At 62.7% G+C, this 56,079-nt stretch carries 50 protein-coding genes and 1 riboswitch (1 of these 51 only partly in view); of the genes, 28 read left to right on the top strand and 22 right to left on the bottom strand.

Features of this window, described 5'->3' with window-relative positions:
• The 11 genes from ACIOVD_RS01980 to lpdA form a co-directional block, all read left to right on the top strand.
• On the top strand, nt 1-1,055 hold the 3' portion of the coding sequence (locus ACIOVD_RS01980) for a branched-chain amino acid ABC transporter substrate-binding protein (RefSeq protein ID WP_095170123.1). The gene continues 187 nt to the left of window position 1, outside the view; the window shows 1,055 of its 1,242 coding nt (coding positions 188-1,242); its start codon lies beyond the left edge, outside the window; its stop codon occupies nt 1,053-1,055.
• Nucleotides 1,056-1,114: 59 nt separating this feature from the next.
• Nucleotides 1,115-2,056 carry a branched-chain amino acid ABC transporter permease gene (locus ACIOVD_RS01975; protein WP_095170124.1) on the top strand — a complete coding sequence of 314 codons (942 nt, stop codon included), beginning with the start codon at nt 1,115-1,117 and terminating at the stop codon, nt 2,054-2,056.
• Nucleotides 2,057-2,059: 3 nt separating this feature from the next.
• The gene (locus tag ACIOVD_RS01970; RefSeq protein WP_401125784.1) at nt 2,060-3,337 is read left to right on the top strand and encodes a branched-chain amino acid ABC transporter permease; all 1,278 of its coding nucleotides are present in this window, start codon (nt 2,060-2,062) and stop codon (nt 3,335-3,337) included.
• Nucleotides 3,334-4,089 carry an ABC transporter ATP-binding protein gene (locus tag ACIOVD_RS01965; protein WP_401125782.1) on the top strand — a complete coding sequence of 252 codons (756 nt, stop codon included), beginning with the start codon at nt 3,334-3,336 and terminating at the stop codon, nt 4,087-4,089. The genes ACIOVD_RS01970 and ACIOVD_RS01965 overlap by 4 nt, the downstream gene beginning before the upstream one ends.
• Nucleotides 4,086-4,808, top strand: coding sequence for an ABC transporter ATP-binding protein (locus tag ACIOVD_RS01960; RefSeq protein WP_401125780.1), 723 nt, complete (start codon nt 4,086-4,088; stop codon nt 4,806-4,808). Before ACIOVD_RS01965 ends, ACIOVD_RS01960 begins: the two co-directional genes overlap by 4 nt.
• A gap of 116 nt (nt 4,809-4,924) precedes the next feature.
• The gene (locus ACIOVD_RS01955; protein WP_401125778.1) at nt 4,925-6,166 is read left to right on the top strand and encodes an OprD family porin; all 1,242 of its coding nucleotides are present in this window, start codon (nt 4,925-4,927) and stop codon (nt 6,164-6,166) included.
• Between the two features lie 127 nt (nt 6,167-6,293).
• Entirely contained in the window at nt 6,294-7,136 is an 843-nt protein-coding gene (locus ACIOVD_RS01950; protein ID WP_401125776.1) for an SDR family NAD(P)-dependent oxidoreductase, read from the top strand.
• A gap of 62 nt (nt 7,137-7,198) precedes the next feature.
• A complete protein-coding gene (locus tag ACIOVD_RS01945) occupies nt 7,199-9,391 on the top strand; it encodes a thiamine pyrophosphate-dependent enzyme (protein ID WP_401125774.1) in 2,193 nt (730 codons plus the stop codon).
• A complete protein-coding gene (locus ACIOVD_RS01940) occupies nt 9,388-9,873 on the top strand; it encodes a VOC family protein (RefSeq protein WP_095170131.1) in 486 nt (161 codons plus the stop codon). The genes ACIOVD_RS01945 and ACIOVD_RS01940 overlap by 4 nt, the downstream gene beginning before the upstream one ends.
• Nucleotides 9,873-11,096, top strand: a complete 1,224-nt coding sequence (locus ACIOVD_RS01935) for a pyruvate dehydrogenase complex dihydrolipoamide acetyltransferase (protein WP_095170132.1) — start codon at nt 9,873-9,875, stop codon at nt 11,094-11,096. Before ACIOVD_RS01940 ends, ACIOVD_RS01935 begins: the two co-directional genes overlap by 1 nt.
• 10 nt (nt 11,097-11,106) lie before the next feature.
• Nucleotides 11,107-12,498 (top strand): dihydrolipoyl dehydrogenase, encoded by a 1,392-nt coding sequence (lpdA, locus tag ACIOVD_RS01930; RefSeq protein WP_095170133.1) that lies wholly within the window; start codon nt 11,107-11,109, stop codon nt 12,496-12,498.
• 6 nt (nt 12,499-12,504) lie between these two features.
• On the opposite strand, the gene ACIOVD_RS01925 is transcribed toward lpdA, so the two are convergent.
• Nucleotides 12,505-13,614: an acyltransferase gene (locus ACIOVD_RS01925; RefSeq protein ID WP_095170134.1), complete on the bottom strand. Its 1,110-nt coding sequence runs from the start codon at nt 13,612-13,614 to the stop codon at nt 12,505-12,507.
• Nucleotides 13,615-13,920: 306 nt separating this feature from the next.
• On the opposite strand from ACIOVD_RS01925, the gene ACIOVD_RS01920 reads away from it, so the two are divergent.
• Nucleotides 13,921-14,811: a methyltransferase domain-containing protein gene (locus tag ACIOVD_RS01920; RefSeq protein WP_401125771.1), complete on the top strand. Its 891-nt coding sequence runs from the start codon at nt 13,921-13,923 to the stop codon at nt 14,809-14,811.
• Nucleotides 14,812-14,822: 11 nt separating this feature from the next.
• Here the strand turns inward: ACIOVD_RS01920 and ACIOVD_RS01915 are convergent, their stop codons facing one another.
• The gene (locus ACIOVD_RS01915; RefSeq protein WP_401125768.1) at nt 14,823-16,019 is read right to left on the bottom strand and encodes an MFS transporter; all 1,197 of its coding nucleotides are present in this window, start codon (nt 16,017-16,019) and stop codon (nt 14,823-14,825) included.
• A 155-nt stretch (nt 16,020-16,174) separates the two neighbouring features.
• Between ACIOVD_RS01915 and ACIOVD_RS01910 the strand changes: the two genes are divergently transcribed.
• On the top strand, nt 16,175-17,101 hold the full coding sequence (locus ACIOVD_RS01910) for a LysR family transcriptional regulator (RefSeq protein ID WP_401125765.1): 927 nt from the start codon (nt 16,175-16,177) through the stop codon (nt 17,099-17,101).
• Between the two features lie 122 nt (nt 17,102-17,223).
• Here the strand turns inward: ACIOVD_RS01910 and ACIOVD_RS01905 are convergent, their stop codons facing one another.
• On the bottom strand, nt 17,224-17,859 hold the full coding sequence (locus ACIOVD_RS01905) for a TetR/AcrR family transcriptional regulator (RefSeq protein WP_159995160.1): 636 nt from the start codon (nt 17,857-17,859) through the stop codon (nt 17,224-17,226).
• Nucleotides 17,860-17,943: 84 nt separating this feature from the next.
• Here ACIOVD_RS01905 and ACIOVD_RS01900 point away from each other — a divergent pair, with 84 nt between their 5' ends.
• Complete coding sequence (locus ACIOVD_RS01900; protein WP_095170139.1) at nt 17,944-18,591, top strand: NAD(P)H-dependent oxidoreductase; 648 nt, start codon at nt 17,944-17,946, stop codon at nt 18,589-18,591.
• On the opposite strand, the gene ACIOVD_RS01895 is transcribed toward ACIOVD_RS01900, so the two are convergent.
• From ACIOVD_RS01895 to ACIOVD_RS01885, 3 genes are all read right to left on the bottom strand, one after another.
• Nucleotides 18,569-19,471, bottom strand: coding sequence for an amino acid ABC transporter substrate-binding protein (locus ACIOVD_RS01895; RefSeq protein WP_401125761.1), 903 nt, complete (start codon nt 19,469-19,471; stop codon nt 18,569-18,571). The two genes, ACIOVD_RS01900 and ACIOVD_RS01895, sit on opposite strands and share 23 nt — an antisense overlap.
• Nucleotides 19,472-19,516: 45 nt before the next feature.
• Complete coding sequence (gene potE, locus ACIOVD_RS01890; protein ID WP_095170141.1) at nt 19,517-20,863, bottom strand: putrescine-ornithine antiporter; 1,347 nt, start codon at nt 20,861-20,863, stop codon at nt 19,517-19,519.
• Between the two features lie 87 nt (nt 20,864-20,950).
• Nucleotides 20,951-21,622, bottom strand: a complete 672-nt coding sequence (locus ACIOVD_RS01885) for a bifunctional 2-polyprenyl-6-hydroxyphenol methylase/3-demethylubiquinol 3-O-methyltransferase UbiG (protein ID WP_095170142.1) — start codon at nt 21,620-21,622, stop codon at nt 20,951-20,953.
• Between the two features lie 153 nt (nt 21,623-21,775).
• On the opposite strand from ACIOVD_RS01885, the gene ACIOVD_RS01880 reads away from it, so the two are divergent.
• Nucleotides 21,776-22,438, top strand: a complete 663-nt coding sequence (locus ACIOVD_RS01880; protein WP_095170143.1) for a hypothetical protein — start codon at nt 21,776-21,778, stop codon at nt 22,436-22,438.
• Between the two features lie 92 nt (nt 22,439-22,530).
• Nucleotides 22,531-24,300: a SulP family inorganic anion transporter gene (locus ACIOVD_RS01875; protein ID WP_401125757.1), complete on the top strand. Its 1,770-nt coding sequence runs from the start codon at nt 22,531-22,533 to the stop codon at nt 24,298-24,300.
• 21 nt (nt 24,301-24,321) lie between these two features.
• Here the strand turns inward: ACIOVD_RS01875 and ACIOVD_RS01870 are convergent, their stop codons facing one another.
• The gene (locus tag ACIOVD_RS01870; protein WP_095170145.1) at nt 24,322-24,513 is read right to left on the bottom strand and encodes a hypothetical protein; all 192 of its coding nucleotides are present in this window, start codon (nt 24,511-24,513) and stop codon (nt 24,322-24,324) included.
• A 213-nt stretch (nt 24,514-24,726) separates the two neighbouring features.
• Between ACIOVD_RS01870 and ACIOVD_RS01865 the strand changes: the two genes are divergently transcribed.
• On the top strand, nt 24,727-25,737 hold the full coding sequence (locus ACIOVD_RS01865; RefSeq protein WP_159995168.1) for a GlxA family transcriptional regulator: 1,011 nt from the start codon (nt 24,727-24,729) through the stop codon (nt 25,735-25,737).
• A 21-nt stretch (nt 25,738-25,758) separates the two neighbouring features.
• Here the strand turns inward: ACIOVD_RS01865 and ACIOVD_RS01860 are convergent, their stop codons facing one another.
• Nucleotides 25,759-26,502: an outer membrane beta-barrel protein gene (locus ACIOVD_RS01860; protein ID WP_095170147.1), complete on the bottom strand. Its 744-nt coding sequence runs from the start codon at nt 26,500-26,502 to the stop codon at nt 25,759-25,761.
• A 264-nt stretch (nt 26,503-26,766) separates the two neighbouring features.
• Entirely contained in the window at nt 26,767-27,654 is an 888-nt protein-coding gene (locus ACIOVD_RS01855; RefSeq protein WP_095170148.1) for a LysR family transcriptional regulator, read from the bottom strand.
• Nucleotides 27,655-27,801: 147 nt separating this feature from the next.
• Between ACIOVD_RS01855 and ACIOVD_RS01850 the strand changes: the two genes are divergently transcribed.
• Together ACIOVD_RS01850 and ACIOVD_RS01845 are read left to right on the top strand one after the other, a co-directional pair.
• Entirely contained in the window at nt 27,802-28,575 is a 774-nt protein-coding gene (locus ACIOVD_RS01850) for an SDR family NAD(P)-dependent oxidoreductase (RefSeq protein WP_401125752.1), read from the top strand.
• A gap of 42 nt (nt 28,576-28,617) precedes the next feature.
• Entirely contained in the window at nt 28,618-29,916 is a 1,299-nt protein-coding gene (locus tag ACIOVD_RS01845; RefSeq protein WP_095170149.1) for an MFS transporter, read from the top strand.
• A 239-nt stretch (nt 29,917-30,155) separates the two neighbouring features.
• Here ACIOVD_RS01845 and ACIOVD_RS01840 read toward each other — a convergent pair whose 3' ends face one another.
• The 3 genes from ACIOVD_RS01840 to ACIOVD_RS01830 form a co-directional block, all read right to left on the bottom strand.
• Nucleotides 30,156-31,217 (bottom strand): hypothetical protein, encoded by a 1,062-nt coding sequence (locus tag ACIOVD_RS01840; protein WP_401125749.1) that lies wholly within the window; start codon nt 31,215-31,217, stop codon nt 30,156-30,158.
• An 81-nt stretch (nt 31,218-31,298) separates the two neighbouring features.
• Complete coding sequence (locus tag ACIOVD_RS01835; protein ID WP_401125747.1) at nt 31,299-31,679, bottom strand: RidA family protein; 381 nt, start codon at nt 31,677-31,679, stop codon at nt 31,299-31,301.
• A 30-nt stretch (nt 31,680-31,709) separates the two neighbouring features.
• Nucleotides 31,710-32,846, bottom strand: coding sequence for an FAD-binding oxidoreductase (locus ACIOVD_RS01830; protein WP_159995176.1), 1,137 nt, complete (start codon nt 32,844-32,846; stop codon nt 31,710-31,712).
• A 186-nt stretch (nt 32,847-33,032) separates the two neighbouring features.
• Between ACIOVD_RS01830 and ACIOVD_RS01825 the strand changes: the two genes are divergently transcribed.
• Nucleotides 33,033-33,656, top strand: a complete 624-nt coding sequence (locus tag ACIOVD_RS01825; protein ID WP_095170153.1) for a helix-turn-helix domain-containing protein — start codon at nt 33,033-33,035, stop codon at nt 33,654-33,656.
• A 13-nt stretch (nt 33,657-33,669) separates the two neighbouring features.
• On the opposite strand, the gene ACIOVD_RS01820 is transcribed toward ACIOVD_RS01825, so the two are convergent.
• The 3 genes from ACIOVD_RS01820 to ACIOVD_RS01810 all read right to left on the bottom strand — a co-directional run bounded on the left by ACIOVD_RS01820 (nt 33,670) and on the right by ACIOVD_RS01810 (nt 36,961).
• Nucleotides 33,670-34,098 (bottom strand): N-acetyltransferase, encoded by a 429-nt coding sequence (locus ACIOVD_RS01820; RefSeq protein ID WP_401125744.1) that lies wholly within the window; start codon nt 34,096-34,098, stop codon nt 33,670-33,672.
• Nucleotide 34,099: 1 nt separating this feature from the next.
• Entirely contained in the window at nt 34,100-34,819 is a 720-nt protein-coding gene (locus ACIOVD_RS01815) for an SDR family oxidoreductase (protein ID WP_320334260.1), read from the bottom strand.
• A gap of 249 nt (nt 34,820-35,068) precedes the next feature.
• Nucleotides 35,069-36,961: a sigma-54-dependent Fis family transcriptional regulator gene (locus ACIOVD_RS01810; protein ID WP_401125741.1), complete on the bottom strand. Its 1,893-nt coding sequence runs from the start codon at nt 36,959-36,961 to the stop codon at nt 35,069-35,071.
• A gap of 333 nt (nt 36,962-37,294) precedes the next feature.
• On the opposite strand from ACIOVD_RS01810, the gene ACIOVD_RS01805 reads away from it, so the two are divergent.
• The 5 genes from ACIOVD_RS01805 to ACIOVD_RS01785 all read left to right on the top strand — a co-directional run bounded on the left by ACIOVD_RS01805 (nt 37,295) and on the right by ACIOVD_RS01785 (nt 42,669).
• Nucleotides 37,295-38,371, top strand: coding sequence for an ATP-NAD kinase family protein (locus ACIOVD_RS01805; RefSeq protein WP_401125739.1), 1,077 nt, complete (start codon nt 37,295-37,297; stop codon nt 38,369-38,371).
• Between the two features lie 2 nt (nt 38,372-38,373).
• Nucleotides 38,374-39,351: a thiamine pyrophosphate-dependent dehydrogenase E1 component subunit alpha gene (locus tag ACIOVD_RS01800; protein WP_159995184.1), complete on the top strand. Its 978-nt coding sequence runs from the start codon at nt 38,374-38,376 to the stop codon at nt 39,349-39,351.
• Between the two features lie 34 nt (nt 39,352-39,385).
• Entirely contained in the window at nt 39,386-40,405 is a 1,020-nt protein-coding gene (locus ACIOVD_RS01795) for an alpha-ketoacid dehydrogenase subunit beta (RefSeq protein ID WP_095170159.1), read from the top strand.
• The gene (locus ACIOVD_RS01790) at nt 40,402-41,514 is read left to right on the top strand and encodes an acetoin dehydrogenase dihydrolipoyllysine-residue acetyltransferase subunit (RefSeq protein WP_401125736.1); all 1,113 of its coding nucleotides are present in this window, start codon (nt 40,402-40,404) and stop codon (nt 41,512-41,514) included. Before ACIOVD_RS01795 ends, ACIOVD_RS01790 begins: the two co-directional genes overlap by 4 nt.
• Nucleotides 41,515-41,604: 90 nt before the next feature.
• Nucleotides 41,605-42,669 carry a 2,3-butanediol dehydrogenase gene (locus tag ACIOVD_RS01785; protein WP_237235009.1) on the top strand — a complete coding sequence of 355 codons (1,065 nt, stop codon included), beginning with the start codon at nt 41,605-41,607 and terminating at the stop codon, nt 42,667-42,669.
• Between the two features lie 18 nt (nt 42,670-42,687).
• Here ACIOVD_RS01785 and ACIOVD_RS01780 read toward each other — a convergent pair whose 3' ends face one another.
• Nucleotides 42,688-44,184: a PLP-dependent aminotransferase family protein gene (locus ACIOVD_RS01780; protein WP_401125734.1), complete on the bottom strand. Its 1,497-nt coding sequence runs from the start codon at nt 44,182-44,184 to the stop codon at nt 42,688-42,690.
• A 150-nt stretch (nt 44,185-44,334) separates the two neighbouring features.
• On the opposite strand from ACIOVD_RS01780, the gene ACIOVD_RS01775 reads away from it, so the two are divergent.
• A complete protein-coding gene (locus tag ACIOVD_RS01775; RefSeq protein ID WP_159995190.1) occupies nt 44,335-45,534 on the top strand; it encodes a benzoate/H(+) symporter BenE family transporter in 1,200 nt (399 codons plus the stop codon).
• A gap of 55 nt (nt 45,535-45,589) precedes the next feature.
• Here the strand turns inward: ACIOVD_RS01775 and ACIOVD_RS01770 are convergent, their stop codons facing one another.
• Together ACIOVD_RS01770 and metH are read right to left on the bottom strand one after the other, a co-directional pair.
• Entirely contained in the window at nt 45,590-46,021 is a 432-nt protein-coding gene (locus tag ACIOVD_RS01770) for a glycine zipper domain-containing protein (RefSeq protein ID WP_320334267.1), read from the bottom strand.
• A gap of 93 nt (nt 46,022-46,114) precedes the next feature.
• Nucleotides 46,115-49,825 (bottom strand): methionine synthase, encoded by a 3,711-nt coding sequence (gene metH / locus ACIOVD_RS01765; RefSeq protein ID WP_320334268.1) that lies wholly within the window; start codon nt 49,823-49,825, stop codon nt 46,115-46,117.
• Between the two features lie 154 nt (nt 49,826-49,979).
• Here metH and ACIOVD_RS01760 point away from each other — a divergent pair, with 154 nt between their 5' ends.
• The gene (locus ACIOVD_RS01760) at nt 49,980-52,271 is read left to right on the top strand and encodes a fatty acid cis/trans isomerase (protein WP_401125730.1); all 2,292 of its coding nucleotides are present in this window, start codon (nt 49,980-49,982) and stop codon (nt 52,269-52,271) included.
• Between the two features lie 138 nt (nt 52,272-52,409).
• Complete coding sequence (gene nfuA, locus ACIOVD_RS01755; RefSeq protein ID WP_045057579.1) at nt 52,410-52,994, top strand: Fe-S biogenesis protein NfuA; 585 nt, start codon at nt 52,410-52,412, stop codon at nt 52,992-52,994.
• Between the two features lie 261 nt (nt 52,995-53,255).
• Here nfuA and cobM read toward each other — a convergent pair whose 3' ends face one another.
• The 4 genes from cobM to ACIOVD_RS01735 all read right to left on the bottom strand — a co-directional run bounded on the left by cobM (nt 53,256) and on the right by ACIOVD_RS01735 (nt 55,398).
• On the bottom strand, nt 53,256-54,002 hold the full coding sequence (cobM, locus tag ACIOVD_RS01750) for a precorrin-4 C(11)-methyltransferase (RefSeq protein ID WP_095170167.1): 747 nt from the start codon (nt 54,000-54,002) through the stop codon (nt 53,256-53,258).
• 81 nt (nt 54,003-54,083) lie between these two features.
• On the bottom strand, nt 54,084-54,497 hold the full coding sequence (locus ACIOVD_RS01745) for a cobalamin biosynthesis protein (protein ID WP_401125726.1): 414 nt from the start codon (nt 54,495-54,497) through the stop codon (nt 54,084-54,086).
• Complete coding sequence (locus ACIOVD_RS01740) at nt 54,494-55,198, bottom strand: CbtA family protein (RefSeq protein WP_401125724.1); 705 nt, start codon at nt 55,196-55,198, stop codon at nt 54,494-54,496. The genes ACIOVD_RS01745 and ACIOVD_RS01740 overlap by 4 nt, the downstream gene beginning before the upstream one ends.
• Nucleotides 55,199-55,209: 11 nt before the next feature.
• On the bottom strand, nt 55,210-55,398 hold the full coding sequence (locus ACIOVD_RS01735) for a CbtB-domain containing protein (protein WP_095170170.1): 189 nt from the start codon (nt 55,396-55,398) through the stop codon (nt 55,210-55,212).
• Nucleotides 55,399-55,496: 98 nt separating this feature from the next.
• Nucleotides 55,497-55,723, bottom strand: a riboswitch (cobalamin riboswitch).
• Nucleotides 55,724-56,079: the final 356 nt, after the last annotated feature.

Raw genomic sequence — 56,079 nt, 5'->3', positions numbered from 1 at the left:
ACGGCGAACCGATCCAGCTCCTGGAGTTCGACAGCCAGGGTACCCCGGCGGGCGCTTCCGAGAAACTCAAGGCCGCCATCGGCAGTGGCGCCCAAATGATCGTTCAAGGTGCCTCGTCGGTGGCCGCCGGGCAGATCACCGAAGACGTGCGCAAATACAACCTGCGTAACAAGGGCAAGGAAGTGGTGTTCCTCAACGTCGGCGGAGAAGCGCTCGAGCTGACCGGCAGCAAATGCCACTTCTATCACTTCCGCTTCAACGGCAATGCGCCGATCCGGGTCAAGACCCTGGTCGCGGCGATGAAAGAGGCGGGCACCCTGGGCAGCAAAGTCTATTCCATGAACCAGAACTACAGCTGGGGCCTGGACATGGAGCAAGCCATCACTGAAAACGCCGCGGCTGGCGGTTATCAGTTGGTGGGCAAGAGCCTGCACGACACCCAGAAAGTCCAGGATTTCTCTCCCTACATCGCTCGCATCCAGGCCTCTGGCGCTGAAACCGTGCTGACGGGCAACTGGGGCAACGACCTGTTGCTGCTGATGAAAGCCAGTCGCGCCGCTGGCCTGAAACTACGCTTCGGCACCGCCTTTCTCGATCAGCCGGGCAACCTGGCCAATGCCGGCGACGTCGCGCTGGGTCACTATGTTTCCCATCCCTTCAACATCGAGGCCGCGGGCGAAGCGGGCAAGACCTTTGCCAGCGAGTACCAGGCCAAGACCGGTCACCTGCCTGCCTATATCGAACCGCAAACCGTATTCGCCTTGCAGATGGTCGGCAACGTGCTGAAAAAACTGCCGGCCGAAGACGGGCGTCTCAATACCCGCAGCTTCGCCCTGGCCCTGGAAAAAGCCAGCGACAGCAATCCGCTGGGTGATGTGCGCATGCGCGCCGAGGATCACCAACTGCTGATGCCGTTCGTGGTGTCGGTGGTGTCGAAGGAGGCTCCCTACAAAGTGGACGGCACCGACATGGGCTTTGTGCCGATCAAGTCGTTCAGCGCCGATCAGGCCGCCGCGCCTGTCCAGGATGCCTGCCGGATGCAACGACCCGAATGACCTGCGTGGCGTGCCAGCTCGGCACGTCTTCCTGTCCATCGCGAGCGCTGGAGTCGCCTATGGAATTCCTCACAGTCTCACTGCTTAACGGCGTGATCTACGGCCTGCTGCTGTTCATGGTCTCGGCCGGCCTGACCTTGATCTTCGGCATGATGGGCGTGCTCAACTTCGCCCATGCCTCCTTTTATATGGTGGGCGCCTACCTGGCCTACACCCTGCAGAAGTTTGTCGGCTTCACTGCTGCGGTGCTGCTCTCGACGGTGCTGGTGGGCCTGCTCGGGGTGATCGTCGAGCGGTTTTTCCTGCGCCGGGTGCACAAGCACGGTCACGCTCACGAGCTGCTGCTGACCTTTGGCCTGACGTTCATCATTGCCGAGCTGATCAAGTTGTTCTACGGCAACTTTTCCGTCGAGTACCGGGTGCCGGAGTTCCTCAACTTTGCTGCCTTCCAGGTATTCAGTACGGACTACCCGTTCTATCGCTTGTTGATGGGGGGAGTGTCGCTGTTGGTGTTTGGCCTGATCTATCTGCTGTTGACCCGCACGCGCGTCGGCATCGTCGTGCGGGCGGCAATCCATCGCCCGCAAATGGCCGAGGCGCTGGGGCACAACGTGCCGCTGGTGTTCATGGCGGTGTTCGGCATTGGCGCGGCGCTGGCCGGCCTGGCCGGAGCACTGGCGGGAGCGTTCTACACCACCAATCCGAACATGGCCCTGGAGCTGGGGGTGATTGTCTTTGTCGTGGTGGTGGTTGGTGGCCTGGGTTCGATGGCCGGGGCAATGATCGCGTCGTTGCTAATCGGGCTGATTTCTTCTTTTGCAGTCGGTGTGGATCTAAGCCTCGCGTCGCTCTTGGGCTTGTTCGGGGCGGGCGACTGGGCGCTGCAGATGGGCGGGCTGATGACCCTCAAGGTGTCCAGCGTGGCTGCAACCATTCCGTTTGCGCTGATGCTGCTGATTTTGCTGATCCGGCCGTCCGGGTTGATGGGCGAGAAGGGATAAACCATGAAACTGACGAAAATCCTCCTGGCGGTGTTGCTGCTGGCTTTGCTGGTGCTGCCCGCCATCCTGCCGGCGGCGATGGTCAATGCGGCCATCCAGATGCTCATCGCAGCCTTGTTTGCCTGCGCCTTTAACCTGTTGTGCGGGCAGGGCGGCATGCTCTCTTTTGGCCACGCGGCCTATTTCGGCGTGGGTTCGTTCGCCACGTTGCACGCGATGAACGCGCTCAATGGCGAAGGCCTGCTGCCAACGCCGTTGCTGCCGTTGATCGGGGCCATGGGCGGCTTTGTCTGTGGCCTGTGCGCCGGCTGGTTCGCGACGAAGCGGGCCGGGGTGTATTTCTCCATGATCACCCTGGCACTGGCCGAGTTGCTGCATTCCCTGGCCCCGCACCTGAGTACGCTGTTCGGCGGCGAGGCCGGTATTTCGTCGATGCGCACGGCGGCCTGGGGACTGGATTTCGCTGATGCCAGCCAGGTGTACTACCTGACGCTGGGCTGGGTAGTGCTGTCGATCGCCTTGCTCTACGCCTTCACGCTGACCCCTATGGGACGCTTGACCTTTGCCCTGCGCGAGAACGGCCATCGGTTGCAGTTCCTGGGCTACAACGTGCATCGGCTGCGGGTGTTGGTGTTCGCCTTGTCGGCGATGTTCGCCGGGATTGCCGGGGGCTTGCAGGCACTGAACCTGGAGTCGGCCAACTACGTGCTGTTCGACATGCGGTTTTCTGCCGAGGTGGTACTCAACACCTACATCGGTGGCGTCAACGTGTTCCTCGGCCCGGTACTCGGCGCAGCGTTGATGACCTTCTTTGGCAATGCCGCCTCCGACCTCACGCAATCCTGGTTGCTGTATCAGGGGCTGCTGTTCGTCCTGGTGATGATGTTCATGCCCAGCGGCCTGGCCGGGCTGGTGCTGTGCTGGACGGCGCAGATTCGTCGACGCGGCTGGCTGGCAATGATCCCGGCGGCACTCGCGTCGTTGCTGAGCGCGGGGTTGTTGAGCCTGGCGGTGGTGTTTGCGATCGAGACGTTGCAACGGGTGTTCAGCCAGGACTATCAGGCATTGCTGATGGCGGATCAGGCCTGGCCTGCAATCAGCCTGTTCGGCCGCGAATGGCTGCCGGGTGCGCCGCTGACCTGGAGCATGCCGCTGCTGTTGGGTGGCGTGGGGCTGCTGGTGCTGAAGCTGGCCCGCCGGCAATGGCTGCGCCTGCTGGACGATGAACCGGCGGCCGCGTGCGCCGCCCTCAGCCCTCGGGTCGAAGGAGAACAGCCATGAGCGGTGCGATCCTGCAATTACGTGATGTACACAAGTCGTTCGGCGAGGCCCACATCATTCGTGGTGCGCAGCTTGAGCTGCGCGCCGGCGAACGCCACGCGGTGATCGGGCCCAACGGGGCGGGCAAATCGACCCTGTTCCATTTGATCTCCGGGCAACTGCAGCCCAGCAGCGGACAGATCCTGCTCGGTGATGAGCCGATCCAGGGGTATTCGCCAGAGCAGATCAATCATCTGGGCTTGTCGCGCTCGTTCCAGATCACCAACATTTTTCCCGGGCTTTCGGTGTTCGAAAACCTGCGCATCGCGGTGATGCGCAAACACCAGATGCAGTACCACTTCTGGCGTTCGATCCAGCGTTACCCCGAGGTGCGCGCCCAGACCGAGCAACTGCTTGAACAGGTGCGGCTGCAGGATAAGCAGGCGGTGTGCGCGGCCGAACTGTCCTACTCCGAACAGCGCGCCCTGGAGATAGGCATGACCCTGGCCTGTGACCCCCGGGTGATCCTGCTCGACGAGCCGATGGCGGGCATGTCCCATGAAGAAACTGACTACGCCCTGAACCTGATTCGCGAGGTGACCCAGGGACGTTCACTGCTGATCGTCGAACATGACATGGACGTGGTGTTCTCCCTGTGTGACCGCATCAGCGTGCTGGTCTACGGCGAAGTCATCGCCACTGGCACACCGGACCAGATCCGCGCCGACCGCCGTGTACAGGAAGCCTATCTGGGTGAGGAGCAATGCGCATGAACCCGACCTCGCAAAACCTGCTGTCGATCAGCGACCTGCATGTGCACTACGGCAAGAGCCATGTGTTGCATGGCGTCGACTTGAACATCGCGCACAACGAAGTAGTTAGCCTGCTAGGACGCAATGGCGCCGGGCGTTCGACCACCATGAAAGCGGTCATGGGCCTGGTGCCGCCCAGTGCCGGCAGCATCCAGTTGGCGGGACGGGAACTGACGGGGCTGCGCCCGTACCGGATCAGTCGCGCCGGCATCGGTTTTGTCCCGGAAGAGCGCGAGGTGTTCGCCAATCTGAGCGTTGAGGAAAACCTGCGCATGGGCCAACAGGCGCCTACTGACGGCGCCACGGCGTGGACCGTCGAGCAGATGTTCGACTACTTCCCGCGGCTGCGCGAGCGGCGCAACACGGGCGCCGGCAACCTGTCAGGGGGCGAACAGCAGATGCTCACCCTGTGCCGTTCGCTGCTGGGTTGTCCCAAGGTGCTGCTGATCGATGAACCCACCGAGGGCCTGGCGCCGAAGATTGTCGCGGTGGTTGCCGAGGCCATTCGCGACATTCACCGGCGCGGGGTATCGATCCTGTTGGTGGAGCAGAAGCTGACCATCGCCCTCAAGGTCTCCAGCCGCGTGTGCGTGATGGGCCATGGGCGGATCGTCTTCGAGGGCACGCCCCAGGCACTGACCGCCGACCCGAACCTGATGAAGGAGTGGCTGGCGGTCTGAGGCCGCCACCGCGTTCAACCGGCAGGTCCGACTGCCATTTTCACGCTGATCCCGTGGCGGCCCTTGTGCCTGCCAGGGATCGCTGCATCTGCAATCCACCAGGAATAACAATAACAATGAGCCTATCCAGACACTTCACTGTTCGACCGTTGCTATTGCTCAGTACTTTGCCGGGCTTGGCCTTGGCCCAGGAGCAAGGTTTCATCGAAGACGCTACGGCCACCGTGCAAATGCGCAACTTCTACTTCAACCGCGACTTCCGTGACAGCGGCGCTGCCAAGGCCAAGAGCGAGGAGTGGGCCCAGGGCTTCTTGCTCAACGCCAAGTCCGGCTACACCCAGGGCACGGTCGGTGTCGGTGCCGATCTGATCGGTCGCCTCGGCGTCAAGCTCGACAGTGGTGGCGGGCGCGGTGGCAGCCTGTTGCTGCCCGCCGACGGCAATGGTTCGGCCGATGACTTCTCCAGCCTGGGAGCGGCGGTAAAATTGAAGGTGTCGAAGACCGAACTGAAAGTCGGCGAACTGCTGCCGACTCTGCCGATCCTCCAGTACAACGATGCGCGCCTGCTGCCGCAGACCTTCCAGGGCGCCATGCTGACTTCCAGGGAAATCACCGGCCTGACCCTCAACGCCGGGCAGATGCGTTCGTTCACCCAGCGTAACTCCAGTGACCGTGAAGACCTGTTCATCGATGGTCGCGCATTCGCCACCTCCGATCGCTACAACTACCTGGGCGGCGAATACCGTTTTAATCAGGAGCGGACGATGGTCGGCCTGTGGGGTGCGCAACTGGAGGACATTTACCGCCAGCGGTACATCCAGTTCACCCACAAACAACCGGTCGGTGCCTGGACGCTGGGCGCCAACATCGGCTTGCTGGATTCCGAGGAGGAAGGCCAGGCCAAGGCGGGGCAGATCGACAACCGTTCGTTCTACACGGCCCTGAGTGCCGGCGTCGGTGGGCATACGCTGATGGCCGCTTGGCAACGCATGTATGGCGAGGATGGCACCATCTGGTTGAGTCCTACTACCACCGTGCTGCCCAGCGATATCCAGGTGCGCAATTTTGCCGCCGCCGAGGAGAAAGCCTGGCAACTGCGCTACGACTACAACTTCGCGGCCCTGGGTGTGCCCGGCATGAGCGCTTTCGTGCGCTACGTCAATGGCGACAATGTGGCGGTGGCCGGGGGCAATGGTGGCAAGGAGTGGGAGCGCGATTTTGATCTGTCCTACGTGATCCAGAGCGGGCCCTTGAAGAACCTCGGGTTGCGCTGGAGGAATGCCATGGTGCGCTCCAATTTTGGTCCGTCAGTGGACGATAACCGGCTGATTGTCAGCTATAGCCTGGCGCTGTTCTGATCGCTGCGGCGAGGTAATTTTGAATAAATTCCTTTGACAGACCCAGGGCCGCACGTTAGTTTCTGGCTACTGGTCTGACAAGTTAATCTAGATGTATGACCAGACAAAAAATACAAGTGAGAACCTCATGTCCCATCCAGATCACTCTCCCATAACTACCGAACAGCAACAGTCCGCTGCAGCCGTTTTCCAACACAGCGCCTACGCCGGTATTGCCGGCAAAGTCGTGGTAGTGACCGGTGGCGGTAGTGGCATCGGCCTGGCACTGGCCGAAGGTTTTGCCCGCAACGGCGCACATCTGCTGTTGATCGACATCAACGCCCAGGCCATGGCAGACGCCAAGAGCGCGTTGCAGCAAGCTTTCCCGGCGACACGGGTGGAATGTTTCCAGGCCTCGGTCACCGACGAAGTCGCGGTCGAGGCTGCCTTCGCTCACGCCAAGGGGTGTTTCGGGCGTATCGATGTGTTGCTCAACAACGCGGGCGTATCGATCAACAAACCGTCCCTGGAAATCACGTCCACCGAATGGCGGCGGGCGATCGAAATCAATTTCAACAGCGTGTTCTTCTGCGCCCAGGCGGCGGCCCGGCACATGATCGACCAACAGGGCGGGGTGATCATCAACACCTCGTCGATGTGGGGCGTGTCCCATTCCGCGGATCGCACCGCGTACTGCGCGACCAAGGCCGCCGTGGTGTCCATGACCAAGTGCCTGGCTGTGGAGTGGGCCCGGCATGGCATCCGCGTGAACGCCATTGGTCCTGGCTATACCCGCACTCCGCTGGTCGAAGAGCTGCAGCGTGCCGGGCGCCTGGACGTCGAGGCGCTGCGCCAGCGCACGCCTTTGCAACGCCTCGGCGAGCCGGGCGAGATGGCTGAGCTGGCGCTGTTCCTGGCGTCTGGCAGTGCAACCTTCATCACCGGGCAAATCTACGTGTCGGACGGCGGTTGGACCGCCAACGGCTTCTAGTTCGGCCTCGTTGTGCCGGCCCATCGTGGCCGGTCGATTGACGTTATTTGTGGAGAATTGAAATGCCGAAAAGTGTTGCCTTGTCACCGGCCTCGCCATGGGTCGAGCTCAGTTCCACCGACGCCGACTGGAAGCAGGCCGACCCTGCGTTGCTGGGCACCATGCTCAGTCAGTTGCACCTGATCCGTGCCTTTGAAGAAACCGTGCTGGAGTTGGCCGGCGAAGGCCTGGTGCATGGTCCCGCGCACTCCAGCATCGGTCAGGAAGGGGGGGCGGTAGGTTCGATCGTGGCGCTGGGCGCTGCGGATGAAGTCAACGGTTCGCACCGTGGTCATCATCAGTTCCTGGCCAAGGCGCTGGTGTACCTGATGCCCGAGGGGATCGATCCGCAAGCGCCGGTCAGCGCACCGATCCAGGACCTGCTGCAACGCACCCTGGCGGAAATCCTTGGCCTGGCCCAGGGCTTCTGCAAAGGCCGTGGCGGTTCGATGCACCTGCAGTGGGCCGAGGCGGGTGCCTTGGGTACCAACGCCATTGTCGGCGGCGGCGTACCGCTGGCTGCCGGTGCCGCCTGGGCCCATCGACATGCCAAGACCGACACCGTGGCGGTCACCTATTTCGGTGACGGCGCGGTCAATATCGGCTCGGTGCTGGAGACCATGAACCTGGCGGCGGCCTGGAAACTGCCGCTGTGTTTCTTTATCGAGAACAACCTGTACGCAGTCTCCACCACGGTTGACGAAGCGACGGCCGAACCGCGCCTGTCAGCACGTGGGCTGGGCTTCAATATCCCCAGCTGGAAGGTCGATGGCATGGACCCGCTGGCGGTTTACCTGGCCATGCAGCAGGCGCTGGCGCACATGCGTGCTGGCAATGGTCCGACGGTCATCGAGGCCGATGTGTACCGGTTCTTCCATCAAAATGGTCCGTTCCCCGGCAGCGCCTTCGGCTATCGCAGCAAGGAAGAAGAGCAGAGCTGGCGCGCCCGCGATCCGCTGGAGCGCCTGGCCCGGGAGATGAAAAAGCGCCAGTTGATTGACGATGCCGGCCTCGCCAACCTGCGCGAAACCATCAAGCTGGCAATGGCCCAGGCGGCGGCTGCACTGCTGGAGGCCGACCCTGCCGGGAAACCGGGCAAGCGGCGGATTCGTCCCGAATTATGGCCTTCTCCAGACTTTCGCGACGTCGGTATTCGCGGCGACCTCAGTGAGCTGGCCGACGCCCGCACCTGTGAGCAGTCGAGCTATCGCGGAAGTCTTGAGCAACGCAAGTTCATCGACGCGATCGCCGATGTGATGAACCGACGCATGGAAACCGATGACAGCATTGTGGTCATGGGTGAGGACGTGCACCGTCTCAAGGGCGGTACCAACGGCGCCACCCGTGGCCTGAAAGAGCGTTTTGCGCAGCGCGTCCTCGGCACCCCGATCAGCGAGAACGCCTTCTGCGGGCTCGGTGGCGGCATGGCCCTGGACGGCCGATTCAAACCGGTAGTGGAGTTCATGTACCCCGACTTCATGTGGGTTGCCGCCGACCAGGTGTTCAATCAGATCGGCAAGGCCCGGCACATGTTCGGTGGACAGAGTGACGTGCCGCTGGTGCTGCGTACCAAGATCGCTATGGGCACCGGCTACGGCTCGCAGCACTCCATGGACCCGGCCGGGATCTACGTGACCAATCCGGGCTGGCGCATCGTTGCGGCTTCCACGCCGTTCGACTACATCGGCCTGATGAATGCCGCGTTGGCCTGCAAGGACCCAGTGCTGGTGATCGAGCACGTCGACCTGTACAGCCATAGCGGAGAAGTGCCGGTGGATGACCTGGACTATCAGATTCCATTCGGCACCGCTGCCGTGCGCCGTGAAGGCCGCGACCTGACCATCCTCACCTACCTGAGCATGGTCGGGCACTCCCTGGAAGCGGTGGAGCAGACCGGTATCGATGCCGAAGTGATTGACCTGCGTTTCCTCGATCGTGCCAGCTTCGACTGGGCCACCGTCGAGGCCAGTATTCGCAAGACCAACAATGTGCTGATCGTCGAGCAGGGCGCCCGGGGAACTTCCTATGGTGGTTGGCTGGCAGACGAACTGCAGCGCCGTTGTTTCGACTGGCTCGACCAGCCGATCCAGCGCGTGACCGGCGGCGAAGGCTCGCCGAGTATTTCCAAAGTCCTGGAGCGCGCCGCTTGTGCCCGCACCGAGGAAGTGATTGAAGGCCTGCAACAGGTCATCCGTGAAAAAGGGGCACACCAATGAGTATGCAGATGCTGGTTCCAATGGAAGTGGGGATTTGCTGCGTCGATCTCCCGGCCCTCAGTCGTTTCTACCAGGACGTGCTGGGTTTTACATTTGTCGCCCAGGTGCAAGTGCCGGCGGCGGCCGCGCAACAGGTCGGCCTGAGCGAAGGCGGCTACAGCGTGGTGCGGCTACAGACTCCCTACGGCGAACGGATCAAGCTGCTGGCGCCGGAGCGCGCACCGACCCGGCAGGAGCCCGGCTTGATCCTCGACCGCCAGAATGCCAGTTACCTGACGTTCATTGTCGAAGACATCGCCAGCCTGGTGGCCGGCCTGAAAAGTGCCGGCGCGAGTTTTTTTGCCGGCGACGCGCCGATCCAGTTGCGTCCTGACGTCAAGGCGCTGTTCTGCCGCGACCCGGAAGGCAACGTGCTGGAGCTGGTGGAATACGCAGACATCGCCGCCTACCGTCCCGACCTGTCAAGCCTGCGGAGTGTCTGATGGCCAAGCTCTTACATATGCCCGAGGTGTCGGCCAACACGACTCACGCCGCGATCCAGAACTGGACCCTCAAGGAAGGCGACGCGATTAACGCCGGTGATTGCATCGCCGAGATCGAAACCGAAAAGGCCCTGGTCGAACTGGCGGCCGAAGAAGATGCGGTGCTGGGCAAGATCCTGGTCGAACCGGGGCGCGAAGTGGCAGTAGGTGCGCCGATCGGGGTGCTGTTTGCCCGCGGCGAAACCGATGTCGATATCGCTGCGCTGTTGGCCAAGGCCGGTGCGCTGGCGGCGGCCAATGAGCCGGTGGTGGAGGAGGCGCCTGTGCGCCAGGTCCGCGCTGAGGTGTCGCCGCTGATTGATGCGCCCACCCCCGGGCGAGTCTTCGCCAGCCCTCTGGCTCGCCGCCTCGCAGCGGCCAAGGGCCTTGACCTGACGCGCCTCGAGGGCAGCGGACCGAACGGGCGTATCGTCAAGCGCGACGTTGAAGCGGCGACCGTTGTCGCTGCAGCGCCGATACCTGCGCCAACGCCGGTATCGACCAGCGATTTCGATGAAATCCCCCACAGCAGCATGCGCAAGACTATTGCCCGCCGTCTGGTGGAGAGCAAGGCCACGGTCCCGCACTTCTATCTTGAGCTGGAATGCCGGATGGAGTCCTTGCTGGCCTTGCGTGAGCAAATCAACCAGAGCGCCCCGAGGAAGATTTCGATCAACGACTTCATCGTCAAGGCGGTGGCTGTCGCGCTCAAGCAAGTCCCGGCGATGAACGTGACCTGGACCGATTCGGCGCTGCGCCGCTACCACCATGCGGATGTCTGCGTGGCGGTATCCACCGACAGCGGCCTGATCACGCCGGTGGTGCGTAATGCCGACAGCAAGGCCCTTTCGCAGATCAGCGCGGATGTCGCGCAGTTGGCTGGGCGCGCCCGCGACGGACGCCTGCGCCCCGAAGAATACCAGGGCGGCAGTTTCACCATCAGTAACCTGGGGATGTTCGGCGTCGAGCAGTTCAGCGCCATCATCAATCCACCCCAGGCGGCAATTCTGGCGGTGGGTGCGGCGCAGCAAAAGCCGGTGGTTGAAAACGGTGAGCTGAAGGTCGGTGCGGTCCTGCGCTGCACCCTTTCGGTAGACCATCGCGCCGTCGATGGCGCGTTGGCGGCGCAGTGGCTCGCCGTGTTCAAGGGCCTGCTGGAAAACCCGCTGGGTATGCTGATCTGAGGGAGTTGCCATGAGCGAAATGAAATTTGATCTGATCGTCGTGGGTGGCGGCCCAGGCGGCTACGTGGCGGCCATCCGCGCCAGCCAGCTCGGCCTGCGCACGGCGTTGGTAGAAAAGGCGCAACTGGGTGGGGTTTGCCTGAACTGGGGCTGTATTCCAACCAAGGCCCTGTTGCGCAGCGCCGACGTGCTGCGCCTGATCGGTCGCGCGGGCAGTTTTGGTATTGAGGTCGGGCCGGCCAGGCCGGACCTGCAGGCCATCGTCAAGCGCTCGCGCGATGTGGCTGCCCAGTTGCATCGCGGCGTCAGCGGGTTGATGAAAAAACACCGCGTCCAGGTGTTCAATGGGCATGCACGGCTGGAGGGTCCGCAGCGGCTGAAAGTGAGCGGGGAACAGGGCGATCTGAACCTGACTGCGCCGCACATTATCCTGGCAACCGGTGCCCGCGCCCGGGTGCTGCCGGGCATGGAGCCGGACGGCAAGCATTTCTGGACCTACCGCCAGGCACTGGTGCCGGACAGCGTACCCAAGCGATTGGTGATCGTTGGTGGCGGTGCGATCGGCATCGAGTTCGCCAGCTTCTATCACGCACTTGGCGCTCAGGTCAGCGTGGTGGAAATGGCTGATCGAATCCTGCCGATCGAGGACCAGGACATCAGCGCCTATGTGGCACAGTCCCTCACGCGCGACGGAATCCGCCTGTACACCGGCTGTGCGCTGCAAGGCAGCCAGGTGGAGGAGGGCGTGGTGCAGTTGCGCCTGGAAGGCAACAGCAACGAGAGGCTACAGGCCGATGTGGTGCTGGTGGCCGCGGGCATTGTCGGTAATGTCGAGGACCTCGGGTTAGAGGGCACCGCAGTCAAGGTGCAGCACACCCATGTGCTGGTGGATGAGTTCTGCCGCACGGGCGAGCCCGGAGTCTACGCCATTGGTGATCTGGCGGGGGCTCCATGGCTGGCGCACAAGGCCAGCCACGAAGCCGTTATCTGTGTCGAAAAGATCGCCGGCCTCAACCCCCATCCATTGGATCCGCGCAGCGTGCCAGCCTGCACCTACAGCCACCCGCAAGTCGCCAGCGTTGGCTACACCGAAGCCCAGGCGCGCAGTGCCGGTAAGACGCTCAAGGTCGGCAAATTTCCCTTCGCCGCCAACGGCAAGGCGATCGCCATGGGCGCCACCGAGGGTTTCGTCAAGGTGGTGTTCGACGCGCACAGCGGCGAGTTGCTGGGCGCGCACATGGTCGGCGAGGAGGTTACCGAGATGATCCAGGGCTATACCATTGCGCGGGGCCTGGAGACGACCGAGGCCGAACTGATCGACAGCATCCTGCCGCACCCGACGATGTCTGAAGCCATGCATGAAGCGGTGCTGGCAGCCTATGAGCGGGCGCTGCATGGCTGAGTGTCGCTAGGCTGTGGCTAAGTTCGATTTTGTTCTCGTTAAGTGTTTTCCGACTCGCATCATCGGCCGTTCAATGTATGAATGCGTGACGTGTGAAAAGACAACCGTTAACACGGTCGATGCGGCGATGGCTAAAACCACTGTGCTGGTTGAACTCATGCTGAGCGTATTGATTATGGCGAGGGTTAAAAATACAAAAATCATGTGATTTACGTAGATCGAATAGGAGATTTTTCCAAGGTAGGAGGCTGCTGTGCTGTTGAGAACGGCTGATAAGACTCCTTGCATGCTGTTCTTTTCAGGAGGCAGCGCGCAGTAAGATGAGGCAGCCCAGATTAACAGCGCAGCTGTATATTCCTGCATGAAGGGCAGTGCCAGCAGCGGTGGAAGCACTGATAGGATCTTTGATTTTTCGCTGTATTTGCTCAGGTAGGCTGTCGCAATCCCCACGGCAAAAAGCGATAGATATTGTCCGATGTATCCGCCACCCATGCTGCTGTTGAGTGAAATCATCAACATGATCAGTGCACAAAGCGCTGGCAGTTTGAGCAATCTTTTGGGTGCTCCCATGAGCAAATAGACGGCGGGAGCCAACACGTAAAATTGCCACTCTACCGATACGCTCCATGCTTGCCCCACCAAGGTGTACGCCGAGTTAGCCAGGAGACTGTCGGGAATCAGCCCCTGGATAAGTAATAGGTGGGCCGCTAAATGTTCACTCAAGTTACTTGTTGCACTATCAATCAGTGCGATTCTGGCGGCGGTCATTGGCGCAACGGGGGAGGTTAACAACACTTCGCGAGCAAAGGGCAGCATAAACACGGATATTGCCAGTGCTAGCAAGTACGCGGGAAACAGTCGAAAAGCTCTGTGTATGAGAAATGTTCGATAGCTGGGTTGTTCCCTGTCTAGCAGGCTGAATATGACAAACCCGCTTAATATGATGAACACTTGTACCGGTACTGTGTTCCAGAGACTGGCACTGGGTAGAGCGTGGCTTTCTGAAAGCCCGGACATCATATGCCCAACCACAACCCACAGCGCTAGGATCCCTCGAAGGCCTTCGAACTCTGAAACGAAGCCTCTGTTTCGCGTCTCGTTGATTTTTGTGCTCATCTAACAAGTCCACGCTTGATGTTTTCATTGGCTCGGTGCATAGCCGCCGAGTCTAACCGATGCCCGGCCCTGTGGGCGAACGGTCGTCCGTGCGCGTCATCAGTGCCGAGGGTATCAAGCCTGCAGACAGGCGATTTCAGCGATGCATGGGGATCACGTTGAGGGATCGCCGAATCAGGTCTATGCTTTTTTCTGGTTAAAAAGCACGTACAGACAGGTTGCGACGGGAAGGCTTCTGGATCCACGGTTAGACGGGAGCCCATTTGCATGCAGATCCGCGCTATGCGCTAGGAGCCACTCACGTCTATGAAACCCACGCTCGCAACGAAAGTACGCTCGGTCGGAACTGATTTTGACTCTCCATTTGTCATTGAAAATACCCTCGATGAGGTCGCGCAACGTGTCGCCGCGCAAGGCCAGAGTCTGGGGGTTGGGGACGGAGGGTTACATTTCGATAGTCGTCGTTTTGCGGTAACTGTCGAGTACATGAAGACCTATGGATTACATCAAGGGTATTGCCTTGAAATCGGTAGTCTTGAATACCTTAGCTCTCGTGTGATCTGGTCTTTTTTTCCAGAAGCCACTGTACGAGGCACTTCCCATGACCTGCGCAAAGATCCAATCCCCTATGCCGATAATTCTATTGATCATGTGATCTGCACAGAAGTTATCGAACATATTTCAGATATAAATTACGAGCAGGCAACCACCTTGGATGGCGTATTTTTTTTCCTTGGTGAAGTGCATCGAGTACTGAGAGTGGGTGGCAGGGCGCTGATTTCTACTCCCAACGCCAGCAGTTTGTGGGCGCTCCAACAAGCGCTGGTGAAAAATGCCCCGCTGATGTATGACTGGCATTTCCGCGAATTTACCCTCAGCGAGATGCAGCAAATCGTAGAGCATGCAGGTTTTAAAATAGTTGCTCACAATACTGAATTCGTCTGGCATCTCTGGGATTTCACCCCACTCGAAAATTTTCTCGCTAGCTCAGGTTATGATCTTTCCGGGCGCGGCGATGACCAGTTCATTATCATTGAAAAAGTCTCGGCTCCAGTCAAAAAGCCCCATCACTTGATGCTCCCTACCAAGGAACAGTGGAAAGAGCGCGGTGTGCGCCTGTTAAGAAATAATCTAAAACGCACATTTTATAACTTTAAGCTTTGGCTGAAAGTCAAGGTGAAGACATTGCTTCGATAGCGGATTGCTGGTCAGGTTTTTCTACCTGTCACCAGGCCAGAAGCCCCGAGAAAGTAAAACACCCCACCGGCAACCACAAACCCCCCAAGCATGTAGAAGATAAGGTGCGCAGGCTGGCTCGCCAGGACCATACCGCACAGCACCGGCCCCAGTGCCGCGCCGAGGTTGCTGAGGTTTTGTGCGCCGTAGTACAGGCCCCGAAGAGGGGCTGGGGCAATGTAGTCGATGAACATGTATTCGGCGGGGAACACGATGATTTCGCCGAGGGTGAAAATGGCCATGGACAGCACCCAGAGCATGACGCTGGTCGAGAGGGCAAACCCGCCCAGCCCCAGCAGGAACATGCTCAAGCCCGCCGCCAGCCAGAGGTTCAGCTGGCGCTGGGAGATCCTCCGGCCGATCAGGTATTGCAGGCTGATCACCATGACGGCATTGGTCGTGACCAGGGCGCTGATGACCTGATAAGCGAACTCGGGCGTGGTCGTGACCACCAGGTACTGCGAGAGGTAGGCCGTGAACTGACCAAAGACCACGGCACTGAGCAGCCCGCCCAGGGTGAAGCAGACCAGTCGCCGATCCTTGAGCAGCAGTTTGCCCGTCGCCAGAAATGCGCCGGGCGCACGGGTCGTATCAAGCACCTGCAGCGCTCTGTCGCCCCACCGCCAATAGACCCCGAAGAAGCCTGCGCCGAGCCCCGCGGACAACAGGAAAGGCAAGCTGATATCCAGCCGGGCCATCCCGGCGCCCAGCAATGGGCCGACGGCGTAACCGATATTGCTCAGGGTGTACTTGATCGAAAACACCCGGCTGCGCTCGCCTGGTGCGAGCAGGCGGCCGAACCCGGATTTGACCGCGATATCGATTACCGCAAATGCCAGGTTGATCACCACCAGGCAGAGGTAGAACAGCCACAGGTTGCGCGCCAGGAACGTGCCGAGAAAACCCAGGGCAAACACCGCGCTGCAAACCAGGATCAGGCGGTGGCTGCACACTCTGTCCACCAGGAAGCCGCCGTAGAGGCTCAACAGCGACCCGACGATCAGGCTGCTGCCAATCACCAGTCCGACATTCGCCACACTCAAGCCGAAGTTGGCGCTCAAGTAGATCACTAGATAGGGCAGGGTGACTGCCCGCGCCAGGGTCAAGACCAGGGAGGCACTGAGCAGTAGTTGTACTGTGCGTGGATAATTTTTCAGGGTGGCAAGCATCCGTTCCTCATCGTTCAACGGGGTGGATTCAGCAGCGTTGTCAGGCGCGGGGCATTGATAGATACGCTGGAATCCAGCTTACTGGGGAATGCTGTTCGGATTGGTGATGGTTTTTCCACTGCTACCGGAACCTGATTCATTAATGTGGGACGTATATGTTTTCTTCGGAACGCTTGAAGGGCATCGATGTGTTTGTCTGTGTCGCGGACGCTGGCAGTTTCCGGGTTGCCGCGGAGCGGATGCACCTGACGGCCTCGGCCATCAGTAAAAGCATCGCCCGCCTTGAGGCGCGGCTGGGCGCGCGGTTGTTCCAGCGCACGACGCGACGCCTGGCATTGACCGATGCGGGGATGACGTTCTATCGCACCTGTAGCGGGGTGCTGGCCAATCTGGAAGAGGCAGAGCTGGCGCTGCATAGCGAAACCACTGAGCTTCAGGGGCGGGTTCGGCTGGACCTTCCCGGTGCCTTCGGCCGGGCCCAGGCACTGCCACTGATACTGCAGTTTGCCCAGGAGCATCCGCGGCTGCTGCCGCATATTTCCTTTTCCGACCGTTACAGCGACCCGATTGCCGAAGGTGTCGACATTGTGGTGCGCATTGGGGGCGCGGACATCTGGCCCGATACCCTGGGGCATCGCTACCTGGGCCGTGAGTGGCATGTCTTCTGCGCGTCACCCGCGTACTTGAGCCAGCATGGCACGCCCGTGTCCGAGGACGATCTGCAGCATCACCAGTGCATCGCCTACGGCTGGGTCGATGGCAACGTCAGCCCGTGGAGCTTTGCCGGCACCCGCGCCGGGGAAACCGAGCGCCGGCAGGTGCCTGCCACGCTGGTGGTGGGGGATGGCGAAGGATTGTTGGTCGCGGTACTGGCGGGGGGTGGAATTGCGCAACTACCGACGTGGTTGATCCAGCAGCACCTGGAAGCGGGGACCCTGGTCGAAGTGCTCCCTCGGTTGGCAACCGACGGCCAGGCGATCAACCTGGTCTGGCAAAAAAGCCGCCAGGCACTTCCCCGCATCAGTGCCTTGCTGGAGGTCCTCGCCACAGGCCTGAAGCCGTCCAGTGGCAACGGCGTGTGAGGCGGTCTGGCTGGGAACACCCCGTAGCAGCTGCCGAAGGCTGCGTTCGAGGACACAGTCCTCGCCTAGGGAGGGCACAATAAATTGCCGCAGGCGAGCTAACGCTCGGCCTGTTGCAACGTTTACTCAAGGCCCGCCGAGCTGCCACTGCGTTCGACCATCGCGACGATGGTTGCAAACAGTTCGTCTTGCGCCTCGGCAGGGGTGATTTCAGCCGTCGTGGCGGCGTGGGAGAGCGCCTCGGCGGCGCCGAGCATCGCTCGCAGGCCGGCGGCTGCAATCTGCCCACCCTTGGCGAAAGGGGCGAGGACGCTGCGGCATTTTTCGATGAAGATCGCCTGGTACTCAGCCTTGATTTTTTCCAGCTCCGGCGAGCTCGCCAGCGCTGCGATCACCCCTGGTATCTCGTTGCCCTGTAGCAAGACGCACTCGACATAGGAGCTGGCGATTACACTCGCCCGACTGGCCAGGGTCGGTTCGCTAGCCTCGAGCGCCGCGTCCATCAGTGACGTCTGGCGTCCGTCGAAATCCTGATAGAGCGCCGCCAGCAGCCCCGGCCGGGTGATGAAATGGTCATAGACCACGGGTTTGGTGACTCCGGCTGCTTCGGCCAGGCGTCCCAGGGTCAAGGCCTCGGTGCCTTCCTCCCGGACCAGTTGCCAGGCGACATCCAATAACTGACGCAGACGGTCTTCGCGAGACAGGCGGCGCCGCGCTGGGGCGGTGGGATCTGACTGAGGCGGTTGGCGACTTGACATGCTTATATACCAAACGTAACTTAGCGGCGTTAACTTACTAAAAGTATATAGCTCTCGTCCTCACCCGTCAGCAGGAGTTTTGCCATGCATGCACTCATCGTGGTCGCTCATCATGATCCCCGCTCGCTGAGCCAGAGTATCGCGGCGCAGATCGCCCAGGGCCTGGCCGATACTGGCAACACATTGGAAGTCGCTGACCTGTGGGCGGAAGGTTTCGACCCCAGGTTTGGCGCTGCCGATTTTGCCGTGCATCACCGCCAAGCCCCGGCGCCTGCCGAGGTGGCGGCCGAGCAGGCGCGGATCGACCGCGCCGATGCCCTGGTGCTGGTGTATCCGGTGTTCTGGTGGTCGATGCCGGCGCTGCTCAAGGGCTGGATCGATCGAGTGTTCAGCAATGGCTGGGCGTTCGATTTCACCGCCGATGCGCCACTGCTGAAAAAACTCCAGCACCTGCAGGTGCACCTGATTGGGGTCGGTGGCGCGGACCGCGGCACCTACGAACGGCACGGCTATGGGCTGGCGATGAAGACCCAGATAGATCACGGGATCTTCGATTACTGCGGGGCCCAGGTCATGACGTCTGAGTTACTGCTGGAGTCGGAAACCCAAGACCCGCGAGCGCATCTGCAACTGGCGCGGCAGTTGGGGCGCAGTCTGTCCAGTGCAACGATCGCCGATCGCGCAGTGCGGGCTCCCGGCCCGGTCGCGCTCAAGGAATCGCATAGACCTTGAACAGCTTTTTCGCCGTCTCGCCGACACCGCCCAGGTGCTTGGCGTAGGCCTGTTCGATCTCGCCCGAGCGATACATCTCACTGAAGACGGTGTCCACCAGCAGGCGCCAATCTTCATCCTCGCGCGCCAGCGCCATGGCCGTCGGCGAGTACTCGAACACGCGATCCAGCAGGACCAGGTTGGCGGCGGGTTGATTAGCGAGCAGGTTGCTCAGCAGCATGCGTTCGGCGAAGAAGGCATCGGCCTGGCCTTCGGCGACCAGCTTGAGGCCCGCTGCGGTGTCCGGCACGGTGACCAGGCTGGACACCACGCCCAGCAATTGCATTTGCTGGCGGATCCAGGCTTCGGTGATGCCGCCGGCGGTAGTGGCGTAGGTCTGGTTGGCCAGCCCATGATTGACGGTCGCGCGCCAGGTCGGCCCGGTCCGAGCGACCTTGCCCTCCAGCACATTGAGCAGCGATTCGGATGCATCCTGGCGCACCACGGCCGACAGGCCCGCGGTGTAGATCGGGATCGAGTAGCTCACCCGCTGGCGCCGCGCCAGGGTTGGTGGCGTCGGCGTACAGAGGATATCGACCTTGCCTGAGCTGACGGCCAGCATCTCGTCGTCGTTGGCCACCGGTTGGTAGCGCACCTGCAACGTTGGTAATCCCAGCTCGTTCTTGAGCTTGTCGGCGACTTTCAGGCACAGGTCGATGGCATAGCCGTTGGCGTTGTCGCCAGTCTGGACGCTAAAGGGGGCGAAATTCGCCAGGTAACCGAGGGTCAAGGTATGGCTCGCCCGCACGCGCTCCAGGGTACTGGCGCTGGCGATCATCGGCGCCATTGCCAGCAGGCAGGTAAAGAGCAGGTGGGTAGTTCTGGTGCGTTGTTGATTCATCGTCTGGCCCCGCAGTCGGCTGTCTATGCGATCGGCAAATCAGTGCTAGGGATTACCGGTCCCGGTCCCGCTCGGGGCGGGTGCCTGGATGTCGACAAACCGCTTGGAGAGGAAACCGTAGAGCAAGTAACCGAATGCCAGGACAATCAGGCCGCCGAACACCGCATCCTTGCCGCAGGCATACAGGGCGTACAACGAGTAAGCCACGGCGATCAGCAACAGCAGGGTGTTGCGGGTGTAGATCGCCGTGCTGACCCGGGCTTTGTACATCATCACCATCAGCCCGGTGGCAGCTGTCACGTAGGGAATCAGGTTGGTCACCGCCGCCAGGCTCACCAGTTTGGCGAACTGGGCGCTGGCATTGGGCGAAATGGTCGACAGCGCCATCAAGGTCTGCAATACGCCGCACACCAGCATGCCGATGATGGGGGCATCCTGCGCACTGACCTTGCTGAAGAATTTCGGGAACATCCCTTGGTCAGCGGTCATCTTTGCGGTTTGCGCCAGGGTGAACTGCCAGCCCAGCAGCGAACCGACACACGCCATCACGGCCAGCGCCATGACGATGTTACCCACCATGGGGTTGAACATATGGGCATAGACGAGCGCGAAGGGCGCGGTCGAGTTGGCCAGTTCAGCGTTGGGGATCATGCCTTGGATCACCGTCGTCGACAGCACATAGACCACGGCCGCACCGAGGGTGCCGAACAGGCAGGCCAGAGGTACGTTGCGCTTGGGGTTCTCCACCGCATCGCTGGCCTGGGCCGCCGACTCCATGCCAAGAAACGCCCACAGGGTCAGGGGAATGGCCTTGCTGATGGCTTCGGAGATCGGCAGCTCATTGGGGTTCCAGGCGGCAATCAGCACCTCGGGCTTGAACCAGAACCAGCCGATGATACTCAAGCCGGCCACTGGGACAATCACCCCCCAGACGGTCAGCGCCCCGATCTTGCCGGTGATTCGCGGGCCACCGAAGTTGGCCACGGTGGTCAACCAGAGCAGGCCGACTGTACCGACGAACAGAGGAATGGCGCCACTGCCCAGCCAGGGCACGAACGCGGTCATGTAGCCCACCGCAGAGATGGCGACGGCCACATTGGCGATGCCCAGCGAGAGAAAGTACAGGTACGAACAGAGAAAGAAGCCCGATTTGGCGTGGGCCTCCTCGGTGTAGGCGGACAACCCGCCAGAACGCATGCAATAGATGCCGCACTGGGAAAAACAATAGGCGATGGCCATGGAACCGATGGCCGTGACGATCCAGGACAGCAACGAGACGGCCCCCAGTTGGGCCATGCTCGTCGGCAGCAGGATGATGCCCGACCCCATCATATTCACCGTCACCAGCGTGGTGAGCCCGGTGAGGCTCATTTTTTTGCTTGAGTCGGCCATCAACCACTCCTTGATCCACATTGCCCCCGGCAGGTGAAATCAGCGTAGCAGCGAGATTGGAAAAGCTATTGAGTACCTGCGGGTCTTTTAGTCCTGGCGCTGGGCAATCAACAGCAGTGACTGCGGCACCGGGCTCTGTGGGTGCTGCGGTTCCTGCAGGGCGCTCAGGCGCAAACCAGCCATGTCCAGGGCGTTGAGCCAACTGGACAAGGTGCGCATGTACCACGGCATCGGTTGCCAGTCGCCCTTGAACCCGGCGAAGGTTTCTTCGCGCCAGCCGTCCTGATATTCGCCCGCCGCCGCTGTCCAGGGGTGCAGGGTCTGGATCAGCAGGGCGCCGCCCGGAGCGAGCAGGGCGTGCAGGGCGGCGAGCAGGGGGATGATGTCCTGGTGCAGCAGGGCGAAGTTGGCGCAGATCAGCGGGTACTGGTTCCCGATGTCGACCCGGGACTCGACCAGCGCCTCGTAGCTGGCCAGGTGTACGGGCGCCGAGCCTGCTGCCCGTGCGGCCTCCACCAGGGTTGGCGCGCCATCCACGCCGACCGCCTCGATCCCGCGTTTGCTCAGCTCACGCAACAGCCAGCCCTCGCCGCAACCGAGGTCGAGCACGCGTTCGGGCTGGCGCCCCAGCACCGCCAGCAGGATCGCCTGGTCGGTGACCTGCCGACGGCTTTCAATGCTGCCGCTGCGCACGGCCTCGATCCAGGATGAGGCGTTATGGTGCCAGCTTTGCAGCAGGGCGGATTCGGCAGTGGGCATCTCGACCTCCAGGCCTTTGACAGGCAGCGCGAACAATTTTTCACACTACACTGAATCTGGATCGGGCCCCAGAGGCTGGCGTTATCCATGTTCTGGCCTAGGTATTTTGCACAACGCGCAGCAGATCGAATTAACAGTGATGAGGATCAGTGCATGGCCAACACCGACCACGCAAAGTGCGCCCGGGTCCTGGACCCCGTCGAACGAGTCACCGAAGTTATCTTCGGCCTGCTCATGGCAATGACCTTCACCGGCACTATCAGCGTCGCTACCGGCGGCCAGGAGGAAGAGCGCACGATGATGATCGCCGCGTTGGGATGCAACCTGGCCTGGGGCCTGGCCGATGCGGTGATGTATCTGCTGCGTAGCCTGATCGAACACAGCCGCAAGCGCTCCTTGCTCGACAGCCTGCGTGGCGGGGCGGACCCGGCTGCCGGGCGAGCGTTGATCGCGCAGGCATTGCCTGGGCGCCTGGTGGCCGCGGCCGGTACTGAGGAGCTGGAGGCGTTGCGCCAACGCTTGCTCCAGCACGCGACGACGGCGGTGCAGCCGCGCCTGGGCTGGGATGACTTCAAGGGGGCTGCCGGGGTTTTCCTGCTGGTGGTGTTGTCGACATTTCCCCTCGTGGTGCCGTTCCTGCTGCTCGACCAGACGGCGCTGGCGGTACGTCTGTCTAACCTGATCGGGCTGCTGGTGCTGTTCATTGCCGGTTGGGTACTGGCCAAGTATGCCGGTGGCAAACCCTGGCAAGGCGCCCTGACCACAGCCACCACCGGTGCTGCGCTGATTGCCGCGATCATCGCCCTCGGCGGCTGAGCGCCGCGCTGCGTACCTGGGCATCTGGGTGATAGCCAGTCCTGTTGCACGTTGATTTTTCCATTCGCTCTACAGTAGAAGGCCACCACCCCATGAGCCAGACGGATCCCTTGCCTCCCGCCCCGGAACCGGGGCGCATCGCCCATCGCCAGTCCAGCGACAGCCAGCCGGGCTGGGCCCGCTGGCTCCCCGGCCTGCAAACGCTGCGGCAGTACCAGATCGCCTGGTTGCGTCACGACATTGTCGCCGGGCTGGTGCTGACCACCATGCTGGTTCCCGTGGGCATTGCCTATGCGGTGGCGTCGGGCGTCCCCGGTATCTATGGGCTCTACGCGACCATCGTTCCGCTGCTGGCCTATGCCTTGTTCGGCCCCAGCCGGATCCTGGTGCTGGGGCCGGACTCCTCCCTGGCCGCGGTGATCCTCGCCGTGGTCCTGCCCCTGTCCGGTGGCGATCCGCAACGGGCCATCGCCCTGGCAGGAATGATGGCGCTCGTCTCCGGAACCGTGTGCATCCTGGCGGGTATCGCGCGCCTGGGATTCATCACCGAACTGCTGTCCAAACCGATTCGTTATGGCTACATGAACGGGATCGCCGTGACCGTACTGATCAGCCAGTTGCCCAAGCTGTTCGGGTTCTCGATCGACTCCGATGGCCCGCTGCGTAACCTGTGGTCGATCGCCACCGGGGTGCTGGACGGCAGGAGCAACTGGACCACCTTTGCCGTGGGCGCTGCCACCCTGGCAGTGATCCTGCTGCTCAAGGGCAGCAAACGTGTGCCAGGCATCCTCATCGCCGTAGCCGGCGCGACAATCGCCGTGGGGGTGCTGGACCTTGGCGCGCGGGCCGGGGTGGCGGTGCTGGGCTCGCTGCCGCAAGGGTTGCCGGCATTTGCGCTGCCGTGGATCACCCGTGCCGATATTGTCCCGGTGCTGATCGGCGGTTGTGCCGTGGCCCTGGTGTCGTTCGCCGACACCAGCGTGTTGTCACGGGTCTATGCGGCGCGGACCCGCACTTATGTCGACCCGAACCAGGAAATGGCGGGGTTGGGTTTTGCCAATCTGGCCGCCGGATTTTTCCAGGGGTTTCCCATCAGCAGCAGCTCTTCGCGCACCCCGGTAGCCGAAGCCGCCGGGGCCAAGACCCAACTCACCGGGGTGGTCGGTGCGCTGGCGGTGGCGGGGTTGTTGATGGTCGCGCCGAACCTGTTGCAGGACCTGCCCAGCAGTGCCCTGGCCGCCGTGGTAATTGCGTCCGCCATCGGTCTGATCGAGGTCAGTGACCTGCGCCGGATTTATCGTATCCAGCGCTGGGAGTTCTGGTTGTCGATCGTCTGCACCATCGGTGTCGCCGTATTGGGTGCGATCGAGGGCATCGGCCTGGCAATCGTGATCGCCATCATCGAGTTCCTGTGGGATGCCTGGCGCCCTTATTCCGCGGTGCTCGGGCAAGCTGCCGGGGTCAAGGGTTACCACGACCTGCAGCGTTACCCCAACGCGAGCCTGATCCCGGGGCTGGTGCTGTTTCGCTGGGATGCGCCGTTGTTTTTTGCCAATGGCGAGCTGTTCAACGACCGCGTGCTGCAAGCCGTAACAGCCTCGCCAACGCCGGTGCGCTGGCTGGTGGTTGCGGCGGAGCCAGTGACCAGTGTCGACGTGACGTCCGCCGACATGCTGGCCGAACTGTACGACACCCTGCATGCGGCAGGAATCAGATTGTGCGTGGCTGAGATGAAGGACCCGGTCAAGGACAAGCTCAAGCGCTTCGGACTGTTCGACCGGCTTGGTGAAGCGGCGTTCTTTGCAACCATCGACGACGCCGTCGACAGCTACCTGGCGCTCGCGGGGCAAGATCAGCGCTGAACACTTGGCTGCCGTTAATGGCTACATGCGGTGCATGCGCGGCTGGATCTGTTGGCGGGGCACAATCGCCGAGCCGGATCGATTGTTGCCCCCGTCCAGGGTGGCCGGGTTCTGTGGGGTGGCGGGGTCGGTACTGCTCTGGTCGTGGCAGGACGCGCCGCTGAGACAGATCGCGGCAGCGAGCAGGACAATCGGGCTCAAGGACTTGAACATGCTTATCTCCGACGCTTGGCGGCCAGGCAAGAGGAGCCGGCACCCCGTACCTTGAGCGTAGTCGATTGCATCGCCGGCCAGGTCCGGGTCGACCAAGTGCCGAGACCGCCCCGTGACAGCACTAGGGCTTTGCCCGCATCTACAGTTACCATTGGCTTTTTCGCAACGCAGCAGACACCTGCCTGGTGCAGCTATTCGAGTGGATCGAACGTGATGGAGCGACGGCAATTCAGCGGTGGCATGAAGGGCAAGAATCTTCGGTACCTGAAGGAAACCCCCAACGCCATGCCGGCAACGGTTCGTACCGGGTTTGTGCTGCTCGAGCATTTCTCCTTGCCCGCATTCACCCAGGCGCTGGATACCCTGATCACCGCCAACCTGCTGCGCCCTGGGTTGTTCACCACCCGCACGTTCGGCCTGGGTGAGTCTGAGGTGATCAGTGACTTGGGGCTGGTCATTCGCCCGGATGCGCGTCTTGATGCGGGTGCGCTCAACGACCTCGACCTGCTGGTGATTTGTGGCGGTTACCGCACCGAACTCAAGGTCAGCGATGAGTTCATCGGCTTGCTCAAGACCGCAGCCGAACGGGGCACCCACCTCGCCGGACTGTGGAATGGTGCCTGGTTCCTGGGCAGGGCGGGCTTGCTGGACGGCTATCGTTGCGCGATTCACCCCGAACACCGTCCCGCGCTCACGGAAATCGCCCGGGCCACCCACGTCAGCAGTGAGCCCTACGTGATCGATCGTGACCGGCTCACCGCGTCCAGCCCTTCGGGGGCCTTCCACATGGCGCTGGACTGGATCAAGGGCCTGCACGACAAAGCCCTGGTCGAGGGCGTCGAGGACATCCTGGCGTTCGAGGAGTCGCGCTACCGACGCATCAAGCCAACGGAAAACGTCTGCCTCAGCGCGCCCTTGCGCGAAGTGGTGAAGCTCATGGATGCCAACCTCGAAGAGCCGCTGGAACTCGAGCAACTGGCGGTCTATGCCGGGCGTTCGCGGCGCCAGCTCGAGCGCTTGTTCAAGGAACAATTGGGCACCACGCCGCAACGTTATTACCTGGAACTGCGCATAACCGAAGCCCGTCGTTTGCTGCAGCACACCGAACTGTCCCAGGTGGACGTCCTGGTGGCCTGCGGGTTTGTTTCGCCGAGCCATTTCAGCAAGTGCTACAGCGCATACTTTGGGTATCGGCCGTCCAAGGAGAAGCGCCTGGTCAAGTAAGGCGAACGTCGTGAGCGGCAGTTAAAACACGATGCCCAGTTTTGCCCCGTATTCATTCCTGATCTGCTTGTCGTAATGAGTGAAGTCAAACTGACCCTCAGGGTCATAGTTGAAACGGTTGTAGTACAGGCTGGCGATAATCGGCAAGCTGCCTTGCTGGTTGAACAGCAGGCTTAATTCAACATAAGGGTCGGTACTGTCCTGCAAGTCCAGGGTCTGATTGGAAACGCCCTGGATATCCAGTTGCGCTTCGCCCTGAAGGGATCTTCGCGCGCCGGCTTCAAGGCGCAGGACAGCAGTATCGAACTGATGGTTATAGCCAATCGCAACTTTGGCGAAGGGGCTGCGATTGGTCAGTTCAATATCGTATTTGTTATAACCCGGATCAAATCGATTCCATTTGTAGCCAGCGCCAACCAGCAGGTCGAGAAAGTTGTTGGCATCCAGCGCCAGGCGCCAGCCCAGATCCAGGTCGGCCTGCAGGTCTTTGACTCGCTGCCCCTGTTTTTCCGAGTACTGGCCACTGATTTCGGCCTGAAACACCAGGCCGGCATGGCCGGTCAGCTTGTTGCCGTAGTTGAGGAACACTCCGCCTTCGGGCATGCGCTCGATGTCGTTGCTTTGCCCTTTGAACTCCAGTTCGCTGTAACTCCCGAGCAAGCCCACTGCAAAAACTGGCTCGGTACTTACGGCCGCAGTGGAGTTGGGCGCAGCAGTTGCCGCGATAACTGCGCAGGCAACAGCAAGCATATTTATTGTTTTCATAAGAACTCCAGCAGCGCGCCGCAGGTCCGTTATGGATTGCTCTTATGACGAATGTAGTTGTTTTGTTGGTGGTCATTTGTGGCGCGGAAGCGACTGGCGACGAATGGTTGGTTATATATGGATCCAAGTTGTCGAAGTATGCGTATTTGTTGGGTTTTGTGTTTTTAATTATTTTTCAGGGTGTTCGATTATGCGGATTGTAGTTGCGGATGATTTTCGTTAGTTGGACTTTTAATTGGCGTCAAAATTTAAAATTGGATGTTTTCAAGTAACGTTTTTGAACACTTTGTTTATCAGGTCGAATACGTTGCTTTTTACCGCGCTGTTCAAGTCGACCCAGGCCAGTCCAGTGGTGGCGCGGTAGTCGCCCAATTCCAGAGGACGGGACAGCACATTCGCCGGCAGTGCGCGTCCGGCATTGGCGGGCAACAGGCCGACGCCGAGTCCGGCGGAAACCAGGGCCAGCATGGTGGTGAACTCGCCCAGTTCGGCACTGATCTGCAGCTGGATGCCGTGGCTGGCCAGCGCTTGCATCAGGCCATCGTAAAAGCCGGGGGCGTAGCGCCTGGCGAGGATATACACCGGCACCCCGGCAAGAGATGCCGGCGCCAGGCTGGCGCGTGTGGCCAGGGGATGGTCGCTGGGGAAGGCCAGCATCACGGTCTCGCGCAGCACTTCGAGGGTCTGGATCCCGGGAATCACCGCCGGCAAGCGCATCAGGCCAAAGTCCAACTGGCCGCTTTTCAGGGCCGTGGCTTGCTCAGGTCCAGACATGTCCTTGAGTTCCAGTTCGATCCGCGGGAATTGCTCATGCAGCGAGCGCACCAGGGTGGGCAACAGCTGCGGCAGTACCGAGGAGACGAAACCCAGGCGCACTCGGCCGATTTCCCCGCGCCCCGACGCCTTCGCCACATCCACGGCGTGAGCCGCCTGATGCAGGGTCGCCAGCGCTTCCGGGAGGAACATCGCGCCGACCTCGGTCAGCGCCACCGAGTGGCGATTGCGCTCGAACAGGCGCACCCCGAGCTCATCCTCGAGCAACTTGATCTGCATGCTCAAGGCTGGCTGCACGATGGACAGCCGTTGCGCGGCGCGGCCGAAATGCAGCTCCTGGGCCAGGGTCACGAATGAGCGCAGTAGCTTGATTTCCATGCAGGGACTCCGGGAAGGAGGGCGCCAAAGAGGTTGATCATAGAATTTGATCACCAGATCAGCAATCACCATTGGACGCTGTGGGTGGGCTGCGGTGAACTGCTGCCAAGGCCGTTCGACAACAAAGGGCCATTGACGGAGAACAGTATGGGATTCACCAGCGACAGCTTTCGACTGGACGGGCGCAGGGCGCTGATCACCGGTTCAGGCAAGGGTATTGGCCTGGAATTGGCCCGGGGTCTGGGTGCTGCGGGCGCCAGGGTGGTGATCAATGATCGCAATGCTGACAAGGCACGCTTGGTTGCCAGCCAACTGCGAGAGGAAGGGATCGAGGCCGAATTTGCCGTGTTCGACGTCACCGATCGGGTCCAGCTCCTGGAGGCGATCAACCACCTCGAAGCGAACAGCGGGGCCATCGATATCCTGATCAACAACGCCGGGATCCAGCGCCGTGCACCGCTGGAGGATTTCGACCCCAACGACTGGCACGAGCTGATGCGGGTCAACCTGGACGGGGTGTTCCATGTCTCCCAGGCCGTCGCCCGGCACATGATTGCCCGCGGTCGCGGCAAGATCATCAACATCTGCTCGGTGCAGAGCGAGCTGGCGCGGCCGACCATTGCGCCCTACGCCGCCGCCAAGGGCGCGGTGAAAATGCTCACCAAGGGCATGTGCGCCGAATGGGCGCGCCACGGCATCCAGGCCAATGGCCTGGCCCCTGGTTACTTCGCTACCGAGATGAACCGCGCGCTGGTGGACAACCAGGAGTTCTCCCAGTGGCTGTGCAAACGCACGCCGGCCGGACGTTGGGGGCGGGTCGAGGAGTTGTGTGGCGCGGCGGTCTTCCTTGCTTCACCGGCTTCTGACTTCATCAATGGCCAGACGCTATTCGTCGATGGTGGCTTGACCAGCGTGGTCTGAACCGAACACCCGTCGTTATAAAAACAACAACAGGGGACACCCATGAGTGCACTCAAAGAGTCGTTACTGCCGCTGACCGATAACAGCGTTCAGCAGACCAAGGTCCAGGGCTTTGCCAGCAAACGCTGGTGGTACCTGATTCCGCTGATATTCATCACCTACAGCCTGGCCTACCTGGACCGCGCCAACTATGGCTTTGCCAGTGCCGCCGGGATCGAGCAGGACCTGGGGATCACCAAGAGCACCTCGTCGTTGATCGGTGCCTTGTTCTTTCTTGGCTACTTTTTCTTCCAGGTGCCGGGGGCGATCTACGCGCAGAAATACAGCGTGCGCAAACTGGTGTTCTGGAGCCTGATCCTGTGGGGCTTCTGCGCCATGGCCACGGGGCTGGTGACCAACATACCGATGCTGATGATCATCCGGGTTTCGCTGGGAATTGTTGAAGCGGCGGTTATGCCGGCGATGCTGATTTTCATCAGCAACTGGTTCACCCGCAAGGAACGCTCGCGGGCCAATACCTTCCTGGTGCTGGGCAATCCGGTGACGGTGCTGTGGATGTCGGTGGTCTCGGGCTACCTGATCCACGCCTGGGGCTGGCGCGAAATGTTCGTCATCGAAGGCGCGCCTGCCGTGCTGTGGGCGTTTGTCTGGTGGCGCCTGGCGCGGGACAAACCCGAGCAGGTCGACTGGCTCAGCCGTCAGGAAAAAGACCAGTTGGCCGCGACCCTGGCCGAAGAACAGAAAGGCATGCCAGTGGTGCGCAACTACCGCCAGGCGTTCACCAGCCCGATCGTGATTCAGCTGTGCTGCGTCCATGCGCTGTGGAGCATCGGGGTCTATGGCTTCATCATGTGGCTGCCGACCATCATCAAGCAGGCGGCTGCGGCGGACATCGTCACGGTTGGCTGGTTGAGTGCGGTGCCCTATGTCGCGGCGGTTGGCACCATGCTGGCGGTGTCCTGGGCCTCGGATAAATCCCAGCAGCGCAAGCATTTCGTCTGGCCGCTGCTGGCCCTGGGGGCACTGGCTTTCTTCTGCTCCTACCTGCTGGGCTCCAGTCATTTCTGGTGGTCGTTTGCCTTGCTGACCCTTGCCGGTGCCGCGCTGTATGCCCCATACGGTCCGTTCTTCGCGCTGATCCCGGAGATCCTGCCGGCCAACGTGTTCGGCGGGGCCATCGGCCTGATCAATGCGTGCGGCGCCCTGGGGGCCTTTATCGGCTCATGGATCGTCGGCTACCTGATCGGCCTGACCGGCAACCCCGGCGCGGCCTACATCTTCATGACGGCCGGGGTGCTGTCGTCGGCCCTGTTGATGGCCTGGGTGAAGGTCAAGCGCTAGGGCCGCGTTGTGGGAGCCTGCCGGCGATGGTCGTTAACGATATCGCATGCATTCAGGGTGCACGCGGTGCTCTTCAGGCCATCGCAGGCCAACACCAACCTCGGATACGCCGCAAACCCTGTGGGAGCCGGCTTGCCGGCGATGGTCGTTAACGATATCGCGTGCATTCAGGGTGTACGCGGTGTTTTCCAGGCCATCGCGAGCAGGCCGCAAGCGGGCACCCGCTCCTACAAAAGCCCTTACACCGTGGCCGCTGCGAGGCGGTCTCGGCGTAGCCAGCCGATCAGGACGGCGGCGATCAGCAGGAAGCCCAGGTAGCCGAACAGCGGATACACCTGGCCCACCAGGCTGATGAAACCCACCAGGCTGCCCACGAAGGCCAGGGCGCCGGCCGCGGCCGAGCCGATGCGGAACTTGCGAGTGCCGGCAGGCAGCAGGCGGGCCGAGAAGGAGTAGAGCGTGCCGACAGCGGTGTTGAGGATCATGCAAAAAATGATCAACGCCATCAGCAACCCCAGCGCCGGAGAGATCTCGGTGGCGATCGACAGCATCGGCATCGGCAGGTCCGCCACGCTGTCCAGGCGCGACAGCAGGCCCAGGCTCATCACCAGCATTAGCAGACCCAGCGCCGCACCACCAAGGATGCCGCCCCAGACCGCCTGCTTTTCGGTTTTCGCCGCGCCGCCCATGATCGCCAGGATCGGCACCCCCGCCACAATGTTGTACGACACATAGAGCAATGCCCCCAGCAACCAATGGCTGGCACCGGCCTGTTGCTGGCTGGCCAACTGATCGAGCTGGGCGAATTCCAGGTCGCGGCTGGCCACGCCATACAGTGCCACTGCCACTGCGGTGAGAATCAGAAAGGGCGTCGCAGCACCGATCATGCCGATCACCTTGTGCACGTCCAGGCACACCACCGCGACCACGATCAGGGTCACCAGGACACTGCCGAGCACCGCCGGAATGCCGAACTGCTGCTCCAGCAACGCCCCCCCGCCTGCCAGCATGACCACGGTCACGGCGAACATGAAGAAGGTGATCATCAGGTCGACAAAGGTCCCCAGGTAGCGGCCGCACAAGGCGTACACCATGTCTTTGTGGGAGGTCGCCTGCAAACGACTGCCCATGCCGGCCAGCGCCATGCCGAGGAAGGTGAACAGCGCGGCGCTGACCACCGCGCCGAGCAGGCCCCAGAGGCCGAAGTCGACGAACATCAACAACAGCTCCCGGCCCGAGGCAAACCCCGCGCCGACGATGACACCGACAAATGCACCGGCGATTTTCAGACTTTCTTTCATGACCAATTCCCTCGATCTATTGTTGTTATGGGCTTCGTTGAGCCTCTACGGGGTATTGCACTGCTGCTTGGCCGGGGTGGTTCAGGCGGTTGCGCCGACCCAGGCCTGGACTTCGATTTCCACGTCGACGCCGAGCGCCAGGCCGGCGCTAACGGTGGAGCGCACCGGGAAGCCGTTGCTGAAGTGACGCTGGTACTCCTGGTTGAAACCGGCGAAATGCTGCATGTCCGACAGCCAGACCGTGGCCTTGACCACCTGGTCGAAGCCCACGCCGCATTCGGCCAGGGTTTCGCCGATGCGGGTCATCACGGCGGCGGTTTGCGTGGCGATATCGCCGCGCACCACTTGCCCTTCGGCGGTCATCGGGATCTGCCCGGAAAGGAACAGTAAATCGCCAACCCGGATCGCCTTGGAGAAGGGGTAGGGCAGGGTGCTGGGGTAGCGCTGGAGAGTGTTGGACATGGCACGGAACCTCGGTTGTTGGGTGAGTGATTAACGCAAGCGCGCCGGCGCCAGGCGCAGGGGATCGACGCCTTGCTGGTGCAGGTGGTCGGGCAAGGGTTGATCCAGCAGCAGGGCGCAGGCCAGTTGCGAGACCGCGGCGGCGGACTGGATGCCATAGCCGCCCTGGGCCGCCAGCCAGAAGAAGCCTGCGCATTGATCGTCCCAGCCGACCACCAGGTCGCCATCGGCGACGAAGGAGCGCAAGCCGGCCCAGCTGTGGCGCGGGCGACGAATCTGCAAAGAGGTGGCGGCTTCGATGTGATAGATCCCGGTGGCGATGTCCAGCTCTTCGGGCATCACGTCCTGGGCGTGTACGGGGTCGGCGTTGGCCGGCGAGCCCAGCAACTGACCGGCATCGGGCTTGAAGTAGAAACTCTCGTCGATGCCGATCACCGCGGGCCAGCGGGAGAAGTCGGTGTCTGTGGGGCCGTCGAAGGTAAAGGCGCTGCGCCGGCACGGCTGCAGGCCAATCGGGGCCACACCGCACTGCTGCGCCACCTGGTCAGCCCAGGCGCCGGCCGCGTTGACCAGGGTTCGCCCACGCACTTGACGGCCGTCGGCCAGGGTCAGGGCCCAGGCATCGCCTTCTCGATTGGCTGCACACAGTTCGGCATCACACATCAGTTCACCGCCGGCGCGGCGCATGGCCCGCAGAAAACCCTGGTGCAAGGCGTGCACATCGAGGTCTCGGGCATCGGTTTCGAGGATCGCCCCGCCGATTGCCTCGGCCCGCAGGCACGGCACCAGGGCCAGGGCTTGCTCGGCGTCGATCAAGGACACATTGGCCGCGCAGCTGCGCAGGCTGGCATAGGTTTGTTCGAGCAGGGGCTGTTGTTGCGGGCTGGCGATGTACAGGCAGCCCCGGGGTTCCAGCAGCGGATGTTCCGTAAACCCTGCCGGCGGTTGTTCGTAGAACGCCCGGCTGGCACGGGTCAGCGCCTGGATCTGCGGGGTGCCGTAGGCTTCCATGAACATTGCGGCGGAGCGGCCGGTGGCGTGATAGCCGGGCTGCGACTCGCGTTCCAGGACCAGCACACTGGCCTGTCCCGCCAGGCGATAGGCCAGGGAGGCCCCTGCAATACCGCCGCCGATGATAACGAAATCGAAACAATCGCTGTCGTGCATGCCCAAGGACCTCCGTGGTGGGTGGGGGGAGAAATGACGACGCCCGCACCGGCTGGATAAATTCTCACATAAGAGAAATGTAAGATATGAGAATTTGCCAGTCAAGCCATTGCCTTGAGGTAATATCGCGCCACGCATCCGGCCCGGCTCCCCAGGGCCTGAAAATTGGTATGACAGAGAGACTGCATGAGTTCCAGCCGCCCACCGCTCGCCTCCAATACCCAGGCCCATCCGCTGATTGACCGAGCCCAGGTTGGCGCACGCCTGCGGGCGATCCGCAAACTCCAGAAGTTGACCCTCAAGCAATTGTCCGAACGTTCAGGCGTGGCCTTGTCGACCCTGTCGAAAATGGAGTTGGCCCAAGTCTCGGTGAGCTACGAAAAACTTGCGGCGGCGGCGCGTGCCCTGAGCGTCGACATTGCCCAGTTGTTCAGCCCGGCCAAGGACCGTACGGACCTGGTGCAACCGACAGTGGTCAGCACGGCCATCGACAGTGCCGCGGGCTACAGCACCGGCAACTACGACTACCACCCGATGGCCGGCGATTTCCCCGGGCGCAGCATGACGCCGATGTACGCGCGGATCTTTGCCCGGGAACTGACCCAGTTCGACGACTACATCCGCCACCCCGGGCAAGAGTTTGCCCTGGTGCTCAGCGGGCGGGTGCGCATCCAGTTCGAAACCGGCGAGTCCATCAGCATCGGCTGCCGCGAAACCGCCTATTTCAACAGCGCCATTGGTCATATCTACCTGGCGCAAAGCGACGACGGGGCGGATGCCGAAGTGATGGTGGTGATGTCGGAGCGCTGAGCCTGCCTGGCGGTTATTGGCCGCCGCAACGCATGCTGTATTCGCGGTGGCCGGTGTGTGCGTCCGTCTGCTCGCTGACCACGACGAAGCCCTGGGCCAGATAGAACCGACAACTGGCCTGGTTCTCCTGGTAAACCGACAGGTTCAGCACGGCTCTCTGGTTTTTCGCATGGGCGAGCAACTGGCTGCCAATGCCCTGGCCTTGCAATGCCGGCGCGACAAACAGGGCGGCCAAATTGTCACCGTGCAGCGCATGGAAGCCGACTACCCCACCGTCACGCTCGAACACGTAGACCTCTGAGGCTGGCAGGTAAAGCGTGCGCATGGCGTCGACCTGGGATAACCAGAACGAGGCGTCGATAAAATCGTGGGCCTGGATAGAAGCTGACAGCCAGATATCCAGGACCGCGTCGGTGTCCTGCGGGGTACTGATCCTGATCATTTCAGAAGCGCTCATCCAGCAGGGCCGGCAGGGTAATGTCCTTGACGTAGCTGGCCGCGGACAGGCTCAGCACCATGCGCACTACCTGCACCACGTCGTGGACCGGAATCAACTGGCCTTCGCCACGCTGCTCGGCCAACTCGCGAGGCGTGCTGAGCGGGTCGTCGGTGTTCAGGTAGCCCAGGTTCAGGCAGGTGACCGCCAGGCGTTGCTGACGGTAGCCTTCGCGCAGTGCATCGGCGATCCCGTGCAGGGCAAACTTGGAGGCGCCGAAGGCCACTTCCGGACGACCACTTTGTGCCAGGCCGGAGGTCGAGCCGGTGAGGATGATCCGTGGGTTTGGGCTTTTCAGCAGCAGCGGCAGCAGGCGTTTGATCAGCAGGATAGGCGCGGTGATGTTGCAACTGACGATGGCTTGCAGTTGCTGGTCGTCATCGGCAAGGAAGCTGTAGGCCGGATCAAACGCGCGCTCTTCCCAGATGCCCAGGTTGTAGACCAGGGTGTCGAGGCCGTCGGCAGCCACCGCCTGCTCGATGACCCGGGCTGCCTCGGCCGGTTCGCCGAGGTTGGCTTCCAGCCAACGCACCTGCACTCCAGCGAGGGGCAGCAGGTTTTCCGGGCGGCTGCGGGAAACCCCGATCAGCGTGTCCCCGGGCTCCCCCAGGCCCTCGATCAAGGCTCTGCCCAATCCTTTGCTAGCACCGACCACCAGGGTTTTCATCGATTGTCTCCTTGACCCGACTGACAGAATTGAGCGCGGATGCAAACAGAGGTGGGGGGTGTTGGCAATTGGGCGGATGTTTCCAGATATGACCAGGTGTCTGGGGCATGCAAAATCTGCAAGCCGCCACCCCCCCTGTAGGAGCGAGCTTGCTCGCGATGGGGCCAGTGCATTCAACATCAATGTCGCCTGACACACCGCCATCGCGAGCAAGCTCGCTCCCACAGGTTTGAACGCTGTATGCGGGATTCAGGCTGGGCTTCTCCCCGGCATCTCGATGCCATGCTGGTGCACCCGGCGGTACAGGGTTGCCCGGGAGATGCCGAGGGCCTTGGCGGTGGCTGTGGGTTTCCAGCGGTGACGGATCAGGGCGTCGATCAGGGCCTGGCGTTGCGGGCTGGGCTCGAGCTCCCGGGCATCCTCGAGCACCGGGCCGAGCAGGCCCTGGCTGTGCAGGGGTTCGGGCAGGTGGCCGGGCTGGATCAGCGGCCCTTCGCACACCGCGCAGGCGTAGCGCAGCACGTGGCGCAACTGCCGGACATTGCCTGGCCAGCGATAGCCGAGCAGGCACTCCAGGGCGGCGCTGCCCAGTTGCAGGGTAGTAGCGCAGTGGCTCGACTCTTCAGCGAGGATCCGGTTGATCAAGGCCAGGCGGTCACTGCGTTCGCGCAGCGGGGGCAACTGGAAACGCGCGCCCCCCAGGCGAAAGTACAGGTCCTCGCGGAACTCGCCGGCGGCCACCAGGCTTTCCAGGTCACGGTGACTGGCGCAGATCACCTGCAGGTCCACCGCCTTGCGCCGTGAAGCGCCCAGGGGGGCCACTTCGCCTTCCGCCAGCACCCGCAGCAGGCGGGTCTGCAGTGCCAGGGGCATGTCGCCGATCTCGTCGAGGAACAGCGTGCCGCCATCGGCCTGTTGCAGCAGACCGGGCATGCCCTTGTGCGAGGCCCCGGTAAAGGCCCCGGCGACGTAGCCGAACAACTCGCTCTCGATCAGGCTTTCCGGGATGGCCGCACAGTTGATCGCGACGAAGGGTTGCTCCCGGCGTTGGCTGGCCTGGTGCAATTGGCGGGCGAAGACTTCCTTGCCCGAGCCGGTCTCACCCTGGATCAGCACCGGCAGGTTGCGGTCCTTGACCCGTACCGCCAGGCGCAGGCTCTCGGCCAGGCGCGGGTCCAGTTCGGCCGGGCTCAACACCAGGCGCTGGCGGCTGCGGTTGCTGCGGCGGGGCGCGCTCAGGCGTCCGTGCAAGGCCTGGGTGCCCGCCTGGTGGTGCAACAGGCACAGCGATTCGTCGCGGGCGGCCTGCAGCTGTGCTTGATCGAACACCTGGCCGATGTGTTCCGGCAGCCGGCCTAAGCCGTGCAGCAGCCATTGGCGCGCCGCCGGGTTGAGCGCTTGCAGGCGACCGTCGTCGTCCCAGGCCAGCAGGTAATCGGGCTGGCTGTCGACGTACCCCGGGCTGCGGTGCGCGCGCAGCACCCAGTAGCCCTGGACGCTGTTCATGAAAAACGCTTGTTCGATTTCCCGCGCGCTCTGCACCACCATCTGCCGGATCAGGTGCTGGGAACGACGCTCGTCCGGCGAGCGCACGGCCGATACATCAAGCACCCCGAGCAACTCACCCTGAGGGTCGAACACCGGTGCCGCGGAGCAGGTGAGGCCGATAAAGGCCGCCCGAAAGTGGTCGCGCTTGTGCACCGTCACCGGGGTGCGGGCGGTGAGTACCGCGGCCACGCCGCAGGTGCCTTCTTCGCCCTCCGACCAGCAGGTACCCAGGTACAGGCCGGCTTTCTGGCAATCGTTGCGGATCGTGCTTTCGACCCGGTAGTCGATGGTCTGGCCCTGGGCATCGGTGAGCAGCACGCAGTAGTCGGCATCCCGCACGCGGCCGTGGAGGCGGGCGACTTCTTCGCTGGCGATGCGCAAGAACAGCTCCGAGCGCTCACGGCATTCCTGCAGCACGTTGTGCGAAAGGATCCGTGGCCCCTGCAGCGAGCCGGGGTCCAGATGGTGTTGCTCCATGGAGCGGCGCCAGGAGTCGAGGATCAGGTCGGGCACAGGCAACTGCGGCAAATGGGCAGCGTTCTTCAAGACCCGGCTGACGCAATCCACGTGCGCCTTCGAGTGTACGGAAAGCATTCAGGCCTCCGGTTCCAGCTTCTTGTCGTTGTGCGGCCATTAAGCGCCGATCAATGCCTGCAGACAAGCGCCAGGGGGAGCACGGCTGCGCGTGAGACGCGACGTCTCACGGTCTCGGTGCCACCCCGTGCAACCTGACATCCGACGTCTCAACCGGGCCTGGCCCGGCGTTGCGATCAGGCGTATGAAAAGCCTCTGCAACGGGCTTCTCCGGCGGTTATTGGAAAACTGGCACCAGGCTTGCTCTAGCCCTGGCAAGCCTGACAACAATAATTCGAGGTGCCTTATGTCCTGCCATTGCGGCTTTGTGCCTGAGCTGTCCCGGAGCGCGCCATGAGCCGCCCGCCGTTGACCGTGGGAATCATCGCCAACCCGGCGTCCGGGCGTGACGTGCGCCGCCTGACCGCCAATGCCGGGCTGTTTTCCAGTACCGATAAGGTCTCGGTGATCCAGCGCCTGCTCGCCGCCTTTGGGGCCACCGGCATCGAGCGGGTGCTGCTGCCCACCGACATGACCGGTATCGCCGCCGCCGTCCAGAAAAACAGCCACAGCCGCCAGGCCCGCGAGAGCCACTGGCCGGCGCTGGAGTTTCTCGACATCACCTTGCGCCAGAGCGTCGCCGACACCCGCCAGGCCGCGCGCCTGATGGCCGAGCGCGGCGTCAGCCTGATCGCCGTGCTCGGCGGCGACGGCACCCACAAGGCGGTGGCCGGCGAGATCGGCGACATCCCCATGCTGACCCTGTCTACCGGCACCAACAACGCTTTCCCGGAACTGCGCGAAGCCACCAGTGCCGGCCTGGCCGGTGGCTTGTACGCCAGCGGACGGATTCCCCCGGCCATCGCCCTACGTCGCAACAAGCGGCTGGTGGTGCGGGAGCCGAACCGGGGCCTGTGCGAGATCGCCCTGGTGGATGTCGCGGTGTCCTCATTGCCCTTCGTCGGCGCCCGGGCCATTAGCCGAGCCGCGGACCTGGCACAAGTCTTCGTGACTTTTGCCGAGCCGCAATCGATCGGTCTGTCGGCCCTCTGCGGGCTGTGGTTGCCGGTGTCGCGGCAGGCGCCGGGCGGGGCCTGGATGCGCCTCGATGGCCAATCCCCGGAGGCCCTGCTGGTGCCGCTGGCGCCAGGCCTGCTGCAAGGCTGCGGCGTGCTGGCGGCCGGCAGCCTGGAACCCGGCGTCGCCCATGGCCTGGCGCTCGCCAGCGGGACCCTGGCCCTGGACGGCGAGCGCGAGATCGAATTCAACGTCCACGACCGACCCACCGTCACCCTCGATGCCGGCGGCCCGCTGAGCATCGATGTGCATGCGGCCCTGGCCTATGTCGCGCAAGAGCGCCTGCTGGCCATCGGTCGCGAACACCCGCAACACCCCGTGAACCTTCAGTCCCAAGACACTCCTGGAGAATAAAAATGTCGACACCGCTGACTGCTGAAAAATTGCTGCATGCCTACCAGGTGATGCGCACCATCCGCGCCTTCGAAGAGCGCCTGCACGTGGAATTCGCCACCGGCGAGATTCCCGGTTTTGTCCACCTGTACGCCGGCGAGGAAGCGTCGGCCGCCGGGGTCATGGCCCACCTGGGCGATGACGATTGCATTGCCTCCAACCACCGTGGCCACGGTCACTGCATCGCCAAGGGCGTTGATGTGTACGGGATGATGGCCGAGATCTACGGCAAGAAAACCGGGGTCTGCCAGGGCAAGGGCGGCTCCATGCACATCGCCGACTTCGAGAAGGGCATGCTCGGCGCCAACGGCATCGTCGGGGCCGGCGCACCGCTGGTGGTCGGCGCGGCGCTGGCCGCCCGGCTCAAGGGCACCGACAGCGTTGCGGTGGTGTTCTTCGGCGACGGCGGCTCCAACGAAGGGGCTGTGTTCGAAGCGATGAACATGGCCTCGGTGTGGAACCTGCCGTGCCTGTTCATTGCCGAGAACAACGGCTATGCCGAGGCCACGGCCTCCAACTGGTCGGTGGCCTGCGACCATATCGCCGACCGCGCCGCCGGTTTCGGCATGCCCGGGGTCACGGTGGATGGGTTCGACTTCTTTGCCGTCCACGAAGCCGCCGGCGCCGCCGTGGAGCGGGCCCGGGCCGGGGAGGGGCCGTCGCTGATCGAGGTCAAGCTGACCCGCTACTACGGACACTTCGAAGGTGATGCCCAGACCTATCGGGCGCCGGACGAGGTCAAGCATTTCCGTGAGCACAACGACTGCCTGATGCAGTTTCGCGAGCGCACCACCCGCGCCGGCTTGCTTGAGGCCAGCCAACTGGACCGCATCGACCAGGAGGTCGAGTCGTTGATCGAGAACGCCGTGCGCAAGGCCAAGTCCGACCCCAAGCCGAGCGCGGCCGACCTGCTGACCGACGTCTACGTCTCCTATCCCTGAACGCCCCCCTATAACAAGAATCGAGACTTTCATCATGGCGAGAAAAATCAGTTATCAGCAGGCAATCAACGAAGCCCTGGCCCAGGAAATGCGCCGCGATCCCAGCGTGTTCATCATGGGTGAAGACGTTGCCGGCGGTGCCGGTGCCCCTGGCGAAAACGATGCCTGGGGCGGCGTACTGGGCGTGACCAAGGGCCTCTATCATCAGTTTCCCGGGCGGGTGCTCGACACCCCGTTGTCGGAACTGGGGTATGTCGGCGCGGCGGTGGGGGCGGCGACCTGTGGCGTGCGTCCGGTGTGTGAGTTGATGTTCGTCGACTTCGCCGGTTGCTGCCTGGACCAGATCCTCAACCAGGCCGCTAAATTTCGCTACATGTTCGGCGGCAAGGCCGCCACGCCGCTGGTGATTCGCACCATGGTCGGCGCCGGGCTGCGCGCCGCTGCCCAGCACTCGCAAATGCTCACCTCCCTGTGGACCCACATCCCGGGCCTGAAAGTGGTCTGCCCCTCGTCCCCCTACGACGCCAAGGGCTTGCTGATCCAGGCCATTCGCGACAACGATCCGGTGATTTTCTGCGAGCACAAACTGCTCTACAGCATGCAGGGCGACGTGCCGGAAGAGCTCTACACCATCCCGTTTGGCGAGGCCAACTTCCTGCGCGATGGCAAGGACGTGACCCTGGTGTCCTACGGGCGCACCGTCAACACCGCGATGGACGCGGCCCGCAGCCTGGCCGGGCGCGGTATCGACTGCGAGGTAATCGACCTGCGCACCACCAGCCCGCTGGACGAAGACAGCATCCTCGAAAGCGTCGAGAAGACCGGGCGCCTGGTGGTGATCGACGAAGCCAACCCGCGCTGCTCGATGGCCACCGACATCTCGGCGCTGGTGGCGCAAAAGGCCTTCGGCGCACTCAAGGCGCCGATTGAAATGGTCACCGCGCCGCACACCCCGGTGCCGTTTTCCGATGCCCTGGAAGACCTCTACATCCCTGACGCGGCGAAGATCGAGAACGCCGTGCTCAAGCTGATTGAGTGGAGCAAGCGTTCATGAGCCAGATCCATACCCTGACCATGCCCAAGTGGGGCCTGTCGATGACCGAAGGCCGGGTGGATGCCTGGCTCAAGGAGCCGGGGCAAGCCATCAACAAGGGCGACGAAGTGCTGGACGTGGAGACCGACAAGATCTCCAGCAGCGTCGAGGCGCCGTTTTCCGGGGTGCTGCGACGCCAGGTCGCCCGCCAGGACGAAACCCTGGCCGTCGGTGCCTTGCTCGGGATTGTGGTCGAGGGCGACGCCAGCGAGGCCGAGATCGATGCCGTGGTCGAGCAGTTCCAGGCGGCGTTCGTGCCGGGTGCCGGCGCCGAGGAAGACCTGGGACCGAAACCGCAGAAGGTCGAGCTCGATGGCCGGGTGATCCGCTACTTCGAGCGCGGCACAGGCGGTATCCCATTGGTGCTGGTGCACGGCTTTGGTGGCGACCTGAACAACTGGCTGTTCAACCACCAGGCCCTGGCGGCCGAACGCCGGGTGATCGCCCTGGATCTGCCCGGCCATGGCGAGTCGAGCAAGCAACTGCAACGCGGCGACCTGGATGAGTTGAGCGGCGTGCTGCTGGCCTTGCTCGATCACCTGGATATCGCCCAGGTGCACTTGGTGGGCCATTCCATGGGCGGCGCGGTGTCCTTGAATGCGGCGCGCCTGGCGCCCCAGCGGGTGCGCTCGCTGAGCCTGATCGGCAGCGCCGGCCTGGGCCCGCAAATCAACGGCGACTACCTGCAAGGCTTCATCGAAGCAGGCAACCGCAATGCCCTCAAGGCGCCGCTGGTGCAACTGTTCTCCAACGCCGAGCTGGTCAACCGGCAGATGCTCGAAGACATGCTCAAGTACAAGCGCCTGGAAGGGGTCGACGATGCGCTGCGGCAACTGGCGGCCACGCTGTTTCACGCGGGCCGGCAACAAGTCGACCTGCGTGCCGTGGTGCAGGACGCCCGGCACCCGGTGTTGGTGATCTGGGGCAGCGACGACGCGATCATTCCGGCGGCCCATAGCCAAGGTCTGGCAGCCCAGGTCGAGATCCTGCCGGGCCAGGCGCACATGGTGCAGATGGAAGCGGCGGAGCAGGTCAACTGCTTGCTCCTGGACTTCGTGCAGAGCCACTGAACGCGCTCCCGGTGACCCGCGACGGTCACCGGCAGCCTTTGTTTTCAAGGAGATTTCACCATGAGCCTGATCAATAACCCGCCCCGCAGCATGCGCGCCGCCGTCTGGCATGGCCGCCACGATATCCGGGTCGAAGACGTACCGTTGCCCGTGGCACCTCCCGCCGGTTGGGTGCAGATCCGCGTCGAGTGGTGCGGCATCTGTGGTTCCGACCTGCACGAGTATGTGGCCGGGCCGGTGTTCATCCCGGTGGACGCGCCGCATCCGCTGACCGGGATCAAGGGTCAGTGCATCCTCGGTCACGAGTTCTGTGGCGAGATCGTCGAAATCGGCGCCGGGGTCGAGGGCTTCAGTGTTGGCGAGCCGGTGGCCGCCGATGCCTGCCAGCACTGCGGCACCTGTTACTACTGCACCCACGGGATGTACAACATCTGCGAGAACCTGGCTTTCACCGGCCTGATGAACAACGGTGCCTTTGCCGAACTGGTCAACGTGCCGGCCAACCTGCTGTACAAGCTGCCGGCCAACTTTCCCGCCGAAGCCGGGGCGCTGATCGAGCCCTTGGCCGTGGGCATGCACGCGGTGAAAAAGGCCGGCAGCCTGCTGGGGCAGAACGTGGTGGTGGTCGGTGCCGGGACCATCGGCCTGTGCACCATCATGTGTGCCAAGGCCGCCGGAGCGGCACAGGTGATCGCCCTGGAAATGTCCGGAGCGCGCAAGGCCAAGGCGCTGGAGGTGGGCGCCAGTCATGTGCTCGATCCCCAGGAGTGTGATGCCCTGGCCGAGGTCCGGCGCCTGACCGGGGGCCTGGGGGCCGATGTCAGTTTCGAATGCATCGGCAACAAGCACACGGCCAAGCTGGCCATCGACCTGATCCGCAAGGCTGGCAAGTGCGTGTTGGTGGGCATCTTCGAGGAGCCCAGCGAGTTCAACTTTTTCGAGCTGGTGGCCACCGAGAAGCAGGTGCTTGGCGCGCTGGCCTACAACGGCGAGTTCGCCGACGTGATCGCCTTTATCGCCGACGGCCGCCTGGACATCACGCCGCTGGTGACCGGGCGCATCCAGTTGGAGCAGATCGTCGGCCAGGGCTTCGAGGAACTGGTCAACAACAAGGAGCACAACGTCAAGATCATCGTCTCACCCAGCCGTATCTAAAGCCTCCCGGGCGGGTGCTTAATCGAGGGACCGCCCTGCGAGCTGGGCCTCAATCAGTTGGCACAGGCTGCGTACCGCTGCCGGCATGGCGTCTGCCGGGGTGTTGCCAAAACCCAGCAGGAGTCCATGGCGCGCCGCGGTCGGGCGCGTCACCCACAGGCTCGACAATGACCCCGCGCCGATCTGTCGGCGGCGTGCGGCCAGGGTCAGCGCCTGGTCGTCACAGCCTTCAGGCAAGTACGCCAGCAGGTGCAAGCCGGTGGCCGCCGTCGCCACTGAAAGCAGGCCATCGGCGTGGCTGTCGAGGGCTGCGAGCAAGGCGGCGCGGCGCTCGCTATAGAGTGCCTTGGCGCGGCGAATATGACTGCCCAGGTGGCCGTTGCCGATGAAGTCGGCGGCCGTCGCCTGCAATGACTTAGGCACCCGATGCCCGCTGCCGTTGCGCACCCGTTGCAGGACATCCACCAAGCCCTCTGGCGCCACCAGGAACCCCAGGCGCAGGCCGGGGATCAACAGCTTGCTCAAGGTGCCCACATAAATCACCCGGCCGTTGTGGCCATCCAGCGCCTTGAGCGCAGGGGTCGGTCCACAGTCATAGCGGAACTCGCTGTCGTAGTCGTCTTCGAGGATCAGCGCATTGGCTTGGTCTGCCCATTGCAGCAGGGCCAGGCGCCGGGCCAGGCTCATGGTCACGCCGGTGGGGTATTGGTGCGAGGGCGACACCAGTGCCAGCCGGGCATCGGGGGCCAGGCGGCGACCGGCCTGCACGTCCAGGCCCTCGGCATCCACCGGCACGCCGACGGTTTCCAGCCCGGCGAGGATCAGGCTGCGGTACGTCGCATCGTAGCCGGGGTTTTCGACCCAGGCCCGCTCGCCACGGTCGGTGAGGGCGAGCGCGGCGATCGAGACCGCGGCCTGGGCGCCGGGGGTGATGATGATCTGCTCGGCCGTACAGACCACGCCACGGGCCACTCCCAGATACTCCGCCAGGGCCTGGCGCAAGGGCAGCGAGCCCTGGGGATCGCCGTAGGACGAGTGAGTCGGCAGCCGGCCACGCCAGAATCGCCCTTCGAGTCGGCCCCACAGGGCATAGGGAAAGGCATCCAGGGCGGGAAGGCCGGGGGTCAGCGGCCAGTCGGGATGCCCCAGCGACATGGAGTCCGGCCCGGCCAGTTGCCGGGCGCGCAAGGAGCCGCCCAGTAACCCCGGCGGCGCGGTGGGCGAGGGCGGCGGCCGGGCGTTGATCCGGCTCGCGACATAGGTGCCGGCCCCTTGTCGTGCCTCGCAGAACCCCTCGGCCAGCAGTTGCTCGTAGACCCCGGTCACGGTCATGCGCGACACCCCTAACTCCTGCGCCAGCAGGCGCGAGGCGGGCAGGCGGATGCCGGGCTTCAAGGTACCGTCGGCGACCCCCTTGCGGAAAAACCGCAGCAGTTGTTCGCGCAATGTCAGCGGGCTGTCGGGGCTGGGGACAAAGGCGTTCCAGACCGGGTAAGCGGTCGCGCGGGTCTTCATGGGCAAGGGACAGCCAAAGGGAAAGTGGTCTAATTTATCTGCTGGAAGTGGATATTTCAAACAGTCCATTTTGTCCCGATACTGGCGCCACTGTTAGCCCAGCTCCCCAGGCCAGGCCTGGTGGCGCGCACGTTTGAAGGTCAATCACGGATGAACCACAGCGCAGTTGCCTTACCCCTGAAATCCAGCGATCTGCTGCACCCGATCGTGGCGGCCCTGATCTCGGTGATCGTCAATTACGGCGGCACTTTCATCCTGGTATTCCAGGGCGCCACGGCCGCCGGACTCAGTCCTGAGTTGACCGCCTCGTGGATCTGGTCGATCTCGATCGGGGTCGGCTTGACCGGGGCCTGGTTGAGCTACCGCTACCGCGAGCCGATCATCACAGCCTGGTCGACCCCCGGTGCGGCCTTTCTGATCACGGTGCTGCCCCACACGCCTTTTGCCGAAGTCATCGGAGCCTACCTGCTATCGGCCGCTGGTTTCGTGATACTGGGGTTGTCGGGCTACTTCGAGCGGCTGGTCAGGCTGATTCCGCCGGGGATTGCCGCAGGCCTGCTGGCGGGCATTCTGTTGCGTTTCGGTATGGGCGCGTTTGGTAGCGCGAGTGTCGATCCGCTGCTGGTGGGCGTGCTGATTGTCAGCTACGGCGTACTACGTCGTTTCACCGCCCGCTACGCCATAGTCGGCGTGTTGCTGATCGGCATCGCGCTACTGCTGGGGATGGGCCAGGTCAGTTTCGACCGTGTCGAGTTGAGCCTGGCAGCGCCGGTCTGGACCACGCCTGAGTTTTCCGTCAACGCGCTGCTCAGCGTCGCCTTGCCGCTGTTTCTGATCACCCTCACCGGGCAATACATGCCGGGCATGCTGGTGCTGCGCAACGACGGATTTACCACCAGCGCCAACCCGATTATCACGGTGACGGGGCTGGGGTCATTGCTGATGGCGCCGTTCGGCTCCCATGCGTTCAACGTGGCGGCGATCACGGCTGCTATCTGCACCGGCCCGGAGTCCCACGAAGAGCCCGGCAAACGCTACATCGCCGGCCTCGCCTGCGGGCTGTTCTATGTGCTGGTGGGGGTATTCGGCACTACCCTGGCCACCTTGTTCGTGGTCCTGCCAGCCACCTTTATCAGCACGTTGGCCGGCCTGGCCTTGCTGGGGGCAATAGGGGGCAGCCTGGCGACGGCGGTGAGTGATGTGCGAGGACGGGAAACGGCGTTGATCACCTTTTTGGCGACCGCGGCCAATGTCACCCTGCTAGGGCTGGGCGGGGCATTCTGGGGGTTGTTGGTGGGGCTGGCGATGCATGGCTTGATCCATGCCGGGGTGCGGGTGAAGCGCGGGTAAAGGTTGCGGTGTGACCGTGGGAGCTGCCGCAAGGCAGCTCCCTCAAGGCGACCAATCAGTGGTTTTTGTTTTTGTGCTTGTTCTTGTGTTTGTGCTTATGGCTGTTGCCGCCAGAGCTGTGATGATCGTCGTCATCGGCCAGGTTGTTGCCGACCGCGCCGCCCGCGGCACCGCCAAGGCCGGCGCCGATGGTCGAGCCGGTGGAGCCGCCCAACTGGTTGCCGATCACCGAGCCACCGGCTGCGCCGAGGCCGCCACCAATCGCGGCTTCATTCTTGTTGCCTTTGGGGGCGGCGATGGCACCGCCCGCAGCACCGCCAACACCCGCGCCAATCGCCGCGCCAGTGCTGCCGCCGATCTGTTGGCCGAGGACGTTACCCAGCGCACCACCTATCCCGCCGCCGACGGCAGCAGTGCCATCTCCGGCAGCCATGGCGCCTTGGGTGATCAGAATGCCTAGAGCAAGAGTAGACAGGATCAATCGCATGATGGGGGTCTTCCGTGTGTTCACGCTGTGGGGGGAAACTTGAAGTTTAGAGGGCGCGGCGTCGATAAAGTTCGACCCGCACCCACTCAAGCCTCAGTTGTCATAGCCCAGGTTGGGTGCCAGCCAACGCTCACTCACGCTCAATTCCTGGCCTTTGCGGGCGGTGTAGCTCTGCACCTGATCCTTGTCGATCTTGCCCACGGCAAAATACTGCGCCTGCGGATGGGCGAAGTACCAGCCGCTGACCGCAGCCGCCGGGAACATCGCATAGTGCTCGGTGAGGAACACGCCGCTACGGCCGGCCTTGAGCTCCGAGGCTTGCGGGTCGAGCAGCTTGAACAGGGTCGACTTCTCGGTGTGATCCGGGCAAGCCGGGTAGCCGGGGGCAGGGCGGATACCGCTGTACTGCTCCTTGATCAGCGCCTCGTTGTCCAGCACTTCGTCCTTGGCATACCCCCAGTGTTCCTTGCGCACCTGTTGGTGCAACCACTCGGCGCAGGCCTCGGCCAGACGATCGGCCAGGGCCTTGACCATGATCGAGTTGTAGTCGTCGCCCGCGTCCTGGTAGGCCTTGGCCACTTCCTCGGCGCCGATCCCGGCGGTGGTGATGAAGCCGCCGACGTAGTCGGTGACGCCGCTGTCCTTGGGTGCAACGAAGTCGGCCAGGGAAAAGTTCGGCTTGCCGTCGGTCTTGATGATCTGCTGGCGCAGGTGGTGCAGGCGGGCGATTGGCTTGCCGTCGTCACCGTAGACTTCCAGGTCGTCGTCGTGCACCTGGTTGGCCGGCCAGAAGCCGAACACCGCACGGGCGCTGATCAGTTTCTCGTCGATCAGCTTGGCGAGCATCTCCTGGGCATCGGCGTACAGCGCGGTAGCGGCTTCACCCACCACTTCGTCCTGCAGGATGCGCGGGAATTTGCCGGCCAGGTCCCAGGAAATGAAGAACGGCGTCCAGTCGATGTACTCGGCCAGGACCTTCAGGTCAATGTTGTCCAGGACCTTGGCGCCGGTGAAGGTCGGCTTCACCGGTACGTAGCTGCTCCAGTCGAACTGCGGCTTCTTGGCAATCGCCGCTGGGTAGCTCAGGCGTTCGGTGCGGGCACTGCGGTTGGCGGTACGCTCGCGGACTTCGATGTATTCCTCGCGGGTTTTCGCGACGAATCCGGCCTTCAGTTCCTTGGACAGCAACTGCGTGGCCACGCCCACCGCACGGGAGGCGTCGGTGACGTAGACCACTGCGTCGTTGCTGTACTTGGGTTCGATCTTCACCGCCGTATGGGCCTTGGAGGTGGTCGCGCCACCGATCATCAGCGGCAGGTGGAAGTCCTGGCGCTGCATCTCGCGGGCGACGTGGACCATCTCGTCCAGCGATGGGGTGATCAGGCCGGACAGGCCGATGATGTCGCACTTCTGCTCCTTGGCCACCTGCAGGATCTTCTCCGCCGGGACCATCACGCCGAGGTCGACGATGTCGTAGCCGTTGCACCCCAGGACCACGCCGACGATGTTCTTGCCGATGTCGTGCACGTCGCCTTTCACGGTGGCCATGAGGATCTTGCCCTTGGCCTCCGGTTTGTCGCCTTTTTCCAGTTCGATGAACGGAATCAGGTGGGCTACGGCCTGCTTCATTACCCGGGCGGACTTCACCACCTGGGGCAGGAACATCTTGCCGGCGCCAAACAGGTCGCCGACGATGTTCATGCCGGACATCAACGGGCCTTCGATGACTTCGATCGGCCGGGCGAAGGACTGGCGCGACTCTTCGGTGTCTTCGACGATGTGGGTGGTGATGCCCTTGACCAACGCGTGTTCCAGGCGCTTGTTGACGGCCCAGCCGCGCCATTCCTCGGTCTCGGCTTCCTTGACGCTGCCATCGCCCTTGTACTTGTCGGCGATGGCGAGGAGGGCGTCGGTGCCGTTCGGAGTACGGTTGAGCACCACGTCTTCCACGGCGTCGCGCAGCTCGCTCGGGATCTGGTCGTAGATCTCCAGTTGGCCGGCGTTGACGATGCCCATGGTCAGGCCGTTGCGGATCGCGTACAGCAGGAACACCGAGTGGATCGCCTCGCGCACCGGGTTGTTGCCACGGAACGAGAACGACACGTTGGACACCCCGCCCGACGTCAGGGCGTAGGGCAGTTCGTCACGGATGTAGGCGCAGGCGTTGATGAAGTCGACCGCGTAGTTGTTGTGCTCCTCGATGCCGGTGGCGACGGCAAAGATGTTCGGGTCGAAGATGATGTCTTCCGGTGGGAAGTCAACTTCGTTGACCAGGATGTCGTAGGAGCGCTTGCAGATTTCTTTCTTGCGCGCTTCGGTGTCGGCCTGGCCGGCCTCGTCGAAGGCCATCACCACCACGGCGGCGCCGTAGCGCTTGCACAGCTTGGCGTGGTGAATGAACTGCTCGACGCCTTCCTTCATGCTGATGGAGTTGACGATGCCCTTGCCCTGGATGCACTTGAGGCCGGCTTCGATCACTTCCCATTTCGAGGAGTCGATCATGATTGGCACGCGGGAGATGTCCGGCTCGCCGGCAATCAGATTGAGGAAGGTGACCATAGCCTTCTTCGAATCGAGCATGCCCTCGTCCATGTTGATGTCGATCACCTGGGCGCCGGCTTCCACCTGCTGCAGGGCGACTTCGAGGGCTTCGGTGTAGTTGTCTTCGCGAATCAGCCGGGCGAACTTGGCGGAACCGGTGATGTTGGTCCGCTCGCCGACGTTGACGAACAGCGAGTTGCGATCGATGGTGAAGGGCTCCAGGCCCGACAGCCGGCAAGCCTTGGGGATTTCTGGAATCTGCCGCGGGGCATAGCCGGCAACGGCCTTGGCGATGGCCTCGATGTGCCCCGGCGTGGTGCCGCAGCAACCGCCGACGATGTTGAGGAAGCCGCTTTGGGCGAATTCTTCGATGACCCTGGCGGTTTCCTCCGGCAGTTCGTCGTACTCGCCGAACTCGTTCGGCAGGCCGGCGTTGGGGTGCGCCGAGACATGGGTGTTGGCCTTGTTCGACAGCTCTTCGAGGTACGGACGCAGCTCACTGGCACCCAGGGCGCAGTTCAGGCCGACGGAAATCGGCTTGGCGTGGGCAATCGAGTTCCAGAAGGCTTCGGTGGTCTGCCCCGACAGGGTGCGACCGGAAGCATCGGTGATGGTCCCGGAAATCATGATCGGCAGTTCGAAACCCAGCTCCTCGAACACGCCCTGCACAGCGAAAATCGCCGCCTTGGCGTTGAGGGTGTCGAAAATGGTCTCGATCAGGATCAGGTCGGCGCCGCCCTCGATCAGGCCCTTGGCGGCTTCGGTGTAGTTCTCCACCAACTCGTCGAAGGTCACGTTGCGGTAGCCGGGGTTGTTGACGTCTGGCGACAGCGAGCAGGTGCGGCTGGTCGGCCCGATCACGCCCGCGACGAAACGCGGCTTGTCCGGGGTTTCCAGGGTTTTGGCGTCGGCCACCTTGCGTGCCAGGCGCGCACCTTCTACGTTCAATTCGTAGGCCAGGCCCTGCATGCCGTAGTCGGCCAGGGATACCTGGGTGGCGTTGAAGGTGTTGGTTTCGAGAATGTCGGCACCAGCATCCAGGTAGGCCTTCTCGATCGAGCCGATTACGTCCGGGCGAGTCAGGACCAGCAGGTCGTTGTTGCCCTTGACGTCGCTTGGCCAGTCGGCGAAGCGTTTGCCGCGATAATCCTGTTCCTCGAGCTTGTAGCTCTGGATCATCGTGCCCATGCCGCCATCGAGAATCAGGATACGTTCTTTGAGGGCTTGCTTGAGAACGTGGAGGCGAGCACTGCGATCGGACATGGGGACTACCTGGTCAGGCGATTACGAAGGGCCGGAATCATAACAAACCTGTGCGCTATTGGGGCATGAGCAGGATTTGCATGAATATCGCTCATGTTGGAGGTGGAGCCAGACCGGTAGAATCGCGGCGTTTTTCATGATCGGGACCAGGGACATGTCGTATCGCGTTTTCATCAGCCTTCTTGCGCTGCTCATCAGCAGTGCCGCCTTTGCCCAGGGACCGGCGCCGGCGATTTCCTATACCCGCGACATTCAACCGATCTTCACTGAAAAGTGCGTGGCCTGCCACGCCTGCTACGACTCCGCCTGCCAGCTCAACCTGGGCAGTGGCGAAGGCGCAGCGCGGGGCGCGACCAAGATCCCGGTGTACGCCGGCGACCGTAGCAAGGCTGCGAATCCGACACGGCTTTATTATGACGCGTTCGGCAAGGCGGCTTGGCAACACAAGGACTTCTACTCGGTACTGGATGCCCAGGGCAGCCAGGCCGCGCTGATGGCGCGCATGCTCGAACTGGGCCATCAGACCCCGTTACAACCCAACGCTAAGCTGCCGCAAGAGATCGTCCTGGGCCTGAATCGGGCCAACATGTGCGCGCAGCCAGGGGAGTTCGACGGCTATGCCAAACAGCACCCCAAGGAGGGCATGCCGCTGGCGGTGACCGGCCTGACCACGGCGCAGTACCAGACCCTGCAGCGCTGGCTGGCGTCTGGGGCGCCCATCGACGAACAGGGCCTGGCTCCCAGCGCACAGGAAGCGCTGCAGATCGTGCAGTGGGAAAACCTGTTCAATGCCCCCGGCGCCCGGGAAAGCCTGGTGGCGCGCTGGCTGTATGAGCACTTGTTCCTGGCCCACCTGTATTTCAAGGATGGCGAGCAGGGTCACTTCTTCCAGTGGGTGCGTTCGCGCACGCCCACCGGCCAGCCGATCGACCTGATCAACAGCCGGCGGCCCAACGATGACCCGGGGACCCAGGTGTATTACCGCCTGTGGCCAGTGCAAGGGGTGATCGTGCACAAGACCCACATCACCTATCCCTTGAGCCCGGGGAAAATGGCCCGGATCAAGAGCCTGTTCTACAGCGGCAACTGGCAGGTCGACGCCTTGCCCGGCTATGGTCCGGAACGCCGTGCCAACCCGTTCGAGACCTTCCAGGCGATTCCGGCCCAGGCCCGCTACCAGTTCATGCTCGATAATGCCGAGTACTTCGTGCGCACCTTCATTCGTGGGCCGGTGTGCCGCGGACAGATCGCCACCGACGTGATCCGCGACAACTTCTGGGCCTTGTTCCAGGCGCCGGAACACGACCTGTACATCGTCGACCCGAACTACCGCGGCCAGGCCACGCCGTTGCTGGCGATGCCTGGACAGAACGACGACGTCGGCAGTGTGCTGAGCCTGTGGCACGCCTATCGCGACAAGCGCAACGAGTACGAAACCCTGCGCCAGGACGCCTACGCCGATGCCCCGGCGCCGAGTTGGTCGTCCTTGTGGGCGGGTAACGACAACGCCTTGCTGAGCATCTTTCGCCACTTCGACAGTGCCTCGGTGACCAAGGGCCTGATCGGCGACGTACCGCAGACCCTGTGGCTGTTCGACTTCCCGTTGCTGGAACGCACCTATTATCAGTTGGCGGTAAATTTCGACGTGTTTGGCAACGTCTCCCACCAGGCCCAGACCCGGCTGTATTTCGACCTGATCAGGAATGGTGCCGAGCAGAACTTCCTGCGCTTGATGCCCGCCGACTCCCGCGACGATTACCTCGACGACTGGTACCAGAACAGCGGCAAGTTCAAGATGTGGATGGATTACGCCAGCATCGACAACGACACGCCGACCGCGCTCAAGCTTGCGCCGAAAGACCCCAAGCGCGACTTCGTCCAGCAGTTGCTGGCCCGTTATGGCGACCTCAACGCCCGGCCGGACCCGATCAACCGCTGCAGTGGGGCCTACTGTTCCCGGCCGAACATCGCCCCGGCCCTGCAGAATGCCGAGCAAGCCCTGAGCCGCCTGACGTCACGCCCGGCGGCTGGGCTGAAGGTGATCGAGCAGATGCCGGAAGCGACCATGCTGCGCATCGAAACCAGCGATGGCAAACGTGAGGTCTACAGCCTGCTGCGCAACCGCGCCCACAGCAACGTGGCGTTCATGCTCGGCGAGTCGCTGCGCTATCAGCCCGGATTGGACACCATGACCTTGTATCCGGGGGTGCTCAGCAGCTATCCGAACTTCATGTTCAACATCCCGGCCGACGAAGTGCCGGAATTCGTCGAAGACATGGAGAACGCCAAGGACGCCCAGCGTTTTGAACGAATCGTCGGGCGCTGGGGTATTCGCCGCAGCCACCCGCAGTTCTGGGTGTATTTCCACGATTTGAGCCAGTACCTCCATGAGACCGACCCGGTGGAAGAGGGCGTGCTGGACATGAACCGCTACGAGAACCTCTGACCCAAACCTGCTGCAGGAGTTGGCAAGCCGGCTCCTGCAGCAGCTGTTTTCGACAGGGCTTTATCCCGACAAAAATACTGGGACTTTGTCCGGCGCCATGATTGGCGTAAACTGCGCCCAAGCCTGCGAGGAATTTCCATGACCGCCATTACCATTACCGACGCCGCCCACGATTATCTGGCTGATCTGCTCTCCAAGCAGAACACCCCGGGGATCGGCATTCGGGTCTTTATCACCCAGCCTGGCACCCAGTACGCCGAAACCTGCATTGCCTACTGCAAGCCGGGCGAAGAAAAACCTGAAGACACCGCGCTGGGGCTCAAAAGCTTCACCGCCTACATCGACTCGTTCAGCGAGGCCTTCCTCGACGACGCCGTGGTCGACTACGCCACCGACCGCATGGGCGGCCAGCTGACCATCAAGGCGCCGAACGCCAAAGTACCGATGGTCAACGCCGACAGCCCGATCAACGAGCGCATCAACTACTACCTGCAAACCGAAATCAACCCGGGGCTGGCCAGCCACGGCGGTCAGGTCAGCCTGATCGACGTCGTGGACGACGGCATTGCCGTGTTGAAGTTCGGTGGTGGCTGCCAGGGCTGCGGCCAGGCGGACGTGACCTTGCGCGAAGGCATCGAGCGCACCCTGCTGGAGCGCGTTCCCGAGCTCAAGGGCGTGCGCGACGTGACCGACCACACGCAGAAAGAAAACGCCTACTACTAAGGTGTTCGCTGCGAGATGAAAAAACGGCGCCCGTGAGCGCTACTGCCGATCAGTTAAGCGATGCAGACCATTGTAGGAGCGAGCCTGCTCGCGAAAAACGTCAACGATAACGCGTGTATTCAGTATAAACGCGGCGTCTTTGAGTTCTTCGCGAGCAAGCCGCAAGCGGGCGCTCGCTCCTACAAAAGGGCTTAACTGATCGGCATTAGCCCGTGAGCGCCGTTTTTTATGCCTGGAGCAATTCTCAATCGCTACCAATCCTCAGGGCCGGTACAGATGCGCGTGCCCGGCCCGGTACAGCGACGACTCGCTGAAGGTGTCCGCTGCCAGCACCCGGCCCACCAGGATCAGCGCCGTGCGTCGGAATCCCTTGGCCTGGACCTTGTCGACGATGTCGTCGAGGGTGCCCAGGACCCAGTCCTGATCCGGCCAACTGGCCTTGTGCACCACGGCAATGGGGCAGTCGGCGCCGTAGTGGGGCAGCAGTTCGGCGACGATTTTCGCCAGGTGGTTGACCCCCAGGTGAATCGCCATGGTCGTGCCATGCCGGGCCAGGCTGGCGAACTCCTCACCGGCCGGCATCGTGGTTTTATCGGCGTAGCGGGTCAGGATCACGCTTTGCGCGATGTCCGGCAGGGTCAGTTCGACCCCCAGCAACGCCGCACAGGCCGCCGTGGCCGTGACGCCGGGGATGATTTCGAAGGGGATGCCCAGCGCGCGCAGATGGCGGATCTGCTCGCCAATCGCCCCGTACAGGCTCGGGTCGCCGGAATGCACGCGTGCCACGTCGTGACCCTGGGCGTGGGCTTGACTGATCAACTCGATGATCTGTTCCAGGTGCAGTTCGGCACTGTTGACCACCTGGTGCGCCCGGTGCCCCTGGAGCACTGCTTCAGGCACCAGTGAGCCGGCGTAGATGATCACCGGGCAGCTGTGAATCAGCCGTTGGCCCTTGACGGTGATCAGTTCCGGGTCGCCGGGACCTGCGCCGATGAAGTAGACGGTCATGGCCGGCTCCTGTGAAAAAAACGACAAGGCAAGGCTTCAGATGAAGTTTGCTCATGATCGAAAGGGTGGATTATCGGGATTTTACGAAGCGCAGGCCAATGCAAAGGTGGCCTGGGCGTATTTCTGCCGGCAAATCAGCAGGGTTGCCGGGGCCTGGGCCAGTTGTTCGGCCAGGGCCAGGGCGGCGCTTTCGGCCACGCCATAACAACCGGTGCGTTCGAACGCGATCTGCGACTGGTGGCTGAGGCGGGCTTGATACTGGGCCAGCTCTTCGCTGCTGAAGTACATCAGCGGCAGTCCCAGTTGGGCGGCCAGTTCAAGCAGTCCAGGCTCCTCGCGCTTGAGGTCGATGCTGGCCAGGGCCTTGATCGAGTGCAGGTCGATCTGGTTCGCCTGCAGGGCCTGATCAAGTAACGCGCGCAGCGTGCTCGCTGGGCAGCCACGCTGGCAGCCCAGGCCGACCACCAGGGTCGGCGCTGCGCGGGTGTCACTCATGCAGGCAACTGGTCTGCGCTGTTGCGGCGGAACAACCAGGCGCTGAGCACGCCCAGGGCCAGCCAGAAAGCCACGTTGGTCAGTTGCGAAGCGATTTTGAACTGCGTTTCCAGTTCTTCCGGCGCCAGCATCGAATGCACGGTCGGTTGGGGCGCGCCGATCACATGGGGTACCGCCAGGATCGCAACGCCCAGCAGCTTGAGCAGCCAGTTGCGGCCGAACACGATCAGGGCAATGCCGGCGGCGGTCGAGGCCGCCGTTGCGATCCACCACATCTGCCGTTGGCCCAGGTCGGCCGCGGCGGTGCCCGGCAACTCGGGTGGCAGGCCGAGGGTCGGTGCCAGGACGAAGGTGGCATAACCGGCCAGGCCCCAGAGCAGGCCCTGGGAAGTGCGGGTCGGCGCGCGCAGGGTGTAGAGGCCGGCCAGCATCAGGGCAAAACCGACGGCCACCACCAGGTTGCCGCCCGTGGTCGATAGCACACGCTGCCAGCCGTCTTCCGGTTCCCAGGCTTCGCCGTCATGGCTGTGGGCCGCGGTGCCGGCGGCGTGTTCATGGACTTCTGCTGCCGCGGGTGCGGACTGTTCGTAAGTCTCGGCCTGCAGAATCAGCGGGGCGACCCAGAAACTCTGCAACAGCGTCAGCAGCAGGGCAGCCAGCAGCCCACTGAAACCTGCGGTTTGTGCAATACGCTTGATCATCTGGGCAGGTCTCAGTGGCACGGGAAGGCGGCGCTGTGGCGGGTATCGTGGGCGGCGTTATGCACGGCCTCGATATGGGAGAACCCGGCGAAGTACACCAGGCACACACCCAGGATCGATGCGCCGATGGCGGCAACGAGGCGTTGGCCCAGGGTGGTGGTGCTGGCGGTGGCGTGGCGGGTGCTGGTGATGGTCGACATGGCGCTTCCCTCTGGTCAGTCAGGGGTGAAACGTGCGCATGCAAACCTCCGCGAGCCGGGCACGCAGAGACTTGAACAGCGCCCGCCCACCGCGGGTTTGTTAGCTATGTGTTGCGGGCCGGTCTCCGGGCTCACGAGGGGCGGGCTGTGGCCACACCTGCAAGAATCGCCTTCCCATGCCGTACGACTGGCACAGTGGATCTGACTCTTCGCTCGCTTACCGTTGCGGGGGCAGCACCGGACTGACATGGCTTTGCAGTAAAGCACATGATTCACCGGTTTCCCGTTTCACCCTGTGAAGGGCACCCGTAACAAGGTGTGTAGGAGAGCATGGGCGGGGGATTGGCGTCAATTGGCATGGGTTCTCAATTGGGGGTCTGAGTCGCCGCCATCGCGGCATAGGTATCTACACAACTGTGGTGCGACGTTGCACCTGTGGAGAGAGAACCTGCTTGGGTCGTGACCTCTGGGCCGACCAGGATGTTGGATCAGGCCGAGTACATATCCATTTCTTCGGTAACGGCCTCCTATGGTTCCGCCTGACGGCGGCTCACTTTTGAACAGCCCAAAAGTAAGCAAAAGGCTCTTACCCCACCACTCGGTGCCTCGCTTAGGCTCGGCATGCCCGTACTCCGACATTGATTTGGGGGGCCGCCGCAATGGGCCCTCCCTGGCCCAGTG

The organism is Pseudomonas sp. NPDC087626 (assembly GCF_044743405.1).
In the GTDB taxonomy this organism is placed as follows: Bacteria; Pseudomonadota; Gammaproteobacteria; order Pseudomonadales; family Pseudomonadaceae; genus Aquipseudomonas.
This window is presented reverse-complemented; position numbering and strand designations above follow the sequence as displayed.

Coding starts and splice junctions, on each gene's coding strand:
- ACIOVD_RS01780 (WP_401125734.1), bottom strand. CDS start 44,184: ATGAAGACCCGCGCGACCGCTTACCCGGTCTGGAACGCCTTTGTCCCC.
- ACIOVD_RS01845 (WP_095170149.1), top strand. CDS start 28,618: ATGAGTGCACTCAAAGAGTCGTTACTGCCGCTGACCGATAACAGCGTT.
- ACIOVD_RS01830 (WP_159995176.1), bottom strand. CDS start 32,846: ATGCACGACAGCGATTGTTTCGATTTCGTTATCATCGGCGGCGGTATT.
- ACIOVD_RS01870 (WP_095170145.1), bottom strand. CDS start 24,513: ATGTTCAAGTCCTTGAGCCCGATTGTCCTGCTCGCTGCCGCGATCTGT.
- ACIOVD_RS01950 (WP_401125776.1), top strand. CDS start 6,294: ATGTCCCATCCAGATCACTCTCCCATAACTACCGAACAGCAACAGTCC.
- ACIOVD_RS01785 (WP_237235009.1), top strand. CDS start 41,605: ATGCGCGCCGCCGTCTGGCATGGCCGCCACGATATCCGGGTCGAAGAC.
- ACIOVD_RS01770 (WP_320334267.1), bottom strand. CDS start 46,021: ATGCGATTGATCCTGTCTACTCTTGCTCTAGGCATTCTGATCACCCAA.
- ACIOVD_RS01865 (WP_159995168.1), top strand. CDS start 24,727: ATGGAGCGACGGCAATTCAGCGGTGGCATGAAGGGCAAGAATCTTCGG.
- nfuA (WP_045057579.1), top strand. CDS start 52,410: ATGACCGCCATTACCATTACCGACGCCGCCCACGATTATCTGGCTGAT.
- ACIOVD_RS01825 (WP_095170153.1), top strand. CDS start 33,033: ATGAGTTCCAGCCGCCCACCGCTCGCCTCCAATACCCAGGCCCATCCG.
- ACIOVD_RS01760 (WP_401125730.1), top strand. CDS start 49,980: ATGTCGTATCGCGTTTTCATCAGCCTTCTTGCGCTGCTCATCAGCAGT.
- ACIOVD_RS01820 (WP_401125744.1), bottom strand. CDS start 34,098: ATGATCAGGATCAGTACCCCGCAGGACACCGACGCGGTCCTGGATATC.
- ACIOVD_RS01840 (WP_401125749.1), bottom strand. CDS start 31,217: ATGAAAGAAAGTCTGAAAATCGCCGGTGCATTTGTCGGTGTCATCGTC.
- ACIOVD_RS01790 (WP_401125736.1), top strand. CDS start 40,402: ATGAGCCAGATCCATACCCTGACCATGCCCAAGTGGGGCCTGTCGATG.
- ACIOVD_RS01875 (WP_401125757.1), top strand. CDS start 22,531: ATGAGCCAGACGGATCCCTTGCCTCCCGCCCCGGAACCGGGGCGCATC.
- ACIOVD_RS01935 (WP_095170132.1), top strand. CDS start 9,873: ATGGCCAAGCTCTTACATATGCCCGAGGTGTCGGCCAACACGACTCAC.
- ACIOVD_RS01800 (WP_159995184.1), top strand. CDS start 38,374: ATGTCGACACCGCTGACTGCTGAAAAATTGCTGCATGCCTACCAGGTG.
- ACIOVD_RS01740 (WP_401125724.1), bottom strand. CDS start 55,198: ATGATCAAGCGTATTGCACAAACCGCAGGTTTCAGTGGGCTGCTGGCT.
- ACIOVD_RS01945 (WP_401125774.1), top strand. CDS start 7,199: ATGCCGAAAAGTGTTGCCTTGTCACCGGCCTCGCCATGGGTCGAGCTC.
- ACIOVD_RS01905 (WP_159995160.1), bottom strand. CDS start 17,859: ATGTCAAGTCGCCAACCGCCTCAGTCAGATCCCACCGCCCCAGCGCGG.
- ACIOVD_RS01910 (WP_401125765.1), top strand. CDS start 16,175: ATGTTTTCTTCGGAACGCTTGAAGGGCATCGATGTGTTTGTCTGTGTC.
- potE (WP_095170141.1), bottom strand. CDS start 20,863: ATGGCCGACTCAAGCAAAAAAATGAGCCTCACCGGGCTCACCACGCTG.
- ACIOVD_RS01955 (WP_401125778.1), top strand. CDS start 4,925: ATGAGCCTATCCAGACACTTCACTGTTCGACCGTTGCTATTGCTCAGT.
- ACIOVD_RS01920 (WP_401125771.1), top strand. CDS start 13,921: ATGAAACCCACGCTCGCAACGAAAGTACGCTCGGTCGGAACTGATTTT.
- ACIOVD_RS01960 (WP_401125780.1), top strand. CDS start 4,086: ATGAACCCGACCTCGCAAAACCTGCTGTCGATCAGCGACCTGCATGTG.
- ACIOVD_RS01940 (WP_095170131.1), top strand. CDS start 9,388: ATGAGTATGCAGATGCTGGTTCCAATGGAAGTGGGGATTTGCTGCGTC.
- ACIOVD_RS01805 (WP_401125739.1), top strand. CDS start 37,295: ATGAGCCGCCCGCCGTTGACCGTGGGAATCATCGCCAACCCGGCGTCC.
- ACIOVD_RS01735 (WP_095170170.1), bottom strand. CDS start 55,398: ATGTCGACCATCACCAGCACCCGCCACGCCACCGCCAGCACCACCACC.
- ACIOVD_RS01810 (WP_401125741.1), bottom strand. CDS start 36,961: ATGCTTTCCGTACACTCGAAGGCGCACGTGGATTGCGTCAGCCGGGTC.
- ACIOVD_RS01970 (WP_401125784.1), top strand. CDS start 2,060: ATGAAACTGACGAAAATCCTCCTGGCGGTGTTGCTGCTGGCTTTGCTG.
- ACIOVD_RS01860 (WP_095170147.1), bottom strand. CDS start 26,502: ATGAAAACAATAAATATGCTTGCTGTTGCCTGCGCAGTTATCGCGGCA.
- ACIOVD_RS01965 (WP_401125782.1), top strand. CDS start 3,334: ATGAGCGGTGCGATCCTGCAATTACGTGATGTACACAAGTCGTTCGGC.
- ACIOVD_RS01900 (WP_095170139.1), top strand. CDS start 17,944: ATGCATGCACTCATCGTGGTCGCTCATCATGATCCCCGCTCGCTGAGC.
- ACIOVD_RS01855 (WP_095170148.1), bottom strand. CDS start 27,654: ATGGAAATCAAGCTACTGCGCTCATTCGTGACCCTGGCCCAGGAGCTG.
- ACIOVD_RS01775 (WP_159995190.1), top strand. CDS start 44,335: ATGAACCACAGCGCAGTTGCCTTACCCCTGAAATCCAGCGATCTGCTG.
- ACIOVD_RS01915 (WP_401125768.1), bottom strand. CDS start 16,019: ATGCTTGCCACCCTGAAAAATTATCCACGCACAGTACAACTACTGCTC.
- ACIOVD_RS01815 (WP_320334260.1), bottom strand. CDS start 34,819: ATGAAAACCCTGGTGGTCGGTGCTAGCAAAGGATTGGGCAGAGCCTTG.
- ACIOVD_RS01885 (WP_095170142.1), bottom strand. CDS start 21,622: ATGCCCACTGCCGAATCCGCCCTGCTGCAAAGCTGGCACCATAACGCC.
- ACIOVD_RS01745 (WP_401125726.1), bottom strand. CDS start 54,497: ATGAGTGACACCCGCGCAGCGCCGACCCTGGTGGTCGGCCTGGGCTGC.
- cobM (WP_095170167.1), bottom strand. CDS start 54,002: ATGACCGTCTACTTCATCGGCGCAGGTCCCGGCGACCCGGAACTGATC.
- metH (WP_320334268.1), bottom strand. CDS start 49,825: ATGTCCGATCGCAGTGCTCGCCTCCACGTTCTCAAGCAAGCCCTCAAA.
- lpdA (WP_095170133.1), top strand. CDS start 11,107: ATGAGCGAAATGAAATTTGATCTGATCGTCGTGGGTGGCGGCCCAGGC.
- ACIOVD_RS01835 (WP_401125747.1), bottom strand. CDS start 31,679: ATGTCCAACACTCTCCAGCGCTACCCCAGCACCCTGCCCTACCCCTTC.
- ACIOVD_RS01925 (WP_095170134.1), bottom strand. CDS start 13,614: ATGAGCACAAAAATCAACGAGACGCGAAACAGAGGCTTCGTTTCAGAG.
- ACIOVD_RS01795 (WP_095170159.1), top strand. CDS start 39,386: ATGGCGAGAAAAATCAGTTATCAGCAGGCAATCAACGAAGCCCTGGCC.
- ACIOVD_RS01975 (WP_095170124.1), top strand. CDS start 1,115: ATGGAATTCCTCACAGTCTCACTGCTTAACGGCGTGATCTACGGCCTG.
- ACIOVD_RS01850 (WP_401125752.1), top strand. CDS start 27,802: ATGGGATTCACCAGCGACAGCTTTCGACTGGACGGGCGCAGGGCGCTG.
- ACIOVD_RS01895 (WP_401125761.1), bottom strand. CDS start 19,471: ATGAATCAACAACGCACCAGAACTACCCACCTGCTCTTTACCTGCCTG.
- ACIOVD_RS01880 (WP_095170143.1), top strand. CDS start 21,776: ATGGCCAACACCGACCACGCAAAGTGCGCCCGGGTCCTGGACCCCGTC.